This is a genomic window from Roseateles sp., assembly GCF_049240545.1.
GTDB lineage: Bacteria > Pseudomonadota > Gammaproteobacteria > Burkholderiales > Burkholderiaceae_C > Paucibacter_A.
This window is the reverse complement of sequence record NZ_JBMLSK010000282.1, coordinates 1-56,289: the sequence shown is the minus strand read 5'-3', so window position 1 is coordinate 56,289 and position 56,289 is coordinate 1. Positions and strand designations below refer to the sequence as shown.

The 56,289-nt window shown below is 61.1% G+C and carries 47 protein-coding genes and 1 tRNA gene (1 of these 48 only partly in view); 33 read left to right on the top strand and 15 right to left on the bottom strand.

Going from position 1 to position 56,289, the window contains the following annotated elements:
• The 7 genes in view from ccoN to ACOVRJ_RS18170 are tightly spaced (at most 40 nt apart) and all read left to right on the top strand, a layout consistent with a single transcriptional unit that may run on beyond the window.
• On the top strand, positions 1-364 hold the end of the coding sequence (ccoN, locus tag ACOVRJ_RS18200; protein ID WP_422045244.1) for a cytochrome-c oxidase, cbb3-type subunit I. The gene continues 1,082 nt to the left of window position 1, outside the view; only the last 364 of its 1,446 coding nucleotides appear in the window; its start codon lies beyond the left edge, outside the window; it ends in the stop codon at positions 362-364.
• Positions 365-396: 32 nt separating this feature from the next.
• Positions 397-1,020 carry a cytochrome-c oxidase, cbb3-type subunit II gene (gene ccoO / locus ACOVRJ_RS18195; RefSeq protein ID WP_422045243.1) on the top strand — a complete coding sequence of 208 codons (624 nt, stop codon included), beginning with the start codon at positions 397-399 and terminating at the stop codon, positions 1,018-1,020.
• An 18-nt stretch (positions 1,021-1,038) separates the two neighbouring features.
• Complete coding sequence (locus ACOVRJ_RS18190) at positions 1,039-1,194, top strand: cbb3-type cytochrome oxidase subunit 3 (protein WP_422045242.1); 156 nt, start codon at positions 1,039-1,041, stop codon at positions 1,192-1,194.
• Positions 1,191-2,114 (top strand): cytochrome-c oxidase, cbb3-type subunit III, encoded by a 924-nt coding sequence (gene ccoP, locus ACOVRJ_RS18185; RefSeq protein ID WP_422045241.1) that lies wholly within the window; start codon positions 1,191-1,193, stop codon positions 2,112-2,114. Before ACOVRJ_RS18190 ends, ccoP begins: the two co-directional genes overlap by 4 nt.
• 17 nt (positions 2,115-2,131) lie before the next feature.
• A complete protein-coding gene (gene ccoG / locus ACOVRJ_RS18180) occupies positions 2,132-3,622 on the top strand; it encodes a cytochrome c oxidase accessory protein CcoG (protein WP_422045240.1) in 1,491 nt (496 codons plus the stop codon).
• Between the two features lie 40 nt (positions 3,623-3,662).
• Positions 3,663-3,929 carry a hypothetical protein gene (locus ACOVRJ_RS18175; RefSeq protein WP_422045239.1) on the top strand — a complete coding sequence of 89 codons (267 nt, stop codon included), beginning with the start codon at positions 3,663-3,665 and terminating at the stop codon, positions 3,927-3,929.
• Entirely contained in the window at positions 3,926-4,252 is a 327-nt protein-coding gene (locus ACOVRJ_RS18170) for a hypothetical protein (RefSeq protein ID WP_422045238.1), read from the top strand. Before ACOVRJ_RS18175 ends, ACOVRJ_RS18170 begins: the two co-directional genes overlap by 4 nt.
• Before the next feature lie 42 nt (positions 4,253-4,294).
• Here ACOVRJ_RS18170 and fnr read toward each other — a convergent pair whose 3' ends face one another.
• Positions 4,295-5,029, bottom strand: a complete 735-nt coding sequence (gene fnr, locus ACOVRJ_RS18165) for a fumarate/nitrate reduction transcriptional regulator Fnr (protein WP_422045237.1) — start codon at positions 5,027-5,029, stop codon at positions 4,295-4,297.
• Between the two features lie 254 nt (positions 5,030-5,283).
• On the opposite strand from fnr, the gene hemN reads away from it, so the two are divergent.
• From hemN to icd, 4 genes are all read left to right on the top strand, one after another.
• On the top strand, positions 5,284-6,675 hold the full coding sequence (hemN, locus tag ACOVRJ_RS18160) for an oxygen-independent coproporphyrinogen III oxidase (protein ID WP_422045236.1): 1,392 nt from the start codon (positions 5,284-5,286) through the stop codon (positions 6,673-6,675).
• Positions 6,675-7,385, top strand: coding sequence for a sulfite exporter TauE/SafE family protein (locus ACOVRJ_RS18155; protein ID WP_422045235.1), 711 nt, complete (start codon positions 6,675-6,677; stop codon positions 7,383-7,385). Before hemN ends, ACOVRJ_RS18155 begins: the two co-directional genes overlap by 1 nt.
• Before the next feature lie 123 nt (positions 7,386-7,508).
• Positions 7,509-9,746 (top strand): NADP-dependent isocitrate dehydrogenase, encoded by a 2,238-nt coding sequence (locus ACOVRJ_RS18150; RefSeq protein ID WP_422045234.1) that lies wholly within the window; start codon positions 7,509-7,511, stop codon positions 9,744-9,746.
• Between the two features lie 167 nt (positions 9,747-9,913).
• A complete protein-coding gene (gene icd, locus ACOVRJ_RS18145) occupies positions 9,914-11,167 on the top strand; it encodes an NADP-dependent isocitrate dehydrogenase (protein WP_422045233.1) in 1,254 nt (417 codons plus the stop codon).
• Positions 11,168-11,285: 118 nt separating this feature from the next.
• On the opposite strand, the gene ACOVRJ_RS18140 is transcribed toward icd, so the two are convergent.
• Positions 11,286-11,738, bottom strand: a complete 453-nt coding sequence (locus ACOVRJ_RS18140) for a cold-shock protein (RefSeq protein ID WP_422045232.1) — start codon at positions 11,736-11,738, stop codon at positions 11,286-11,288.
• A gap of 55 nt (positions 11,739-11,793) precedes the next feature.
• Here ACOVRJ_RS18140 and clpS point away from each other — a divergent pair, with 55 nt between their 5' ends.
• Positions 11,794-12,150, top strand: a complete 357-nt coding sequence (clpS, locus tag ACOVRJ_RS18135) for an ATP-dependent Clp protease adapter ClpS (protein ID WP_339594900.1) — start codon at positions 11,794-11,796, stop codon at positions 12,148-12,150.
• Complete coding sequence (gene clpA / locus ACOVRJ_RS18130) at positions 12,147-14,462, top strand: ATP-dependent Clp protease ATP-binding subunit ClpA (protein WP_422045231.1); 2,316 nt, start codon at positions 12,147-12,149, stop codon at positions 14,460-14,462. Before clpS ends, clpA begins: the two co-directional genes overlap by 4 nt.
• 64 nt (positions 14,463-14,526) lie before the next feature.
• Here clpA and ACOVRJ_RS18125 read toward each other — a convergent pair whose 3' ends face one another.
• The 5 genes from ACOVRJ_RS18125 to ACOVRJ_RS18105 form a co-directional block, all read right to left on the bottom strand.
• The gene (locus tag ACOVRJ_RS18125) at positions 14,527-15,321 is read right to left on the bottom strand and encodes a zinc-dependent peptidase (protein WP_422045230.1); all 795 of its coding nucleotides are present in this window, start codon (positions 15,319-15,321) and stop codon (positions 14,527-14,529) included.
• Positions 15,321-16,115 carry a UDP-2,3-diacylglucosamine diphosphatase gene (locus ACOVRJ_RS18120; RefSeq protein WP_422045229.1) on the bottom strand — a complete coding sequence of 265 codons (795 nt, stop codon included), beginning with the start codon at positions 16,113-16,115 and terminating at the stop codon, positions 15,321-15,323. Before ACOVRJ_RS18120 ends, ACOVRJ_RS18125 begins: the two co-directional genes overlap by 1 nt.
• Positions 16,102-16,605 carry a peptidylprolyl isomerase gene (locus ACOVRJ_RS18115; RefSeq protein WP_422045228.1) on the bottom strand — a complete coding sequence of 168 codons (504 nt, stop codon included), beginning with the start codon at positions 16,603-16,605 and terminating at the stop codon, positions 16,102-16,104. The genes ACOVRJ_RS18120 and ACOVRJ_RS18115 overlap by 14 nt, the downstream gene beginning before the upstream one ends.
• A complete protein-coding gene (locus ACOVRJ_RS18110) occupies positions 16,602-17,132 on the bottom strand; it encodes a peptidylprolyl isomerase (RefSeq protein WP_422045227.1) in 531 nt (176 codons plus the stop codon). Before ACOVRJ_RS18110 ends, ACOVRJ_RS18115 begins: the two co-directional genes overlap by 4 nt.
• Positions 17,133-17,269: 137 nt before the next feature.
• Positions 17,270-17,830 (bottom strand): tetratricopeptide repeat protein, encoded by a 561-nt coding sequence (locus tag ACOVRJ_RS18105; RefSeq protein WP_422045226.1) that lies wholly within the window; start codon positions 17,828-17,830, stop codon positions 17,270-17,272.
• A 274-nt stretch (positions 17,831-18,104) separates the two neighbouring features.
• Here ACOVRJ_RS18105 and cysS point away from each other — a divergent pair, with 274 nt between their 5' ends.
• From cysS to ACOVRJ_RS18075, 6 genes are all read left to right on the top strand, one after another.
• A complete protein-coding gene (cysS, locus tag ACOVRJ_RS18100) occupies positions 18,105-19,484 on the top strand; it encodes a cysteine--tRNA ligase (RefSeq protein ID WP_422045225.1) in 1,380 nt (459 codons plus the stop codon).
• A 1-nt stretch (position 19,485) separates the two neighbouring features.
• Positions 19,486-20,136: a DNA-3-methyladenine glycosylase family protein gene (locus tag ACOVRJ_RS18095; protein ID WP_422045224.1), complete on the top strand. Its 651-nt coding sequence runs from the start codon at positions 19,486-19,488 to the stop codon at positions 20,134-20,136.
• Between the two features lie 76 nt (positions 20,137-20,212).
• Positions 20,213-21,184 carry an acetyl-CoA carboxylase carboxyltransferase subunit alpha gene (locus ACOVRJ_RS18090; protein ID WP_263536869.1) on the top strand — a complete coding sequence of 324 codons (972 nt, stop codon included), beginning with the start codon at positions 20,213-20,215 and terminating at the stop codon, positions 21,182-21,184.
• 30 nt (positions 21,185-21,214) lie between these two features.
• Entirely contained in the window at positions 21,215-22,543 is a 1,329-nt protein-coding gene (gene tilS / locus ACOVRJ_RS18085) for a tRNA lysidine(34) synthetase TilS (RefSeq protein ID WP_422045223.1), read from the top strand.
• 108 nt (positions 22,544-22,651) lie between these two features.
• The gene (locus ACOVRJ_RS18080; RefSeq protein ID WP_422045222.1) at positions 22,652-23,920 is read left to right on the top strand and encodes an aspartate kinase; all 1,269 of its coding nucleotides are present in this window, start codon (positions 22,652-22,654) and stop codon (positions 23,918-23,920) included.
• 46 nt (positions 23,921-23,966) lie between these two features.
• Positions 23,967-24,059: transfer RNA gene (locus ACOVRJ_RS18075), tRNA-Ser, on the top strand.
• A 423-nt stretch (positions 24,060-24,482) separates the two neighbouring features.
• Here ACOVRJ_RS18075 and ACOVRJ_RS18070 read toward each other — a convergent pair.
• Positions 24,483-26,168, bottom strand: a complete 1,686-nt coding sequence (locus tag ACOVRJ_RS18070) for an electron transfer flavoprotein-ubiquinone oxidoreductase (RefSeq protein ID WP_422045221.1) — start codon at positions 26,166-26,168, stop codon at positions 24,483-24,485.
• 265 nt (positions 26,169-26,433) lie between these two features.
• Here ACOVRJ_RS18070 and ACOVRJ_RS18065 point away from each other — a divergent pair, with 265 nt between their 5' ends.
• Both ACOVRJ_RS18065 and ACOVRJ_RS18060 read left to right on the top strand, forming a co-directional pair.
• Positions 26,434-27,216, top strand: a complete 783-nt coding sequence (locus ACOVRJ_RS18065) for an SDR family oxidoreductase (protein ID WP_422045220.1) — start codon at positions 26,434-26,436, stop codon at positions 27,214-27,216.
• A gap of 6 nt (positions 27,217-27,222) precedes the next feature.
• Positions 27,223-27,870: a YceH family protein gene (locus tag ACOVRJ_RS18060; protein ID WP_422045219.1), complete on the top strand. Its 648-nt coding sequence runs from the start codon at positions 27,223-27,225 to the stop codon at positions 27,868-27,870.
• A gap of 21 nt (positions 27,871-27,891) precedes the next feature.
• On the opposite strand, the gene ACOVRJ_RS18055 is transcribed toward ACOVRJ_RS18060, so the two are convergent.
• Complete coding sequence (locus tag ACOVRJ_RS18055; protein ID WP_422045218.1) at positions 27,892-28,875, bottom strand: serine hydrolase domain-containing protein; 984 nt, start codon at positions 28,873-28,875, stop codon at positions 27,892-27,894.
• Positions 28,876-29,044: 169 nt separating this feature from the next.
• Positions 29,045-31,870 carry a TonB-dependent receptor gene (locus tag ACOVRJ_RS18050; protein WP_422045217.1) on the bottom strand — a complete coding sequence of 942 codons (2,826 nt, stop codon included), beginning with the start codon at positions 31,868-31,870 and terminating at the stop codon, positions 29,045-29,047.
• A 310-nt stretch (positions 31,871-32,180) separates the two neighbouring features.
• Here ACOVRJ_RS18050 and ACOVRJ_RS18045 point away from each other — a divergent pair, with 310 nt between their 5' ends.
• Complete coding sequence (locus ACOVRJ_RS18045; protein ID WP_422045216.1) at positions 32,181-33,641, top strand: cyanophycinase; 1,461 nt, start codon at positions 32,181-32,183, stop codon at positions 33,639-33,641.
• Between the two features lie 99 nt (positions 33,642-33,740).
• Here the strand turns inward: ACOVRJ_RS18045 and ACOVRJ_RS18040 are convergent, their stop codons facing one another.
• Positions 33,741-36,545 (bottom strand): TonB-dependent receptor, encoded by a 2,805-nt coding sequence (locus ACOVRJ_RS18040; protein WP_422045215.1) that lies wholly within the window; start codon positions 36,543-36,545, stop codon positions 33,741-33,743.
• 438 nt (positions 36,546-36,983) lie between these two features.
• Here ACOVRJ_RS18040 and ACOVRJ_RS18035 point away from each other — a divergent pair, with 438 nt between their 5' ends.
• The 6 genes from ACOVRJ_RS18035 to ACOVRJ_RS18010 all read left to right on the top strand — a co-directional run bounded on the left by ACOVRJ_RS18035 (position 36,984) and on the right by ACOVRJ_RS18010 (position 44,027).
• Positions 36,984-38,294: a cyanophycinase gene (locus tag ACOVRJ_RS18035; protein ID WP_422045214.1), complete on the top strand. Its 1,311-nt coding sequence runs from the start codon at positions 36,984-36,986 to the stop codon at positions 38,292-38,294.
• A 154-nt stretch (positions 38,295-38,448) separates the two neighbouring features.
• Positions 38,449-39,597, top strand: a complete 1,149-nt coding sequence (locus ACOVRJ_RS18030) for a succinylglutamate desuccinylase/aspartoacylase family protein (protein WP_422045213.1) — start codon at positions 38,449-38,451, stop codon at positions 39,595-39,597.
• A 28-nt stretch (positions 39,598-39,625) separates the two neighbouring features.
• Positions 39,626-41,017, top strand: a complete 1,392-nt coding sequence (locus ACOVRJ_RS18025; protein WP_422045212.1) for a YfcC family protein — start codon at positions 39,626-39,628, stop codon at positions 41,015-41,017.
• Between the two features lie 66 nt (positions 41,018-41,083).
• Positions 41,084-42,130 carry a GlxA family transcriptional regulator gene (locus ACOVRJ_RS18020; RefSeq protein ID WP_422045268.1) on the top strand — a complete coding sequence of 349 codons (1,047 nt, stop codon included), beginning with the start codon at positions 41,084-41,086 and terminating at the stop codon, positions 42,128-42,130.
• On the top strand, positions 42,127-43,224 hold the full coding sequence (locus ACOVRJ_RS18015; protein ID WP_422045211.1) for an arginine N-succinyltransferase: 1,098 nt from the start codon (positions 42,127-42,129) through the stop codon (positions 43,222-43,224). Before ACOVRJ_RS18020 ends, ACOVRJ_RS18015 begins: the two co-directional genes overlap by 4 nt.
• Positions 43,221-44,027: an arginine N-succinyltransferase gene (locus ACOVRJ_RS18010; protein ID WP_422045210.1), complete on the top strand. Its 807-nt coding sequence runs from the start codon at positions 43,221-43,223 to the stop codon at positions 44,025-44,027. Before ACOVRJ_RS18015 ends, ACOVRJ_RS18010 begins: the two co-directional genes overlap by 4 nt.
• A 76-nt stretch (positions 44,028-44,103) precedes the next feature.
• Here ACOVRJ_RS18010 and ACOVRJ_RS18005 read toward each other — a convergent pair whose 3' ends face one another.
• On the bottom strand, positions 44,104-46,131 hold the full coding sequence (locus ACOVRJ_RS18005) for a M13 family metallopeptidase (RefSeq protein ID WP_422045209.1): 2,028 nt from the start codon (positions 46,129-46,131) through the stop codon (positions 44,104-44,106).
• A gap of 83 nt (positions 46,132-46,214) precedes the next feature.
• Entirely contained in the window at positions 46,215-48,215 is a 2,001-nt protein-coding gene (locus tag ACOVRJ_RS18000) for a M13 family metallopeptidase (RefSeq protein ID WP_422045208.1), read from the bottom strand.
• A gap of 345 nt (positions 48,216-48,560) precedes the next feature.
• Here ACOVRJ_RS18000 and ACOVRJ_RS17995 point away from each other — a divergent pair, with 345 nt between their 5' ends.
• From ACOVRJ_RS17995 to ACOVRJ_RS17980, 4 genes are read left to right on the top strand one after another with little or no spacing between them, the layout of a single operon-like run.
• Positions 48,561-49,715, top strand: coding sequence for an MlaE family ABC transporter permease (locus tag ACOVRJ_RS17995; RefSeq protein WP_422045207.1), 1,155 nt, complete (start codon positions 48,561-48,563; stop codon positions 49,713-49,715).
• Positions 49,716-50,546, top strand: coding sequence for an ABC transporter ATP-binding protein (locus ACOVRJ_RS17990; protein WP_422045206.1), 831 nt, complete (start codon positions 49,716-49,718; stop codon positions 50,544-50,546).
• A gap of 42 nt (positions 50,547-50,588) precedes the next feature.
• Complete coding sequence (locus ACOVRJ_RS17985; RefSeq protein ID WP_422045205.1) at positions 50,589-51,578, top strand: MlaD family protein; 990 nt, start codon at positions 50,589-50,591, stop codon at positions 51,576-51,578.
• A gap of 1 nt (position 51,579) precedes the next feature.
• On the top strand, positions 51,580-52,227 hold the full coding sequence (locus ACOVRJ_RS17980) for an ABC-type transport auxiliary lipoprotein family protein (protein WP_422045204.1): 648 nt from the start codon (positions 51,580-51,582) through the stop codon (positions 52,225-52,227).
• Here the strand turns inward: ACOVRJ_RS17980 and ACOVRJ_RS17975 are convergent.
• Both ACOVRJ_RS17975 and ACOVRJ_RS17970 read right to left on the bottom strand, forming a co-directional pair.
• Complete coding sequence (locus ACOVRJ_RS17975) at positions 52,224-53,081, bottom strand: J domain-containing protein (protein ID WP_422045203.1); 858 nt, start codon at positions 53,079-53,081, stop codon at positions 52,224-52,226. The two genes, ACOVRJ_RS17980 and ACOVRJ_RS17975, sit on opposite strands and share 4 nt — an antisense overlap.
• Positions 53,082-53,192: 111 nt before the next feature.
• Positions 53,193-55,346 (bottom strand): sodium-translocating pyrophosphatase, encoded by a 2,154-nt coding sequence (locus tag ACOVRJ_RS17970; protein ID WP_422045202.1) that lies wholly within the window; start codon positions 55,344-55,346, stop codon positions 53,193-53,195.
• A 289-nt stretch (positions 55,347-55,635) separates the two neighbouring features.
• Between ACOVRJ_RS17970 and ppa the strand changes: the two genes are divergently transcribed.
• Positions 55,636-56,175 carry an inorganic diphosphatase gene (gene ppa, locus ACOVRJ_RS17965; RefSeq protein WP_422045201.1) on the top strand — a complete coding sequence of 180 codons (540 nt, stop codon included), beginning with the start codon at positions 55,636-55,638 and terminating at the stop codon, positions 56,173-56,175.
• Positions 56,176-56,289 lie beyond the last annotated feature (114 nt).

Here is a 56,289-nt window from a genome sequence, read left to right as displayed (position 1 = left end):
CTTGATCTCCATGGGCTCGCTCTACTACTTGATCCCACGCATGTTCGGTCGCACCGAGATGTACTCGAAGAAGGCGATTGAGCTGCACTTCTGGGTGGCGACGCTGGGCATCGTGCTCTACATCGCCGCGATGTGGATTGCGGGTGTGATGCAGGGCCTGATGTGGCGCGCGGTCAACCCGGATGGCACCTTGGTTTACACCTTCGTGGAAAGCGTTAAGGCCACCTATCCCTTCTATGTGGTTCGTCTGCTGGGCGGTTTGCTCTATCTGGGCGGCATGCTGGTGATGGCCTGGAACGTGGTGAAGACGGTGCAGGTGGGTCGTGTCGTCAAGGCACCGATCCCAACCCTGGTCAACGCCTGATTCGCTGAACGCGAGAACGAGGAGAAATTTTTATGGCATCCACAGAACACAAGGCCAGCGGACATCAGCGCATCGAGACCAGCAATTTCTTGATGATCGTGCTGACGCTGGTGACCGTGCTCGCCGGTGGCGCGGTTGAAATCGTGCCGCTGTTCTTCCAGCGCTCCACCACTGAAGCGGCGCCGGGGCTCAAGCCCTACACCCCGTTGCAGTTGGCCGGCCGAGACGTTTACATCCGCGAGGGTTGCTACAACTGCCACTCGCAGATGATTCGCCCCTTCCGCTCGGAAACGCTGCGTTACGGCCACTACTCCACCGCAGGCGAGTTCGTCTATGACCACCCCTTCCAGTGGGGCTCGAAGCGCACAGGCCCTGACCTGCACCGGGTAGGCGGCAAGTACAGCGATGAGTGGCACCGCATCCATTTGATCAACCCCCGCGATCTGGTGCCTGAGTCGAACATGCCTGCCTACCCCTGGCTGGCTAACGCGCCGCTCAATCCAGCCGAAATGGCGCCAAAGCTGAAGGCTCTGCGCACCATTGGCGTGCCTTATACCGATGCTGACATCGCGGGCGCCGCAGAAGCTGTCAAGGGCCGTACCGAAATGGACGCCGTCGTGGCCTATCTGCAAGTGCTCGGCACTGCGCTGAAGTAAGCGCAAGGAGACTCAGCAATGGATATCAACGTTTTGAGAATTGCAGTGACCGTGGTGTCGCTGCTGGTGTTCCTTGCCATCGTGGCCTGGGCCTATTCCAGCCGCAACAAGGCACGCTTCGATGAACTGGCAGGCATGGCGCTGCAAGATGAAGCCGATGGGAGGCCTCAATGAGTGATTTTTTCTCTGATGGTTGGTCCCTGTTCGTGGCGGGTGTCACGATCGCGGGTCTGTTGTTCTGTATTGTTTTGTTGTTGATCGCGGCGCGTCACCGCGTCATGGCCAGTGACAACAGCACCGGACACGTGTGGGACGAAGACCTGCGTGAAATGAACAATCCGCTGCCGCGTTGGTGGGCGATTTTGTTCGTGTTGACCGTGGTGTTCGCCGGCATCTACCTGGCCATGTACCCCGGCCTGGGCTCCAACAAGGGTTCCTTGAATTGGAGCAGCAAGGGCCAATACGAGGCCGAGCAGAAGGCCGCTCACGAAGCCATTGCCAAGGTGTACGCCGACTTCCAGGGCAAGACGGCCGAGCAACTGTCACAAATGCCTCCGGCGATGGCTATTGGTGAGCGCTTGTTCGCCAACAACTGCGCGGGTTGCCACGGCTCGGACGGCAAGGGCAGCAAGGGCTTCCCGAACTTGACCGATGGCGACTGGATGTATGGCGGCGATCATCAAACCATCATCAAGACCATCGCCGAAGGCCGCAACGGCGTGATGCCTCCGATGGCTGCTGCTGTCGGTGGTCCGGAAGATGTCAAGAACGTGGCTAACTACGTTTTGAGCCTGTCTGGCAGCGCCCATAACGCCATCGCCGCACAGCTGGGTAAATCGAAGTTTGGTGCCTGCGCGGCCTGCCATGGCATGGACGGCAAGGGCAATCAAGCCTTGGGTGCACCCAATCTGACCGACAAGATCTGGCTGCATGGCTGGGGCGAAGAGGCGGTCATCAACATCATCAACCAAGGTAAGACCAATATGATGCCGGCCCATGCTTCGCGCTTGAGTGCTGAGCAGATCAATGTTTTGGGTGCCTATGTGTGGGGCCTGTCTCGTGGTGCTTCGGCGACCACGGCTCAAGCTCGCTGAGGTCAATGGCTGTTTGAATGACTGATATAGCGTCCAAGCAGCGCGGCACGGCCGCGCTGTCCAAACCAGGTCCCGATGGTGATGCGGTGATCGAGATCGTGTCGCTGTATGCGGCACAGAAGAAGATTTATCCGCGCTCGGTCAGTGGCCTGTTTTCCAACTGGCGTTGGGGCTTGGTTTGGTTCACGCAACTCTTGTTCTACGGCCTGCCTTGGCTGGATTGGAATACCCGGCAGGCGGTGCTTTTTGATCTCGCCAGCCGGCGCTTCTACATTTTCGGTTTGGTCCTGTATCCGCAGGACTTCATCTATTTGACGGGCCTGCTGCTGATCTCAGCCTACGGCCTGTTCCTGTTTACTGCCGTTGCAGGGCGGCTTTGGTGTGGGTTTGCCTGTCCGCAAACCGTCTACACCGAGATCTATATGTGGATCGAAAAGCAGTTTGAGGGTGATCGACAGGCACGCATCAAACTGGACAACGGTCCTTGGAATTTCAACAAAATCTGGCGCAAGAGTGGCAAGCAGTTCATCTGGATTGCCTTGGGCTTGTGGACCGGATTTTCCTTTGTGGGCTACTTCACGCCGATCAAAGAACTGTGGGCCGAGGCATTTACCCTGGGCTTTGGACCCTGGGAGTGGTTCTGGGTTCTGTTCTACGGTTTTGCGACCTATGGCAATGCAGGCTATATGCGCGAGCAGGTCTGCAAGTACATGTGTCCGTATGCGCGCTTCCAAAGCGCCATGTTTGACAAAGATACGCTGATCATCAGCTACGACGCTGAGCGCGGTGAGCCGCGCGGGTCGCGCAGTCGCAAGGCCAGTGCCGATGAAGTCAAGGCCGAGGGCAAGGGTTCCTGCATTGACTGCACCTTGTGCGTTCAAGTCTGTCCGACGGGCATTGATATCCGCAAAGGCTTGCAGTACGAATGCATCGGTTGTGCTGCGTGTATCGATGTTTGCGACGACGTGATGGATAAGATGAACTATCCGCGCGGTTTGATTCGCTATGACACGCAGAACGGACTGGCTCAGCACCTGAGCAAGGCGCAGAAGTTGCGGCGCATGTTCAGGCCTCGCGTGGTGATCTACACCGTGGTCTTGCTGCTCTTGACCTCGGCTTTGCTCGGCAGTTTGTTATTCCTGCGCAGCCCGGTGAAACTCGATGTGGTGCGCGACCGAGGCGTGATGGCTCGCTTGGTGGAAGATGGCTACATCGAAAATCTGTACCGGTTGCAGATCATGAATGCCTCGGAGCAGGTTCGGAGTTACTCGGTCACGGTGAGCGGCATGGATCAAGTGGCACTGGCCAAGCCGGTGGAGATGACGGTGCAGCCCGCCGAAGCGCGCTGGGTTGCGGTCGCCGTACGGGTGCCGCCCGAGGTGGCAGCCAAGGCTGGCAGCGGGGCTCACGCGATCCAGTTCCAGTTGAACGGCGCTGATGTGGCCGGCTCTGTCACCACGAAAGGTTTGGCCGTGCAAGAGAAATCAACATTCGTGGTGCCGCGCTGAGCGGAGCCTTTGAAAAACATCGCTGAGACGGAGACACAGTATGACAACGCACCAAGATCAAAGCACACAGACCTTGAGTACGTCCGAAGGGGGTAAGCCCAAGTCCTGGTGGCGAGAGCCGATGATGTGGCTGGTGGTCGGCGGGCCGGCCGTGGTGGTCGTGGCCAGTTTCGCCACCTTGGGCCTGGCTTTGAGTCACCCTGATCCGGTGTTGCAAGAAGAGGTGGCGTCCAACAAGGCCAGCGGCGCCAAGGCCCTTTTGCCAGCGCGTGAGGCGCGCAATCACGCTGCTACAGGTGGGCAATGAGCCCGCTCGTCGACTCCCCAATTGCCGGTTCGCCTGAGCAGGGGGGCGACGGCAGCAGCCGACTCAGCCGTATGGCGATGGCGGTGGTCTGGCCTTCTTTTTTGATGGCCGGTGTGATCGAGGCTTTGGTGTTCGCGGTTGTCGATCCGAGTGATCTGACTTGGTTTGGGGGCGCGTCCATGGATCTGCCCCGTCAAGCGATCTACACCTTGAGCTTTCTGATTTTCTGGATGGTCATCGGCCTGAGTTCTGCGCTGAGCGTGCTGTTGGCCGATTTGCCCAATCAGGCCGAGAACCCGCATCCGCGAGCCTGGCCACGATAACCCTTTTGATGTTCAAGGGCGCCAAACGCCCTTGGGCTCAGATCAGCAGGTGCTGTTGTTCACCAGCTTTTGCAGGCCGGCTTGGTCCAAGATGCGCAGATGGCGCTGCTTCACTTCAAGCAGCCCTTCATCTTGGAACTTTGAAAAAGTGCGGCTGACGGTCTCCAGCTTCAGGCCCAGATAGCTACCGATTTCTTCACGCGTCATCCGCAGCACCAGGGCTGCGGCCGAGAAGCCGCGGGCTTGTAGACGTTGCGTGAGATTCAGCAAGAAAGCGGCCAGGCGCTCTTCAGCCCGCATGCTGCCGAGCAGCAGCATCACGCCGTGGTCGCGCACAATTTCGCGACTCATGATTTTGTGGAACTGACGCTGCAAGTCTGAGAACTCGCGGGACAACTCTTCCAGCTGTTCATAAGGGATCACGCAGACCGAGGAATCCTCGAGTGCGACCGCATCGCAGCTGTGCCGATCGGTGCTGATCCCATCCAGGCCGAGCAACTCGCCCGCCATCTGAAAACCCGTCACCTGGTCGCGGCCATCCTCTGAGGCCACACAGGTCTTGAAAAAACCCGTGCGTACTGCGTACAAAGACTGAAAACTGTCGCCGCTGCGAAACAAGGTGTCGCCGCGATTGACCTGGCGCCGTGTTGAGACGAGTTGATCAAGCTGAGCCAAATCATCGGAGTGCAGGCCGACAGGCAGGCACAACTCGCGCAAATTGCAGCTGGAGCAAGCAACCTTCAGCGGTTCGATCTTGATCGGCAGGGAGGCGTTCATCATGGGCCTTGTATCAAGGCGGCTTGGGGGCCGGTGGGCGGCCTCGTCAAGCCGTGAGGCCGAAGACGAGTCCTTGGAGAAATGCGAAGGTCTAGCGGACATGAGCATGATGCACCTCAAACGATGCAGCATTGTTGGTGTGGACAAGCGCGGGAAGTTTGATCCTGATCAAGTCTACAGCCGCCTAGCTTGGCACAGTGTGCGGCATGGTACAGAACATTCATGCAGCGCCCGCCAAGGCTCCAAGCGCGGCCATGCCGCCTGTCAACATCAACGAAGATTTGTTGCGTCGTTTTGACGTTTCTGGCCCGCGCTACACCTCGTACCCGACCGCCGACCGCTTTGTTGAGGCCTTCACCGCTCAGCAGTATGAGCAGGCTTTGTCCCAGCGCGCCAGCGGTTCTTTGGTTGGCGGTGCGACGCCCTTGTCCCTGTATTTACACATTCCGTTCTGCGAATCGGTTTGCTATTACTGCGCGTGTAACAAGGTCATTACCAAGCATCACGACAAGGCGGCCGAATATCTGGCGGCACTGATCACCGAGATGGATCTGACTTTGGTTCATCTGGGGCGCGGCGCCTCGGTCTCACAACTGCACCTCGGCGGTGGCTCGCCAACCTTCTTGAGCGATGCGGAGTTGACGCAGTTGATGCAGGCCTTGCGTGAACGCTTCAAAGTCGCGGCCGGCGCTGAGGTGTCGATCGAGGTCGATCCCCGCACGGTGACGATTGAGCGATTGAAGCACTTGCGTGAGCTCGGCTTCAATCGCCTCAGTTTTGGTGTGCAGGATTTCGACCCGCATGTCCAAAAGGCCGTGCATCGGATTCAAAGCTTTGAGAGTGTCGCGGCATTGATGGCGGCTTCGCGCGAGCTGGGCTTTGAGTCCACCAATGTGGATTTGATCTATGGTTTGCCCTTGCAAACCCCGGAGTCCTTTGCCCGCACCATCGAACAAGTCGGCGCGCTGAAGCCCGATCGCATCGCCTTGTATGGCTACGCGCACTTGCCGCAGCGCTTCAAGCCACAGCGGCGCATCGATGCGACTCAGTTGCCGCCGGCAGGTGACAAGGTTGTCATGCTGGCTGCGGCCATTGCCGGTTTTCAGGCCCATGGTTACAGCTATATCGGCATGGACCACTTCGCCTTGTCCACTGATTCGCTGGCCGTGGCCAAACGCCAAGGTCGCTTGCATCGCAACTTCCAGGGTTACAGCACGCAGCCCGACTGTGACTTGGTGGCCCTGGGCGTTTCGGCAATTGGCCGCGTCGGCGCTTGCTACAGCCAGAACGCCAAGACCCTGGACGAGTACTACGACGCTTTGCGTCAGGGCCAGCTGCCTGTCAATCGCGGCCTGGCGCTGAGTCGCGATGACATCGTTCGGCGTGCCGTCATCATGTCCCTGATGTGTCAGGGGCGCTTTGAGTTTGAGTCGATTGCCTTGGCGCATCTGGTGGAGGTGAAGGCCTATTTCAAGCCCGAACTGGCGCGCATGGACGAGCTCGCACAACAAGGCTTGGTCGTCGTCGAGCCCGATGCGATTCAAGTGACGACCATGGGTTGGTATTTTGTGCGGGCGGTGGCGATGGTGTTTGATCGCTATTTGCAAGCGGACCGGAGTCGCGAGCGATTCTCTAGAATCATCTGATGCTTGATCTTGCACTTGCTGGCTCGGCCCTGATGATGGGTTTGGCCGGCACTCCCCATTGCTTGGCCATGTGCGGCGCTGCCTGCACCGCTGCAGGTGGGCGGTCGCCCTTTGCGTTTCAGTTGGGGCGTTTGGCGGGTTACAGCTTGGCTGGTGCGCTTGCGGCGGGCAGCATGCAGGTTTTGAGTCAGCTGGGGCAGTCCACGGCCTTGTTGCGGCCGGTTTGGGTCTTGGTTCAGGTGGCCGCTTTTCTTTTGGGAATGGCGCTCTTGTTGCGCGGCCGCCAACCTGCTTGGCTTGAGCGTTTAGGGCAAGATGTTGCCCGCCAGGTTGAAGTTCCCGTGAGTGGTTTGAGGCGTGGCGGGCTGAGCCTGGCCGGCACCAAGCGAGTGGCCACCGCAGGCTTGGCAGGAACGGCTTGGGTGGCTTGGCCCTGCGGCCTCTTACACTCGGCGCTGCTGCTCTCTGCTTTGGCATCTGGCCCTGTCCAAGGCGGTTTGGTGATGTCGGCTTTTGCTCTGACTTCAGGGGCTGGGCTGGCTTTGGGTCCCTGGTTACTGAGCCGGCTGCGCCGCAGCGGCACTGACGGCGCAAGCGCCGTGCGCCTGTCGGTGCGACTCGGGGGCCTGGGCTTGGCCGTGGGCTCGGCCTGGGCTTTGGGCCATGGTGTGTGGGATCAGGTGGTCGCGGTCTGCAGTCAGTGGACCTGATTCACTGCATGAGTTTTCAAAGACTTATATAAGACTTGAGTCCGCAGGCGGCGCCGCTGACTTAGAATCGGCGCCCTAATCGTTCCACTCCTTGGGCCAGAAGATGGCCGATCTGGAAAGCACATGACAACATCGCAGCCGACCATCATCTACACCCTGACCGACGAGGCCCCGCTGCTGGCGACGGCTTCGTTCCTGCCCATCGTGCAGGCCTTCACGGCGCCGGCAGGCGTTCGCGTCGAGACCAGCGATATCTCCGTGGCCGGCCGCATCCTGGGTCAGTTCCCGGAGTTTCTGAGCGAAGAGCAGCGTCAGCCCGACCGTCTGTCGGAGCTGGGCAAGCTGACCCTGAAGCCTGAAGCCAACATCATCAAGCTGCCCAATATCAGCGCTTCGGTGGCGCAGCTGAAGGCGGCCATCAAGGAACTGCAAGGCAAGGGCTATGCGATTCCGGACTACCCGGAAAGCCCCAAGACCGACGAAGAAAAAGACATCCGCGCCCGCTACGGCAAGTGCATCGGCAGCGCGGTGAACCCGGTGCTGCGTGAAGGCAACTCCGACCGTCGCGCGCCCAAGGCCGTCAAAGAATACGCCCGCAAGAACCCGCACAGCATGGCCGATTGGAGCCAGGCTTCGCGCTCGCATGTCTCGCATATGCACGGCGGCGATTTCTATCACGGCGAGAAGTCCATGACCATGGACCGTGCCCGCAATGTCAAGATGGAGCTGATCACCAAGAGCGGTCAGACCCTTGTGCTCAAGCCCAAGGTGGCGCTGCTGGACCGTGAGGTCATCGACAGCATGTTCATGAGCAAGAAGGCGCTGCTGGATTTCTATGAGAAAGAAATCGAAGACGCGCGTCAGACCGGCGTGATGTTCTCGCTGCACGTCAAGGCCACGATGATGAAGGTCTCGCACCCGATCGTGTTCGGTCACTGCGTGAAGATCTTCTACCGCGAGGCCTTCGATAAGCACGGCAAGCTGTTTGAAGAACTGGGCATCAACGTCAATAACGGCATGGTCGATCTGTACAACAAGATCGCCACGCTGCCGCAGAGCAAGCAAGACGAGATCAAGCGCGATCTGCACGCCTGCCACGAGCACCGCCCCGAACTGGCCATGGTCGATTCGGCCAAGGGCATCACCAACTTCCATTCGCCCAACGACATCATCGTTGACGCGTCCATGCCCGCCATGATTCGCAACGGCGGCAAGATGTGGGGCGCCGATGGCCGCCTGAAGGACGTCAAGGCCGTGATGCCGGAGTCGACCTTCGCCCGCATCTATCAGGAGATGATCAACTTCTGCAAGTGGCACGGCGCCTTCGATCCCAAGACCATGGGCACGGTGCCCAATGTCGGCCTGATGGCCCAGCAAGCCGAAGAGTACGGCTCGCACGACAAGACCTTCGAGATCTCCGAAGACGGCGTGGCCAACATCACTGATCTGGACACCGGCGAAGTGCTGATGAGCCAGGACGTGGAGCAGGGCGACATCTGGCGCATGTGCCAGTGCAAGGACGCAGCCATCCGTGACTGGGTCAAGCTGGCCGTCAATCGCGCACGCAACTCCGGCATGCCGGTGGTGTTCTGGCTGGATCAGTACCGCCCGCACGAGGCGCAGCTGATCACCAAGGTCAAGATGTACCTGCACGAGCACAACACGGCCGGTCTGGACATCCAGATCATGAGCCAGGTGCGTGCCATGCGCTACACCCTGGAGCGCGTGATCCGCGGCCTGGACACCATCAGCGCCACCGGCAACATCCTGCGCGACTACCTGACCGACCTGTTCCCCATCATGGAACTGGGCACCTCGGCCAAGATGCTGTCCATCGTGCCGCTGATGGCCGGTGGCGGCATGTACGAAACCGGCGCGGGCGGCTCGGCGCCTAAGCATGTGCAGCAGCTGGTGGAAGAAAACCATCTGCGTTGGGACTCGCTGGGTGAGTTCTTGGCCCTGGCCGTCAGCCTGGAAGACCTGGGTCTGAAGAACAACAACCCCAAGGCCAAGCTGCTCGCCAAGACGCTGGACGCGGCAACTGGCCAACTGCTGGACAACAACAAGAACCCCAGCCCCAAGACTGGCCAACTGGACAACCGCGGCAGCCAGTTCTACCTGTCGCTGTACTGGGCTCAGGCCTTGGCTGCGCAGACCGAAGATGCTGAACTGGCTGCCAAATTCGCGCCTTTGGCAAAGGCTCTGGCCGAGAAAGAAACCGTCATCGTCGCCGAATTGGCTGCGGTGCAAGGCAAGCCTGTTGATATCGGGGGCTACTACAAGCCCGATGCAAACAAGCTGGCTGAAGTGATGCGCCCCAGCGCCAGCTTCAATGCTGCTTTGGCAACCGTGCTGGCCTGATTTGGGCTCGGCCAAGAAGATCTTCGATTGAGTTTCTTCTCTCGCTCAAACTGAAAAAGCCGGCGCCAAGCGTCGGCTTTTTTCTTGGTCCGTTTTGCTGATTAAAGTCGCTAGAATTTTTTGAGTTTCGAGCGACGACATCTCGTCTTTTCCGGAGAACTTCTTCCATGTTCCAGCATATCCAGATCCCTGCGCAGGGCTCCAAAATCACCGTCAACGCAGATCACACATTGAATGTGCCCGATCAGCCCATCATTCCCTATATCGAGGGTGATGGCACCGGCTTCGATATCACGCCGGTGATGCTCAAGGTGGTCGATGCCGCTGTGGCCAAGGCTTATGGCGGCAGTCGGCAGATTCAATGGATGGAAATCTATGCCGGTGAGAAGGCGACCCAGGTGTACGGCCCGGACGTCTGGCTGCCGGCCGAGACCTTGGAGGCGCTGAAGGACTATGTCGTGTCCATCAAGGGCCCGCTGACCACGCCCGTGGGCGGCGGCATCCGTTCGCTGAACGTGGCCCTGCGCCAGGAGTTGGACCTCTATGTGTGCCTGCGACCTGTGCGTTACTTCCCTGGCGTGCCTTCGCCAGTGAAAGAGCCGCACAAGACCGATATGGTGATCTTCCGTGAGAACTCGGAAGACATCTACGCCGGCATTGAGTTTGAAGCCGAGAGCGAGAAGGCCAAGAAGCTGATCAAGTTCCTGCAAGAGGAAATGGGCGTCAAGAAGATCCGTTTCCCCGAAACCTCGGGTCTTGGCGTCAAGCCGGTTTCGATTGAGGGCACCGAGCGTCTGGTGCGCAAGGCCATTCAGTACGCCATCGACAATGACAAACCCAGTGTGACCATCGTGCACAAGGGCAACATCATGAAGTACACGGAAGGCGGCTTCCGTGACTGGGCCTATGCGCTGGCGCAGAAGGAGTTTGGCGCCGAACTGATCGATGGCGGCCCCTGGTGTCGTCTGATCAGCCCGAAGAGCGGCAAGCCCATCACCATCAAAGACTCCATCGCCGACGCCTTTTTGCAGCAGATTCTGTTGCGCCCGGCCGAGTACTCGGTCATCGCCACGCTCAATCTGAACGGCGACTATGTGTCGGACGCACTGGCAGCTCAAGTCGGTGGCATCGGCATCGCCCCGGGTGCCAATCTGAGCGACTCCATCGCCATGTTCGAAGCCACCCACGGCACCGCACCGAAGTACGCCGGCAAGGATTATGTGAACCCCGGTTCTGAAATCCTCTCGGCCGAAATGATGTTGCGCCACATGGGTTGGACCGAGGCGGCCGACCTCATCATCGAATCGATGGGCAAGGCCATCCTCAGCAAGAAGGTCACCTATGACTTCGCCCGCTTGATGGACGGCGCGACTCAGGTGTCTTGCTCAGGCTTCGGGCAGGTCATGATCGACCAGATGTAAGTCGGTTCGGCAGGTCATGCAAGTCAGTCGATTGCATGAGGGCTCAGCCGAAAACCAAAAGAAAAGGCCCGCAACACCGCGGGCCTTTTTCTTGAAGCGTGCGTGATTCAAGAGCCCTTTAGGCTGCCTCGGTCAATTCCGCGTGGGTGCTTTGCTTCATGCCATCGATTGGCATGATGTTTTGGGCCAGCTGGCCTTTCGGTCCATCAACCAAGTCGAAGTTCACGCGACCGCCTTGTTGGAGTGTGCGAAAGCCTTCCATCTGGATGGCCGAAAAATGTGCGAACACATCGGCGCCGCCTGCTTCCGGCTCGATAAAGCCAAACCCCTTGGCGTCGTTGAACCATTTCACTGTTCCTGAGGCCATGTCAGACTCCTTCCTCATTTCTGCTGTGCTTGCTTTGTTATGCAGTGCTTCTGCACGCGGCGGATTGTTGAAGCGGCTCCGGACTGTGTCAATTTGGGACCTGCCCGAATGGGGTCGACCCTGATGAAGATGGAGTGTTTGAAAAAAGAGATGACCTTGCCTCAATTCAATGCTTGCAATTGCCGGCTTCGGCGCAAGATGCATTTGGTGGCCTGAGCGAGTCTCTGCGTCTCAGGCCCTCAGTCGATAGAATCAATACATGCCAGATCTTCCCCGTCAACCCCCCGTGCCGCCGGCCGGCCCGCCTGGTCGAGATGACTTCGACGGCACCACCACCGTTGAGCGTCTGACTCAGAAAACCGAGCCACCTCGGCTGTACCAAGTTCTGCTTTTGAACGACGATTTCACGCCGATGGAGTTCGTCGTCATGGTCTTGCAGGAATATTTTCGCCATGACCTGGATACTGCGACCCAGATCATGCTCAAAATCCACCACGATGGGCGTGGGGTCTGCGGCGTCTTCAGCAAGGACGTTGCAGCGACGAAAGTCGAATTGGTGCTGGCAGCCGCAAGGCGAGCCGGCCATCCTTTGCAGTGCATTATGGAGGCCGCATGATTGCGCAAGAGCTTGAAGTCAGCCTGCACATGGCGTTCGTCGAAGCGCGCCAGCAGCGCCATGAGTTCATCACCGTCGAGCACTTGCTGATGGCTTTGTTGGACAACCCTTCTGCGGCCGAGGTGCTGCGTGCTTGCTCTGCAAATCCCGATGATTTGCGCAAGAGCCTGGCGCAGTTCATCAAGGAGAACACGCCCACCGTGGGTGGGGCCGATGAGGTGGACACCCAGCCCACGCTGGGTTTCCAGCGCGTGATTCAGCGCGCCATCATGCATGTGCAGTCCACCGGCAGCGGCAAGAAGGAAGTCACTGGCGCCAATGTGCTGGTAGCGATTTTTGGTGAGAAGGATTCTCACGCGGTCTACTACCTGCACCAGCAGGGCGTCACGCGTTTGGATGTGGTGAACTTCATCGCCCACGGCATCAAAAAGTCAGACCCGCCTGAAACGCCCAAAGGGCAAGAGGGTGGAGGTTCCGCCGAGGGAGAGCGCGATGAGGCCGAAGGCCAAGGCAAGGGCTCGCCGCTGGAACAGTTCACCCAAAACCTGAATCAGCAGGCCAAGGACGGCAAGATCGATCCATTGATCGGCCGTGAATTGGAAGTCGAACGGGTGGTGCAAATCTTGTGTCGCCGCCGCAAGAACAATCCGCTGTTGGTGGGCGAGGCTGGCGTTGGCAAGACCGCGATCGCCGAGGGCTTGGCCTGGCGCATCACCGAAGGGGATGTGCCTGAGGTCTTGGCGGAGGCGGTGGTCTACTCTCTCGACATGGGTTCCTTGTTGGCGGGCACTAAGTACCGCGGTGACTTTGAGCAACGCTTGAAGGCGGTGCTGAAACAACTCAAAGAGCAACCTAATGCGATTCTGTTCATCGACGAGATCCATACGCTGATCGGTGCGGGCGCAGCCTCGGGCGGTACGCTCGATGCCAGCAACTTGCTCAAGCCGGCCTTGTCCAGTGGCGCGATGAAGTGCATTGGTGCCACCACCTTTGGTGAGTACCGCGGCATCTTTGAGAAAGATGCAGCGCTGTCTCGTCGTTTCCAGAAGGTGGATGTGGCCGAGCCGTCGGTGGAGCAGACGGTCGAAATTTTGAAGGGTTTGAAGTCGCGCTTCGAAGAGCATCACAGCGTCAAGTACGCGCTGGGCGCATTGCAGGCGGCGGCCGAGTTGTCGGCCAAGTACATCAATGACCGCCATTTGCCGGACAAGGCCATTGATGTCATTGACGAGGCCGGTGCAGCTCAGCGCATCTTGCCGAAGAACAAGCAGAAGAAGACCATCACACGCAACGAGGTCGAGGATATCGTCGCCAAGATCGCGCGAATTCCGCCCGCCTCAGTGTCGAGTGATGATCGAAGCAAGCTCAAGACCTTGGATCGCGACTTGAACAGTGTGGTCTTCGGCCAAGAGCCCGCGATTGATGCGCTGGCCGCAGCGATCAAGATGGCACGCTCGGGTCTGGGCAAGCCGGACAAGCCGATCGGCAGCTTCTTGTTCAGCGGCCCGACGGGTGTGGGCAAGACCGAGGTGGCCAAGCAATTGGCCTACATCCTCGGTATCGAGCTGATTCGCTTCGATATGTCCGAGTACATGGAGCGTCATGCGGTCAGCCGCTTGATCGGCGCCCCCCCGGGATACGTAGGTTTTGACCAGGGCGGGCTGTTGACCGAGGCCGTCACCAAGAAGCCGCATGCGGTGCTCTTGCTTGACGAAATCGAGAAGGCGCATCCGGATGTCTTCAACGTGCTCCTGCAGGTCATGGACCACGGTTCCTTGACCGACAACAACGGACGCAAGGCCGACTTCCGCAACGTCATCATCATCATGACGACCAATGCGGGCGCCGAGACGATGAACAAGTCGACCATTGGTTTCACCAACTCGCGCCAGCAAGGCGATGAGATGGGTGACATCAAACGCTTGTTCACGCCCGAGTTCCGCAATCGCCTGGATGCGATCGTGTCCTTCCGCGCGCTGGATGAGGAAATCATCATGCGCGTGGTCGACAAGTTCCTCTTGCAATTGGAAAGCCAGTTGCAAGAGAAGAAGGTCGAGGTCACGTTCAGCGATGCGCTGCGCAAGCATCTGGCCAAGAAGGGCTTCGACCCGCTGATGGGCGCACGTCCGATGCAGCGCTTGATCCAGGACACGATTCGTCGTGCCTTGGCGGACGAGTTGCTGTTCGGCCGTTTGGTGGATGGTGGCCGTCTCGGTGTTGATATCAACGAGGCCGGTGAAGTGCAACTCGAGATTCAGCCCTTGAAGGTGCGCGACAACAAGCCCAAGGCCGAGCCGGCAACGGCCACTTGATTGAATTGCGGCCGGTGCTGCTGCCTGAAGGAATCACAGGCCCCGCGTGGGCCTGTTTTTTCGTCTAAGCCTGAGCCCCAATGTCTTGGCGGAAATAGCCGGCCAGCAGTTGGTACAACTGGGGCTGCTCTGCGCGCAATTCGTAGGGTGCGACGAAGAAGGCTTCGACCGCCACCGCGAAGAACTCCTCCGGGCTTTCCGCGCCATAAGGATCGATCAAGGTGTGTTCACCCGAGTCGACGCGAGTGCAAAAGTCCTGCCATTCTGCGTTCAAGACCCGCGACCACTGTTCGCGAGCAGCACGATTGGCGAGAGGAGGAACTCCATCGGCAAGACCATCTTGCATGTCGATCACATGGGCGAACTCATGAATCACGACATTGAAAATGCTGCCTTGGGCATCGACGGCCAGATCCAGGCTCGGGTCTATGGCTGACCATGTGAGCATCAAGGGGCCGCCTTCAAGCGTCTCTCCGGCCAGCGCCTCTTCGAACTCATGGACGATGCCATCCTCATCCATGAACTCGCGCTGTGCGACCACCTCGTCGGCATGCATGACGATGCCGACAAAACCTTGGTAGCAGGTCAAGCCCAGTCGCAGTACTGGCAGGCAAGCCTGTGCAGCTACCGCCAGTGCGACCTCATCGCTGACTTCAAAGCCGCCAGCGCCATGAAACTCCTTGCTGGCCAGGAACAGCGAGCATAAGCGACGCAGCTTTAACAAATCCTCGGCGCTGCGCTGAGCGAGGAAGGGGTAGCGTAGCAAGGTCAGTTGCCACAGAGGCTCTGGAATGGCGTGGCGCTTCAAGGCGCGCGCCTCTTGTCGATGCGCCCAGGCGGCGCTGAGTCGGCGCCACATCAGCCCAGAGCGATGCGCCGAAGGCCGGTTTGACGAAGGCGCAGCACGTCAGCGCGGGGTTCCTTGGCTTCAAAGTCCCAATCCGACAAGACATGACGCTGCATACCGGGCACCAGCTCATGGCAGGCCGGCCTATGGGTGTGGCCGTGAATCATGCTCTGGCATTGGGTCGCGTGGAGCCAGTCGATGCAGGCTGGGTTGTCTAGGTCGACCCAGGCGTCTTGCATGGCCTGTTGGGCCTGGCTGCCATCGCGCATCTGTTGGGCAATGGCGCGCCGTTGCGCTAAGGGCTGAGCCAAGAATTGGCGCTGCCAGTTGGGGTCTCGCACCTGCTTGCGAAAAGCTTGATAGGCTTGGTCCGACAGACAGAGCGCATCACCATGGGTCAACAGCCAGCGCTGACCGAAGGCGATCAGCACCGTTGGGTCGGCCAAGGCTTGGATGCCACAATCGGCCAGCATTTCAGGGCCGACCAAAAAATCGCGGTTGCCGGCCATGAAGCCCATATGCAGGCGCTGGCTGGCGGCGCGCAAGAGCTGGACGCATCGCGCTTCAAACGGATCAAAGCGTGCGTCGTCACCCACCCACACCTCAAAGATGTCACCGAGCAAGAACAGCGCATCGGCGCTGGTTTCTTGCAAGTGCGCCTCAAGCGCCTCCAGCGTGGCGGGGGTTTGAGGCGAGAGGTGCAGATCGGAGATGAATTCGATCCGGCGCCATTCGGGGGGCGCCATCAATTCATCAAAATGCAGTGGAGGGTTGGCCTCCACTGGCCCGGCATCAGGCAACTTCAACAGCGCGCTCGATCACCACGTTTTCCAGCGGCACATCGTCGTGTCCGCTGGCGCGACCGGTGCGAACCTTCTCGATCGCATCGACCACTTCCTTGCCGCTGACGACCTTGCCGAAGACGGCGTAGCCCCAGCCCGAAGGGGTTTCGGACTTGAAGTTCAAGAAGCCATTGTTGGTGGTGTTGATGAAGAACTGGGCAGAGGCCGAGTGCGGCGCGCTGGTGCGCGCCATGGCCAAGGTGTAGTGTTCGTTGGTCAGGCCGTTATTGGCTTCGTTCTTGATCTCGCCGGTTGTTGGCTTTTGCTTCATGCCGGCTTCAAAGCCGCCACCTTGGATCATGAAACCCTTGATGACGCGGTGGAACACGGTGCCGTTGTAGTGGCCGCTGCGCACATAGGACAGGAAATTCTCTGTGGTCACGGGCGCCTTGGCGTCATCGAGTTCGATAACGATCAGGCCATGGTTGGTGTGCAGTTCGACGGTTTTGCTCATTTCTTGGGCTCCACGGTGGCTTTGTTGATGATGATGGGGGTCAGCGGCACGTTTTGTTGGCCGTTGCGGTCACCGACCGCTTGTGTACGAATCTTGTCGACAACATCCATGCCCTCGGTCACCCGACCAAACACAGCGTAGCCCTGGCCGTCGCGCGCGTTGTCCGCGTCAAGGAAGGCGTTGTCGACGGTATTGATGAAGAACTGCGAGGTGGCCGAATTGGGGTCATTCGTGCGAGCCATCGCGATGCTGCCACGCAGGTTCTGCAAGCCATTGCGCGATTCCAGGGGAATCGGCGGCCGTGTCGGCAATTGCTTCATGTCCTTGGTGAAGCCGCCGCCTTGGATCATGAAGTTCTCGATCACGCGGTGAAAAATCAGACCGTTGTAGTGGCCGGCTTTCACGTAGGTGACAAAGTTTGCGACCGACTTGGGCGCCTTTTCTGCATCGAGTTCGATGCGGATATCTCCCATGCTGGTGCTCAGCTTGACGGTCTGCGCATGAGTTGCAGAGCTCAATATCGCCATGCCGAGGGTGAGTCCAAGGCTGAGGCCGAGTTGCTGCCAACGAGAGGGAGATGACTGGGTTGGAGTAGCGTTCATGTTTCTCTTCTCGAGAATTGAAAAATCGGGTGGGTTTCAAGCCGTGCGGGATTGTCGCCCAATCATTTCATGGCCGAAGCTTCGCTTGTTGCGGGGCTCAGGCTGAGGCTCAGCAGTTCTTGGGTTCGCTTGAGTTTTTGAGTCAAGGCTGGGGAGGGCGCAGTCTGCGACTGCTGCGCGCGTTGAAAGGCCCGAGCGGCCTGACGCAGCAGGACGTCCCCCAGGTTCTCGAGCGCTTGGGTATGGCTCGGTTGAAGGCGCAGCGCCTGTTCCAGGTCTTTTTGGGCTTGGTCCAATTCGCCCTTCGCGGCGTGAATCACGGCCAAATTGTTGTAGGGGTCGGCGATATCAGGGAAATCTTGGGTGAGTGCAGTAAAGAGCTCTTGCGCGGCGGCTTGTTGTCCCAAATCCATTTGCATGACGCCCAAGGCGAAGCGAAGCTTCAAGTCATTGGGAGTTACCTTCAGCGCCTTCTCAATCGTGCCCATCGCTTGGCTGCGGTATCCGGCTAACCATTGACGTTGTGCAATGTCTAACTCGGAGGCCTGCGCAGTGTTTGCGGCAATCAGCAGCGCCAGTGACAGCAGGCAGCGCTTGGGCTTGAGATTTTTGCGGCTTGGCATCAGGTTTTTGCTGGCTTGATTTCGCCCGGAGTGCCTGCTTGGAGCACTTCCGATTCGGCTTGGGGGTGGGTCATCGCGGAGGCGGGTGGACTGGGTCAGCCGCTATACTGAGCGTCATTCTACGGTGCCCCGCCCGAAGTCGGACCGCTCGCGGGGCTGGCATGGTGGACTGGCGCTGATGTCCTTCCCGTGAACCGCAGTTGATGGTTTCGGTCGCAAAAAGCTGATGCCTCAGGCTCTGCATGATGCGCCGAAGCAAGCCCCCCATTGCTCCATGTCTCTTCGCATCTACAACTCCTTGAGCCGTACGGTTCAGCCCTTCACGCCGCTTGAGCCGGGCCATGCCCGCATGTATGTGTGCGGCATCACCATTTACGACCTCTGCCATGTCGGCCATGCCCGCATGATGGTGGCCTTCGATCTGGTCTACCGTTGGCTGCGCGCGAGTGGATACAGGGTGAGCTATGTGCGCAACATCACCGACATCGACGACAAGATCATCCGTCGCGCCCTGGAGCGTGGCATCCCGATCCGGCAATTGACCGAGGAAATGGTCCAGGCCATGCATGCGGACCTGGACGCGCTGGGTGTGGAGCGCCCGACCCATGAGCCGCGCGCGACTGAGTACGTGCCGCAAATGCTGTCGATGATTGGCAAGCTCGAAGGCAAGGGCCTGGCCTACCGCGCCAGCAATGGCGATGTGAATTACTCGGTGCGTGCCTTCCCTGGCTACGGCAAGTTGTCGGGCCGGTCGCTGGATGATTTGCGCGCTGGTGAGCGCGTGGCGGTGGACGATGGCAAGCAAGACCCGCTGGACTTCGTGCTTTGGAAGGCAGCCAAAGTTGAAGAGCCTGAGGACGCCAAGTTTGCTTCCGACTATGGCCCGGGTCGCCCGGGTTGGCATATCGAATGCTCGGCCATGGCTTGCGCTTTGTTGGGCGAGCAGTTTGACCTGCATGGTGGCGGCGCGGATTTGCAGTTCCCTCACCATGAAAACGAGATCGCGCAAAGCGAAGGCGCTAACGGTGTGGGCCCGGCGAGGATCTGGGCGCACAACGGTTTGCTGAATGTGGATCATGTGAAGATGTCCAAGTCCTTGGGCAACTTCTTCACGATCCGCGAAGTGCTGCAGCGCTATGACGCGGAGACGCTGCGTTACTTCATGCTGCGTACCCATTACCGTAGCCCGTTTAACTTCAGCGATGTGAACCTGGATGATGCGCGCAACTCGCTGCGGCGTCTGTACACTGCCTTGGATGGTTTCGATCTGCCGGTCGATACGGCGGAGATCAATTGGGCTCACCCGCAAGCTGCGGTTTTCCGCGCCGCCATGGATGACGACTTCAATACCCCTGGTGCGGTGGCGGTTTTGTTCGAGTTGGCGGCCGAGGTCAACCGCAGTCGCTCGCTGGCCGATGCCCAGTTGTTGAAGCAACTGGCGGGTGTGCTTGGCTTCCTTCAGCAACTGCCAAAGGACTATTTGCAAGCCGGCAGTGGTGTTGACGAGGCCGCCATCTTGGCGCAGATTGCTGCTCGCGCGGCTGCCAAGGCTGCGCGTGACTTCGCTGCAGCCGACCGCATCCGCGACGAATTGTTGGCGCAAGGCATTGCCTTGAAGGATTCGCCCTCCGGCACGACCTGGACGCGGGCTTGACGTGGCGCGTTCGTCGGCGACCGGGGTGACCCCGGACTATTGGGACGAGGCTTGCCGCCATTTGGTGAAGCGTGACCGAGTGATGAAAAAACTCATCCCTCAGTTTGGCGAAGCTCGGCTGCAGGGGCGCAGCGATGCGTTCACGACCCTGGCACGCTCCATCATCGGCCAGCAAATCTCGGTCAAGACGGCGCAGGCGGCCTGGGAGAAGTTTGCGGGGCTGATGGCCGGTTCGTCGATGCGTGTACAGCCCGCTGCTGTATTGGCTTTGCCTGAAGGCGCATTGAAGGGCATTGGCCTGCCGGTGCGAAAGATCGAGTATCTGAGCGATTTGGCCCAGCATTTCGAGGCGGGGCGAGTGCATGTGCGTCAGTGGACGCAGATGGATGACGAAGCCATCATCGATGAGTTGGTGGCGATTCGCGGCATCGGTCGTTGGACGGCTGAGATGTTTTTGATCTTCCATCTGACCCGACCCAATGTGCTGCCGCTGGATGACCCGCGCTTGCTCAAAGGCATCAGCGAAAACTATTTCTCGGGTGAGCCGGTTTCTCGGGCTGAGGCCCGTGAATTGGGGGAGGCCTGGGCGCCTTACCGCTCGGTAGCCACATGGTACATTTGGCGTAGCCTCGATCCGCTCCCGGTGGAGTAGACATTCCCCCTAGCCGGGCGGCCTTTACAATAGGTAGTCCGGTCCAGGACCTTCCTCACTGACCAAGAATCGCAGGATGAGCAAGAAACATTTTCTCGAATTCGAGCAGCCCATCGCCGAGCTCGAAACCAAGATCGAAGAGCTGCGCTATGTGCAGAGCGAGTCCGCTGTCGATATCTCGGAAGAGATTGACCGGCTCAGCAAGAAAAGCCAACAGCTGACCAAAGACGTCTACGCCAATGTGGCGCCCTGGCAGGTCTACCAAGTGGCCCGCCATCCGCAGCGCCCACAGACGCTCGACTACTGCGCCGAGGTCTTCACCGATTTCCAAGAGTTGCATGGTGACCGTCACTTTGCAGATGATGCTGCGATCGTCGGCGGCTTGGCTCGTTTCAATGGCCAAGCCTGTATGGTTGTCGGCCATCAGCGTGGCTCGGACGCCAAAGAGCGCACCCTGCGCAACTTCGGCATGCCGCGCCCAGAGGGCTATCGCAAAGCCCTGCGCCTGATGAAGTTGGCCGAGAAGTTCGGTTTGCCCGTCTTCACCATGATCGACACCATGGGTGCCTACCCAGGTATTGGTGCCGAGGAGCGGGGTCAGTCGGAAGCCATCGGCCGCAATATCTTTGAGATGGCGCAGCTGGAAGTGCCCATCATTGCCACAGTCATCGGCGAAGGCGGCTCCGGCGGCGCTTTGGCCATCGGTGTGGCGGATCAGGTCTTGATGCTGCAGTTCTCGGCCTATTCGGTGATTTCGCCTGAAGGTTGCGCCTCGATTCTTTGGAAGTCTTCCGAGCGTGCGCCCGAAGCGGCCAGCGCGCTGGGCATCACCGCCCATCGTTTGAAGGCCATGGGCTTGATCGACAAGATCGTCAGCGAGCCGGTCGGCGGCGCCCATCGCGACAACAAGCAGATGGCCTCTAACCTCAAGCGCGCGCTGGGCGAAGCCCTGCGTCAGGTCAGCGACCTGAAGCCCAAGGAATTGCTGGAGCGCCGCTATGAGCGCCTGCAGGCCTATGGCCGCTTTGGCGATACCAAGAGCCGTTGAACCCTGGCTTGAGCCGTCCCTGAGTTGTCCTTGAACCGCTGTATTGCTGTTGCTTACAGCGGTGGACGCGACTCCACAGCGCTGCTTCACACGGTGGCTCGTCAAGCGCTGGTTCTGAATCAAGAGCAGGGCGCCGGCATCGCAGTGTTCGCCCTGCATGTGCATCACGGGCTCAGCCCAAATGCTGATGATTGGCTTGCGCATTGCCAAGCGCAATGTGAGGCTTGGGCCGAGAGCGGCCTGCCTTTGCGCTTTCGCGCGACGCGCCTGAAGGGCGCTCCCTCTCCCGCACAAAGCGTCGAAGCATGGGCCCGCGAGCAGCGCTATGCTGCACTCAGCGCCATGGCCCATGAGGCCGGCGCGACCATGCTTTTGCTGGCGCATCACCGGCGCGACCAGGCTGAGACTTTGCTTTTGCAAGCTTTGCGTGGCGCGGGCGTGGCAGGCTTGGCCGCCATGCCTGCTCAGCAGTGGCGAGACGAGGCACTGTGCTGGGCGCGACCCTGGCTCGATCAGCCGCGCGAGGCGGTGCAAGCCTATGTGCAGCAGCATGCGCTCAGCCACATCGAAGACGACAGCAATCAAGACACACGCTTCGCGCGTAACCGTTTGCGCTTGGAGGTTTGGCCCGCGCTGTTGCAGGCCTTTCCGCAAGCCGAGGCCAGCTTGGCGCGAGCCGCCACATGGGCTCAGCAAGCCGCAGCCCTGCAAGATGAGGTGGCCCAGGGCGATCTCGACGCGCTGGCGGATGGACTACCAGGCCTCAGCTTATCCGCGCTGTTCAAGCTCAGCGAGCTTCGCGCGCGCAACGCCTTACGCGCTTGGTTGGCCGTGCAAACCCGTCAGATCGCCCCAGCCAGCCTTTTGCTCCGCTTGGCGCTCGAGTTAGCAGGAGAGGGGCCCGGGACATGGCCTTGTGCTGGCGGACTCTTGCGGCGGTATCGCGGGCGATTGAGTTGGCAGGCGAGTTCTGACTGTGTTGCATCTGAAGCCTTGGGCTCAATTTCGCTGGACTTGTCCCAGCCGGGAACTTACCCGCAGCCGAACTGGGCGGGGGCCTGGCGGGTGGAGTCAAGCCCGAGTGCAGGTGTCTGCCCCGAATTGTTGCGCGCCTTGACCATGCGCTCACGCAGTGGCGGCGAGCAGTTTCAACGTGCCCCGAACAGTTGTTTGCGCAGTCTCAAAAAAGCCTATCAAGAGGCCGCCGTGCCGGCCTGGCAGCGCAAGGGGCCGCTCTTGTTTGTCGGAGCTGAGCTGGTCTATGCCCCTGGCTTGGGCCTGGATGCGCGTTGGCTGGCCAAGCCGGGCGAAACGGCCTTGAGCTTGGCCTGGAGGCCCGATTCCATGCTTGTTTGGTAACTCAATTGATCGTCATATTGCTGCAATGCAGCAGCTAGAATCGAGAGTTGCGACCGCGGCGCAGCTTCACCCGACCGGGACTTTGACCCCCCGCGCAAAAACTATCCTATGGCTTTGATTGTTCACAAGTACGGCGGCACCTCAATGGGGTCGACCGAGCGCATCCGCAATGTTGCCAAGCGTGTCGCCAAATGGGCGCGTGCGGGCCACCAAATGGTGGTCGTGCCCTCGGCCATGAGCGGCGAAACCAACCGTTTGCTGGGTTTGGCGAAAGAGCTGTCGCCGTCTGTCGGCAGCCCTGAACTGAATCGCGAACTCGACATGATTGCTGCCACAGGCGAGCAAGTGTCGGTGGGACTGCTGGCGATTGCTTTGCAAGCCGAAGGCCTGGAGGCGGTCAGTTACACCGGCTGGCAAGTGCCCGTGGCGACCGATTCCAGCTACACCAAGGCGCGTATCGAGAGCATTGATGACACCCGCGTGCGTGCCGATCTGGACGCCGGCAAGGTCGTGGTCATTGCGGGCTTCCAAGGCATTGACGAAGACCACAACATCACGACCTTGGGGCGTGGTGGCTCGGATACCTCCGCCGTTGCGATCGCAGCTGCGATGAAGGCTGCTGAATGCCTGATTTACACCGATGTGGACGGCGTCTACACCACCGACCCTCGCATCGTGCCCGAGGCGCGTCGCCTGCACACCATCAGCTTTGAAGAAATGCTGGAGATGGCCTCGCTGGGCTCAAAGATTCTGCAAATTCGCTCGGTTGAATTTGCCGGCAAATACCGGGTGCCCCTGCGCGTGCTGTCGAGCTTCACGCCCTGGGATATCGCCATCGAAGAAGAGGCCAAGTCTGGCACGCTGATCAGTTTTGAAGAGGACGAGAAAATGGAACAAGCCGTCGTTTCGGGTATTGCCTTCAACCGCGATGAGGCCAAGGTGACGCTCTTGGGCGTGCCCGACAAGCCGGGCATTGCTTTCCAAATTCTGGGTCCGGTGGCCGATGCCAATATCGACATCGACGTCATCATTCAAAACGTCTCGCATGACGGCAAGACCGATTTCAGCTTCACTGTGCACCGCAACGACTATGCGCGCACCATGGAGTTGCTGGAGAAGACCGTGGGCCCGGCAACGCAGGCCTCCAAGGTCATGGGTGATGCGCGCATCTGCAAGGTGTCTATCGTCGGCATCGGCATGCGTTCGCATGTGGGCGTGGCGTCCAAGATGTTCCGCGCGTTGAGCGAAGAGGGCATCAACATCCAGATGATTTCCACCAGCGAGATCAAGACCAGTGTCGTGATCGACGAGAAGTACATGGAGTTGGCCGTGCGTGCTTTGCACCGCGCTTTCGAATTGGAACAAATTTCTGCCTAAGTCTTGAAAGGCCTTGAAAACTTAGTATAGAATTCAAGGCTGCGCTGGAGTCGTGACCGAGTGGCCGAAGGTGCTCCCCTGCTAAGGGAGTATGTGGGCAAAACCTGCATCGAGAGTTCGAATCTCTCCGACTCCGCCAAGTAATGCGAAACCCTTGATCTGCAAGAGAAATCTTGTGAATCAAGGGTTTTTGCTTTGGGGCTGGACAATACGAACTGCCCGGCCTGTGCCGGCACAATGGTCGCTCGCCGAAAAAAAGCCGATGGCCTGACGCCTTAGCTGCGTGGAGGCAATTGAAGAGCTTCGTTTTCGCGCTGCTGCGCGAGTGCCATTAGCCGTATCAGGCGCCCTCGCGCTTAGTCCGCCATCACAAAGAAACATGCTGCTCAGCTGGGCCGAACAAGCGAGGGTGACCGCCCGGTCCTGTTGATTGAGTTTCCAGCATGGAGGGAATGGAGGGCATGGGGTGCGAGGTTGGGAAACCAAGCCACGTTCAGCACTGATACCGCCGGCACTCCTGTCACCCAGGGCATGCTTGCCCTGGGCTTGTCAAGGGCACAACTCACATGCCTGCGTAGTTGGGCCCGCCCCCGCCTTCAGGGGTCACCCAAACGATGTTTTGGGTGGGGTCCTTGATGTCGCAGGTCTTGCAGTGCACACAGTTCTGCGCGTTGATTTGCAGCTTGTCCTGGCCGCTCTCTGTCTTGATGAACTCATAGACGCCGGCAGGGCAGTAGCGGCTTTCAGGCCCGGCAAATTGGGTCAGGTTGATGGCGACAGGCACATCGGCGTTTTTCAAAGTCAGGTGGGCCGGCTGATTCTCTTCGTGGTTGGTGTTGGAGACGAAAACCGATGAGAGTCGGTCAAAGGTCAGTTGACCATCGGGTTTAGGGTAGTCAATCTTTGGGCATTCCGCGGCAGGCTTCAGGTAGAGATGGTCGGCTTGCGTGCGGTGGAGAGTCCAAGGCGGGCTCGAGATGCCGAGTTTGGGCAGCAGCCATTGCTCGATGCCGGTCATCAAGGTGCCCACGGTGTTGCCCCTTTTGAACCATTGCTTGAAGTTGCGCGAGCGATCCAGTTCGGCGTGCAGCCAGCTCTGCTCAAACGCGGCCGGGTAGGCCGTGAGTTCATCATGTTGGCGCCCTGCGGCGATTGCGTCAAAGGCCGCTTCGGCGGCCAGCATGCCGGTCTTGATGGCGGCGTGGCTGCCCTTGATCCGGGCAGCGTTCAGATAGCCTGCATCGCAGCCCACCAAGGCACCACCCGGGAACACCGTTTTGGGCAGAGACAGCAGACCCCCGGCAGTGATGGCGCGTGCACCATAGCTCAGGCGCTTGCCGCCTTCCAAATGAGTGCGGATGCTGGGGTGAGTCTTCCAGCGCTGCATCTCTTCGAACGGGCTCAGCCAGGGGTTCTTGTAGTCCAAACCGACAACGTAGCCCAGGGTGACTTTATTGCCTTCCAGGTGATACAAGAAACCGCCACCATAGGTTTCGCCGTCCATCGGCCAGCCCGCCGTGTGCACCACCAGGCCGGGCTTGGCCTTGTCCGCCGGGATTTCCCACAGCTCTTTGATGCCGATGGCATAACTCTGTGGGTCCCGACCTGCATCCAGTTCAAACTTGCTGATCAACTGCTTGCCCAGATGGCCCCGTGCACCCTCGGCGAACACGGTGTACTTGCCGAGCAACTCCATGCCCAGTTGGAAGCCTTCGTGGGGCTCGCCCTCTTTGCTAACGCCCAGACTCCCGGTGGCAACGCCGCGCACCGAGCCATCCTCGCCGTAGACGATTTCGGCTGCGCTGAAGCCCGGGAAGATTTCAACGCCCAGGGCTTCGGCCTGCTCGCCCAACCATTTGGTGACTGCGCCGAGAGACACCACATAGTTGCCATGGTTGTGGAAGCACTCCGGAATCAACCACTGAGGCGTACTCTTGGCACCGGTCTCGCTGAGGAACAACACCTCATCGGCACTGACGGGCTGATTCAAGGGGGCGTTCAACTCCTTCCAGTTCGGAAACAGCTCGGAGATCGCCCGAGGATCCATCACGGCACCCGACAGGATGTGGGCGCCGGGCTCAGAGCCTTTCTCAAGCACCACCACCGAGATCTCTTGCCCTTTTTCCGCGGCCAACTGCTTCAGCCGTATCGCTGTGGACAGGCCGCCAGGGCCGGCGCCCACCACCACCACGTCGTATTCCATGCTTTCGCGTGGGCCGTATTGAGCGATCAGTTCTGCGCTGGTCATGGGCATCCTTAAGGCTTGTTAGGTCGGGCTTGTGCATTGCCCGCTGATTGAGAGTTGGGGCGCATTCTACTGGTGCTCATTAAAAAACGAACGGTCGTGCTTTTCTGCTTGGGGAGCTCAGTCTAGGGGCCTGCAATGACGCCTCTGCAATGGGCAATCCAGCCAAGGGGCTTGGCCAAAGAATTAGGGGCTGGGTGCTGGGAGATTCCCGGCAGTTTCGGAGTCGCGTGCTAATCTCCCCGGCAGCCTTGTGAGGATTTGATCTATGAGCTACAGCATTGATTTGTCGGGCCGGGTGGCCTTGGTGACCGGGGCCTCCAGTGGTCTTGGCGCCCAATTTGCCAGAACCTTGGCACAAGCGGGGGCCTGCGTGGTTTTGGCCGGACGCCGAATTGAACGACTCAAGACCTTGCGCAGCGAGATTGAAGGCAAGGGCGGTGATGCCCATGTCGTGATGCTCGATGTGACCGATCTGGACAGCATCAAGTCGGCGGTGGCGCATGCGGAGACGGAGGTCGGAACGATTGACATCTTGATCAATAACTCCGGAGTCAGTCGGACCCAGAAGCTGACCGAGGTGAAGGCGGATGACTTTGACTTCGTGATGGATACCAATGTGCGCGGCGCATTCTTTGTTGCCCAAGAAGTGGGCAAGCGCATGCTGGCTCGCGCCAGTGGCAATGCGCCGGGTACCTTTATCGGCGGGCGAATCGTCAATATCGCATCGATGGCAGGCTTGCGGGTGTTGAGCCAGATCGGCGTGTATTCAATGAGCAAGGCTGCCGTCATCCATATGACACGTGCGATGGCGCTGGAGTGGGGCAAACACGGCATCAATGTGAATGCGATTTGCCCGGGCTATATCGATACCGAGATCAATCACCATCATTGGTCGACCGAGCAAGGTCGCAAATTGGTGGAACTGCTGCCGCGCAAGCGTGTCGGTCAGCCGCAAGATCTGGATACCTCGTTGCTGATGTTGTGTGCCAATGAGAGCCACTTCATCAATGGGGCTGTGATTCAAGCTGACGATGGTTTTGGGGTGTAACGCTCAATGACGCTGCGAACTTTGACTGCGCTGGAAGCGCGAGTGCTGGCCGTGCTGGTGGAGAAGGAATCCACGGTTCCAGACAGTTATCCCTTGTCCTTGAACGCCTTGACCCTGGGTTGCAACCAGAAGACGGCGCGTGATCCGGTGATGAGTGCCAGTGAATCCGATGTCTTGCTGGCGCTGGAGGAACTCAAGCACATGCACCTGGTCAATACCGTCAGTGGGAGTCGCGTGGTGCGGTTTGAGCACAACGCGGCACGCGGTTTGGGCGTTCCGGGTGCTGGCTTGGCCATCCTGACCTTGTTGATGCTGCGGGGCCCCCAGACCACGGCCGAGTTACGCATGAATACCGAGAGGCTGCATCGCTTTGCCGACGCCTCATCGGTCGAGGGCTTTCTCGAGGAGCTGGCTGAGACCAAGGAATCGAGACCCGCATTCGTCACCAAACTGGCGCGCGCACCGGGGGCGCGCGAGTCGCGCTGGGCGCATTTGTTGTGCGGGGAGGTGGTGCAAGAACATCCGGCTGCAGCGTTGCCGCGCGATGAGGAGTTGGCCTTTTTACGCGCTGAGCAGCAAAGAATGAACGCTGAGTTAGAGGCCTTGAAGGCGCTGGTTCAGCGCATGGCCGCTGAGTTGGGGATCGACAGCTGAACGCGCCCGTCAGCGTGCACCTTAGCGCGCACCCAAGAGCGGCATCAGCTGCCTCCACAGCTCATTTCCCCTCAGCCCGTTGCTCATGAGGATGAAGCCACTCCCACGGCTGGGGGAAAACTGGCAATAGTTGCGAAAGCCGGTGCTGTTGGTGCCGGTGTGATAGGCGATATCGCCCTGAACATTGGTGTTGATGGCCCAGCCTAAACCCCAGAACACGGTCGGCCCTTGTTGGAGGCCGGGCCGCTCGATCGGTTCGCGATCGGTGGCGATGGTGACGTGAGCAAGCATGGCTTGTATCGAAGCGGACTTCAAGGCATGGGGTGTGTCATGGCTCGGCCTCAAGAGCTCGGCCACAAACATGGCGTAGTCGGCCGGCGTTGTGTACAGCGTGTAGGCGGCGTTGGCGTCTTGGTAGTCTTGTTCGGGCAAGACCTGGCCCAGTTCATCGTGACCTCGGGCTCGCAAACCCATCAGTTTCGGCGTGAGTGAGAACGCGCTGTTGCTCATGCCCAGAGGCTTGAACAGCGCTTTTTCGGCCAGGGCTTGCAGCCCAGTACCCGTGATGTGCTCGATGACCCGCTGAAGATAAAAGTAAGCTTCGCCGGAGTAGAGAAAGCGGTCTCCGGGCTCGTGGGCGAGTTGCAGGGTTTGGAGCGATTCATCGGCGGCGCTGCGCCAATTGGGCAGGCCGGAGCGGTGCGACAGCAGCATTCGGGCCGTGATCATTCGCTGCCCGGTTTGCGGTGGCCGCCAAAGCTCTTGCGGCAGATAGTCGAGAACCGGGCGATCGAGTTCGATCTGCCCGGCTTGAACCGCCTGCAAGACCAGGTAGGCGAAGAGCGGCTTGCTCAAGGACGCCGCTTCGAACACGGTGTTGGCCTGAACCGGGCGCTCATGGCCTGCCTCGCATTGGCCGAACTGCCCTGACCAAGCGAGCTTGCCTTCATGGAGCAGGGCCAAACTGGCGCCCGGCACTTGCAGATCCTGCAGCAATGAAGGCATGCTTGCTTGAAGCCGATGGATCAAGCCGCTCAAGCTGTCTGCCATCGGGGTGTTGGGGGCGACGCTCTCGCGGCCAGGGCGATCCGCCGCCATTGCCGTTCTCAAGCCTGTTGCGGGCTCAATCAGCAGGCTGCTCAGCCAAGCCAGCGCTTGGCGACGCCTCGTTCCGTCAACGGAATTGATACTGCGCACTGAGGTAGACAAATCGGCCCCGAGGGTCGGTATAGCTGGGGTCATAGCCCGAGATGAAGTGATAGGCCTGGTTGGAGTAGGGCGGGGCGGTGTTCAGCAGATTTTTCACGCCCGCCCGAAGCGTCAGCGACTTGCTGGCCTCCCAGGCGCCAGCCATGTCCCACAGGGAATAGGCCTTGACCTTGTTCGCTCCCACCATCGTGCCTGAATTCGTGTCGATGGCGGAGTTTTGATCCGTGTAGCCGCTGGAGTAGGTGTTGCCCACGGCCAGGCTCCATGGGCCATAAGTCCAGTCCAGGCTCAGGCGATGCCGCCAGCGTTGCACCGCGCCGGTGGTGACGAATTTGCCCAGGTCACTGACGAAATCATCACCGAAGCCGGTCTGCTTCTCAGACTTCAGCACCCAGGTTCCCGCCATCTTGGCGCCCCACTGGCCGAGGGGGCTCGTCAGGCGCCGCACTTCAAAGCTCAGGTCCAGCCCCGAGGAGCGTTGCTTGCCGCGGTTTTCTTTGCGCAACTCGATGAAGCAAATCTCGTAGTCATCGGGGTCGTAGTCGCAGCCCTGAATGCCTTCGTCCATGTTGTAGCGATGAACCAGCGCGCCGTATTTGCCCAGATTGCCCAGGATGATGTCTTCACCAATCGTGCTGATCAGGTTGGTCTTGGCGATGTTCCAGTAGTCCAGGCCGAGGCTGACATCTTTGATCGGCTCGAAGACCATGCCCATCGAGAACTGCTTGGATTTCTCGGGCTTCAGATTCGGTCCCGAATAGATCACCGTGCTCCAGTTGTTGGCGCAATCGCGCAGATCGTTGCCATTGGCCGCGCAGTAGACCGGGTCGGGCAGCACCGAGGTGCTGCTTGATTTTGGCGGCCGGTACAGATCATTCAAGGAGGGCGCGCGGAATCCGGTGCCGGCCGACGCTCGCAGCACCAGCTCTTTCGCCGCTTGATACCTCAAACCCAGCTTGGGGTTGCTTGTGCCGCCGATGTTTTGGTAGTTGTCATGCCGCAAGGCGAATTGCAGCTCTAGCTCTTTGCTGAGCGGCGCGACCAGTTCGCCGAACACGGCCCAAACGCGCCGCGAGCGTTTGACGAACTGCGAGTCACCTGGCGTCCAGTCCTCGTTGATATTGTCGGAAAGCAGCAGCTCAGACGCTTTGGAGTCGGTGGACTCATGGCGCAGTTCCGCGCCCAGAGCCAGTGCCAAGTTCCCGCCGCCGAGCTTCATCAAGCTGCCGCTGGTTTTGAAGTCCAGCGAGCTCATGGCGCCGCGTGCGCTGCGCACTTCGTCGTTCACTTGGATGCTGTTCAGATAGGCTTTCCCCGCAGCGCTGGAGGGACCAAAGGGGTTGACGAGTCCGCGACGAAACCCGTCGATCAGTTCCTCGTACAGCAGGTAGCCGCTGGCATCACGCTCGGCCACCTTGTTGACGCTGTGATTGAGGCCCCAGTCGTAGTCCCAACTGCCGAGCGAGCCAGACATGCCGAGGACCACGCGTTCGGCCCTGCTGTTCAGTGCGGTCTTGCGATTGCCCGCTTCCAGCAAGCGCGCGCGGATCTCGACGGCTTCACCGGGGAGTGCGGTGTCCAAACCTGGAATCAGCGCGGTATCCAGCTCATTGGCTCGGCGCAAGCGGATGCGTGAGGACGTGCCGACATAGTGGGTCTTGGCTTCACTGAGGGCCAGTTCGACAAAGGCTTGATGCTTGTCACCCAAGGCCAAAACACCGCGACCCAGAAAGCTGAGTTTTTTGGACTGAGGATAAAGCTCAAGATCGCGCATGTAATCGAAAGTGCAGCCATCCGGGCCGCCGATGCCGTCGACCAGATTCAGCGAGTGCGGGGGATTGCACTGGGGAGCACTGAGATTGATGGTCTTGGTGCTGGGTACTCGCCCGTTGATCTTGAAGCCTTGGTTTTGCAAGGCCTCCAACTGATCCGATGACAAGAAGATGTTGGCCGGCATCGGGTAGCTGGACAGCAGATGGGGCAGGCGCTGCGGGATCTGCAGCTCACCGATGAACTTGCGTTGTGAGGTGTTCAAGGCATCGGTGTGCTGGATGTCGAAGACACCGAAGAGGTTGAAACGATCGCGCGCGAGATCGCCGAATCCTGCGGCCAGCGAAGCGGTGCGCTTGCCGGCCCCGCCTTCCTGGCTGGCACCGACATAGGCGTCCAAGTCTAGTCCTTGGTAGTCCTTGCGAGTGATGAAATTGACGACACCGCCGATCGCATCGGTGCCGTAAATGGCGGAGGCGCCGTCCAGCAGCACTTCCACACGTTCGATGGCCGCGCTGGGAATATTGTTCAGATCCACGCCTGCATCGTCGCCGGGCGAGGCGAAATTGGCCATGCGCCGGCCGTTCAAGAGCACCAGGGTGGAGGAGGTGCCGAGTCCGCGCAAGTTGGCGGAGTTGAAGCCCATTTGATCTCTGGAGCCGCCGTTGGCGATGCTGACCCCATCGGTCAGGTTGTTGCTGGCGGCGCTGAGGTTGGCGATCAACTCCGCGGCGGTGGTGATGCCCGCCTTGACCATATCGGCGCGGGTGATGATCTGTACGGGCAAGGCTCCTTCGGCCTCGATGCGCTTGATGGCGGAGCCGGTGACTTCGACACGCTCGAACTTTTTGACCCCCGCGCCGGCATCTTGCGCCAAAGCGGGCAGGCAGGCCAGGCCGACCAGGCCCAGCATCAAGAGGTGCACGGCGGCTTGAGTTGGCTGGCGCAAGAACCGACCCCGCAGCCGCCTTGGCCGAGGGCCGGTGTTGAGGGCTGGCCATCGCTGCGGATTGATATTCATGCGGATCTCCCGGTGGGTACGCGAGCCTTGACCTCGCCGGATGACAGCTCCTGCCTTGCCGAAGCAAGCGGCTGCATCCAATCGGACCAGTCTAGGAAGTCCATGGCACTCTTCCAGCGAGGGTTTACTCGCACAGTCGTATCCGCGCAACTTGAAGTTAGGTCTTTGCTCAGGCCTGCCATAGGGGGGCGAGTGAACCAAGACGTCTCTCACACCTGCGGGGGGGGATGGGGAGGCTGAGGGCTGGGCTACCATCATTTGGGCCGGGCTGCTGTTGCGCTCGCATCGATAAGAAGTGAGGCCAGAGATCATGCTCAAACTGCTGCATTCCCGCTCCCAAGGCCGCGCCCCTTGGCCCGCTTGCCTGGGGCTCGGTGTGCTTCTCCTGGCCAGCGCCCAAGCTTGGGCGAATCCTGCGGCAGCGGCCGGCGGGGCGTCAGCCTCGCATGCCGCGCAGGGCGCACGAGTGCTGCAGCCGCCGGCTAAACCCGCCCCTGCTGCCCCGTCGTCATCGAACCCTGCGACCCCATCGGCTTCGGCCAAACATGACGTGGCGGTGCGCGGTTATGCGGTGCCGATAGGCGGGGCCTTGAAATCTGATAACGAGGAGGTCTGGGGCCGCATCGTGGCCTTGGCCGGCGGCAAGGGCGCGCGCTTCGTGGTGTTCGGAACAGCCTCGGAAGACCCTGAAGCCAGCGCCAAGCAGGCCATCGAGATGCTGCACCGGCGCGGCGCGGTCGCCGAGGCCTTGCCGGTCGCGCCCAAGTTCGGTTGGGTCGACTTGAACAAGGTGGTGCGTGATCCCGCTTTGATCAACAAGGTAAAGAATGCGCGCGGCGTGTTCTTCACCGGCGGCTCTCAAGAGCGCATCGTCGATGTCTTGATGCCCGGCGGGCATGCCACGCCGATGCTGGAGGCGATCTGGGAGGTTTACCGCAAGGGCGGTGTGGTGGCGGGTACCTCGGCAGGTGCGGCCATCATGAGCACGGTGATGTTTCGTGACGCGCCCAGTGTCATCAACATCATGAAAGGCAAATGGGTTGAGGGCAAGCAAATCGACCGCGGACTTGGCTTCGTTGGACCTGATTTGTTCGTCGATCAGCACTTCTTGAAGCGGGGCCGCTTCGGCCGCATGATTCCCTTGATGATGGCCAAGGGCTACAAGCTGGGGCTGGGGGTGGACGAGAACACCGCCGCCATCATTCATGGGGACGAAGTGGAGATCATCGGCGGCAAGGGCGCGTTGTTGGTGGATCTGAACGATGTCAAGACCGACCCCACTTTGGGTGCTTTTAATTTGACCCAGGCGCGCTTGAACTACCTGGATCACGGCGATCGCTATAACTTGAAAACTCGGCTGACCCTGCCTTCCGCCGTCAAGCTGCGTGGTGACAAACTGGATCCCAGTTCGCCCGACTACAAGCCTTACTACACCGAGCCGGTTTTTCACCTGGACATGCTGGGCGACTCGACCATCTCCAACTCAATGAACTACCTGATCGACAGCCGTTTCGCGGAGATCCGGGGCCTGACTTTTGATGCCGCATCCAAGGCGGGCGACCCGGTGGCCGAGTTGGGTTTTTTGTTCCGTATCTACAAAGGGCGCGGCAGTTTTGCTTGGAGTACCGATGAAAACGGCCCCGAGGAATACACCGTGATCAATGTCTACCTGGACATCACACCGGTGCGCATGCCGATCCCGATCTACAGCACTTGGCCAGGCCCAGGGCGCAGCAGCCCGCCCGCCGGCGAACGCGACGGCGCACAGTAGACCTTACAAGCCAAAAGAAAAGCCAAGCCGGTCAGGGCTTGGCTTTTTTGTGCCTTGCTCAAGATTCAGAGCAAGGCCGCCGAGGGCAGACGCTGGGGATCAGCGGAAGGAGTAGCTCAGGCTGGCATAGAAGGAGCGGCCGCGCGGGTCACCATAGGTCGGATCCCAGGTGACCTGGAAGTAACGCGACTGGTTGGTGAACGGCGGGGCGGTGTCGGCCAGATTCAAGATGCCGGCACGCAGACGCAACTCGGGCGAGAAGCGATAGCTGCCGCTCAGGTCCCACAGCGAGTAGGCCTTCACGTCGCGGTTGTTCCACTCCGGCGCCGCCAGGCCCTCGACGTTTTGGTCGCGGTAGCCCGACAAATAAGTGTTGCTCAGCGACAGACCCAGGGCACCGAAGTCCCAGTCGGCTGTCAGCTTGTGGCGCCAGCGTTGCAACGCCTTGTCGTCACGGAACTTGCTCAGGCCATCCACCATCGGGGAGCGTGGGTCGGTCTGGTACTTGTATTCGGTGATCAGGGTGCCCGAGGCGCTCAGGCCGAAGCGGCCCAGGCTGCTGGCTTCGCCGCGCCAGTTGATCGCCAAATCGACGCCCGAGGTGTTGAGCTTGCCGCGGTTCTCTTTCTTGACCTGGATGTAGTTGACGAAACCGCCTGAGTCGCGGACCACGATCTTCGGATCGTTGTAATAGACCGGGTTGGTGAAGATGGTTTCCTCGCCGATCTCCGAGATGATGTCGGTCTTGCGAATCGCCCAGTAGTCGATGCTGCCGCTCCAGGTCCGCGAAGGTTCAAATACCGCGCCGATCGAGAACTGCTTCGATTTCTCGGGCTTCAGCTCAGGATTGGCCGAACGATCGATGGGCAGTTGCGTGGTTTCGCCCGACACGGGGTCCCGGACGAAGCTGGCCGTCACGCCCGCGCGCAAGGGCAGGAACATTTCAGAGATCGAGGGCGCACGGAAACCGGTGCCGTAGGACGTGCGCGCCAGCAAGCTCTTGGTCGGCCGATAGCTCAGGCCAATCTTTGGGTTGGTGGTGCTCAGCTCGGGCGAACTGGTCTTGGTGCGCTCGTCATTCACGGCCTTGTAGCGATCGTGTCGGATCGCGAACTGGGCCTCCAATTCCTTGGTGAACGGGGCGCTCAGTTCGGCGAAGGCACCCATCACATCGCGATGGTTCGAGGTGTCGGCCAACAAGGCACCGGAGCTTGAGCGGTCACCCACCGTGTCATTGGCCTTCAGCACATCGCTGGCCGAGAACTCCGTCTTCTCGCGGCGGATTTCGGCGCCCAAAGCCAGTTGCAGGTCACCGCCGCCCAAGGCGGTCAAGGCGCGGGTCAGCTTGCCGTCGAGGCTCTGGGACGTGCCTTTGGCGATGCGTGCGCCGCCGTCCACGCGAATCGATTGCATGAATGCCCGGCCAGCCTCAGCATTGCCCGGTTGGAAGGGGTTGTACTTGCCGGTCTTGATGCCATCGAGCATCTGAGTGAAGGACACCCAGCCGTCGAGATTGGTGTCGGTGGCCTTGTTGACGCTTTGGTTCAAGGCCGTGTCGTAGTCCCAGTCGCCGAGGCGGCCGTTGGCGCCAATCACGATGCGGCTGGCTTCGCTTTCGACGCGGCTGGTGCGTTTGCCCGCATCTTGTAGGCGGAAGCGGAAGGCCACCGGTGTGGTGATGCCGGTCACGGCTTGCAAGGAGGCTGGCAAGGTGATGCCGCGTGCCGTGGTGATGCTGGATGAGGTGGCGGGTGATGCGGCGTAGTCGGTCTCGGTCTTGCTGAACAAGGCTTCAGCAAAGAGTTGGTGATCATCGCTGAGCTGGAAGGTCGCCCGGCCGATGATGTTGGCCTTGCTGGATTCGGGATAAATCTCGGTATCGCCCATGTAGTTGTAGGCGCAACCTTCAACGCCACCCAATGAAGCCGGGGAGACCGAGTTCGGATTGCTGCCGCCGGTGCAAGAGGCCTTGGCGAAGTTGACCCGCCGGGCCGAGGAGCCCGGCACCTTGGGTGCCCAAGTGCCGTTGGCGCCGCTGCCTTTCAGCGCGGTGTTCGGATTGGCCAGCACGAAAGCGTTCAGGTCGCGCAGCTGTGTCGAGGTCAGGTCGACGTTGGCCGGGAAGGGGTTGCTGGACAACTGCGGTGCCAAGCGGCCGGGCAGGTCATATTCCTGAATGAAGTCGCGCTGTTGGGAGTTCAGGGATTCGAGCTTTTGAACGTCGATGGCGGCGAAGACATTGAAGCGATCGCGGCTCAGGTCACCATAGCCCGCTGAAGCCGACACCGTCTTCTTGCCGGCGCCCCCCTGCTGGGTGCCCAGGACATAGGCGCTCAAGTCCACGCCTTGGTAGTCCTTGCGGGTGATGAAGTTGATCACGCCGCCCATGGCGTCGGTGCCGTAGATGGCCGAGGCGCCGTCTTTGAGCACCTCGACGCGCTGGATCGCGCCGGCCGGAATATTGTTCAAGTCCACTCCGGCGTTGTCGCCCGGCGTGGCGAAGTTGGCCAGCCGACGACCGTTGAGCAGCACCAAGGTGCTGGAGACCCCCAGGCCGCGCAGGTTCGCGCCATTGAAGCCGCGCTGGGCGCCGGCTTGATCGCTGATGCTGGCGCCGTCGGTCAAGCCGCCGACATTGGAAGTTATCTTTTGCAGCAATTCGGCTGCAGTGGTGACGCCGGATTTGTCGATGTCGGCGCGCTTGATGGTCTCAACCGGCAGGGCGGTCTCGCCGTCAATCCGTTTGATGCTGGAGCCTGTCACTTCAACGCGCTCGAGCTTGGCTTCTTGGGCTTGCACTTGCAGGGCCTGCGCGGCAAGTAGCAGCATGGCGGCTCGACTCAGGCTTTGCAGCTTGAAAGAACGATCGGCCGACTGGCGGCGCTTGGCGGGGTGTGTAGTCATGGTTTGGCCTGGTTCGCTAGGAGTTGGGGGAGGAGTGAATGAACGCTGAAGTGACGGGCTCGGGGCGCTGGTTTGGCAATCGCTGCCGGGGGCTGTGCAAGCCCCGATACCAGCAGCCCTCGTGTCCGGCTTGTGATCACTCTAGGAGCGGCGCCGATGACTTGCCTATGGGGTTTTGGTGGCTTGGTCCGATTTGCGCAAGTCCGTGTCGCTTGGTCGCAAACCCCCGATCAACAGCCGCAACAGCGCTTGCAGCGTTGCGACATGCACTTGCGTTGCGGGTTCATTCGCTGCACTTTTGGGGCCTTACCCGCTGTTCAAGCCCAGGCGGCTTTGCCAGACTCTTCGCATCCCATTTCGCCAGGGCTGACTGCTGCAGCATGCTTGCGCTGGCTCAAGCCCGGTCCTCTTCCTCCCCCTCTTCGTGAACTGAAACCTATGTTTGTTCAAAGAAAAACTTCTCGACCCTCGCTGGATGGCGCTCCTGCGGCAGGCCTGTCGAAAGTGGCGGCCTCGCTCTGTATCGGATTGGCATTGGCCTTGTCGAGCGGGCCGGCCATGACGGCGACGCCCGAGCGAGGCGCCCTCGTCATCATGGGTGGCGCCCTCAAGTTTGATAACACCGAAGTCTGGAAGCGCATCGTCGATGAGGCCGGCGGCCCTGGGGCCCGCTTCGCCGTGTTCGCCACCGCTGCGGCCAACCCCGAGCGCAGTGCCGAGCAGATCATTGCCGCCTTGAATGCGCAAGGCGCGCGCGCCGAAGCGATTCCCGTCGCACCGCGATTGAAGGGCGTGGACCTGCAGGCCAACTTGAAAGATCCGGCGCTGTTGAGCAAGGTCTCCGCCGCACAGGGCGTGTTTTTCTCGGGGGGGGCTCAAGAGTTGATCGTCGATACCTTGCAGCCCGGTGGCCAGCCGACCGAGATGCTGAAGGCCGTTTGGTCGGTGCTGAATCGCGGCGGTGTTGTGGCCGGCACCAGTGCTGGGGCGGCCATCATGAGCAGCACCATGTTCCGCGATGCACAGGATGTGCTGCATGTGATGAAGGGGCATCTGCGCGTCGGCAAAGAGGTGGACCGGGGTCTGGGTTTTGCCGGCCCCAAGCTGTTTGTGGATCAGCACTTTCTCAAGCGGGGTCGCATCGGTCGCTTGCTTCCGCTGATGCAGGCCGAGGGCTATCAGCTGGGGATTGGCGTCGAGGAGAACAGTGCTGCCGTATTGCGTGCCGATGAGATCCAGGTCTTGGGCGGCAAGGGCGTGCTCTTGGTCGACCTGAGTCAAGCCAGCAGCGATGCCAAGCTGGGCGCCTTCAACATCCGCAATGCGCAACTCAGCTACCTGGATCGCGGCGATCGTCATCATCTGAAGACCGGGGTGACGACGCCATCACCCGCCAAGCTGGCCGGCCATGCGATTGATCCGACGGGCAAGGACTTCAAGCCCTACCACCACAAGCAAGCGTTCTATATGGACATGCTGGGTGACACCACCATTGTCAACGCCATGGGGCAGTTGCTCGACAGCCCTTATCCAGAAGTGTTGGGCGTGGCCTTCAATGGCCGCAGGCTCAAGGATGATCCCCAGCCCGACCTGGGCTTTGAGTTCCGGCTTTACAAGGGCGAGGGCACGCGGGGCTGGTACAGCGGCGCCATGGGCGGCGAGGATTACACCGTCTTGCGCATGCGCCTGGATGTCCAGCCGATTGTGATCAAGCGGCCTTTTTACACCGCGCTGGAACCGGTGCGCTGATCGGCCTTCGGGCTGACAGCGTTCGCGCCGGCGTCGGGTGGGCTTGAAGTTCACGCAAGACCTCCCGGCTGGCCGCCCCAATTTTCTCGAAACTTTTTGGCCCGTCTCATGCCTTCAGGGCGTGAGGTGAGCCTTGTCATGACTGGAACACGCCATGCGTACCAAGCTACATGCCCTTCAGCCGGCCAGCGCGCCCATTCAACGGCAGCTGCGCAGCCTTCACTTCGGTCGCGCCAGCAGCGGGCGCAAAGCCTATATCCAAGCGTCTTTGCATGCCGATGAGGTGCCGCCGATGTTGGTGGCCCAGCACCTGATCACGATGCTGCGTCAGATCGATGCTGCCGGCTTGATCGAAGGCGAAATTGTGCTGGTGCCCATGGCCAATCCGATCGGCCTGTCACAGGAAATGCAAGGCAGCTTGTGCGGACGCTTTGATCTGGCCACCGGCATCAACTTCAATCGCCACTACCAGCACCTCAGCGCTGCGCTGATCCCGCTGCTGGAGCCCGTCTTGAGCGCAGATCCCGTTCACAACACCGTGCGGGTTCGAGAGGCCAGCCTGTCACTCTTGAACGAACGTGCCGCCTCGCCGACCCTCACAGAAACCGAGCGACTCAAGCTAACCCTGCAGATCCTCGCCACCGATGCCGATCTGGTGCTGGACCTGCATTGCGACACCCAGGCCGTCATGCATGTCTACACCGGCACACCGCTGGCCGAGGCGGCGCGTCCCTTGGCTCAGCTTTTGGGGGCTCAAGCCTTGCTGGTGGCTCTTGATTCCGGTGATCAGCCTTTCGATGAAACGGTCTCTCGCAGCTGGTGGGAACTGGCCGCGCATTTCGGGCCGGAGCGACCGATTCCGCTGGCTTGTTTTGCCGCCACGGTGGAGTTGCGCGGCGAGCAGCAGGTCGACGATGGCCTGGCGCGAGACGATGCATTGGCGCTCTTGCAGTTTTTGCGCCTCAAGGGCCATTTGGCGGAAGGGCCCGCCTTGCCCTTGCCGGCCCTGGATTTGGCCTCCCGTCCCTTGTGTGAGCCCACGCCCTTGGAAGGTGTTGAACCCATGGTCGCGCCGCACCACGGCATCTTGCTGTTCTTCAAATCGCCGGGCGACGAGGTCAGCGCCGGCGAGAAAGTCGCGGAAGTGGTGGACCCCTTGACCGATCAGCGCACTCCCTTGTGCGCCCGTTTTGCTGGACGTTTGTTTGCCAGGGTGAGTCGACGTTATGTCAGCGCCGGCATGCGGGTCTGCAAGGTGGCGGGGCAGCAAGCCTTCCGCAGCGGCAAGTTGTTGTCTTTGTAAAGCCTGAACGCAATAAGATTGCAGACCCATGTCCAAACTGAAATTCCCCAACACCTTTGTACTTTTGTTCGGCCTGCTGGCGCTGATCGCTTTGGCGACCTGGCTGGTGCCCGGAGGTCAATACGAAACGCAGATGATTGACGGCAAGAAAGTCATCGTCGCCGACTCTTTCCACGCTGTGCCCAGCAAGCCGCAGGGTTTCGCGGCCCTGATGACGGCGCCGATCAAGGGCTTTGTCGAAGCCTCCTTGATCATCGGTTTTGTGCTGATCGTGGGCGGTGTCTTCTCGGTGCTGCAGCGCACCGAGGCGATTGACGCCATGATCAAGTCGGTGGCCAAGGCGCATAAGCATTCCGCCTGGGTGCGTGCGGGCTTGATCCCGGTCTTCGTGACCTTGTTTTCGCTCGGCGGCGCCACCTTCGGTATGGCTGAAGAAGCGATTCCCTTTGTGTTGATCTTCATTCCGCTCGCTTTGGCCTTGAAGTACGACACCATCGTCGGGGTTTCGATTCCCTTTGTCGGTTCGCAAATTGGTTTTGCGACCGCCTTCTTGAATCCCTTCAATGTGGGGGTGGCGCAAAGCATCGCCGGTGTTCCCATGTTCTCGGGCATTGGCTTTCGTTTTGTGTGCTGGGCGATCTTTACCAGCCTGACCATTGCGTTCTTGATGTGGTACGCCGCGCGCATCAAGCGCAATCCCAGCTTGAGCCCTTGCTTTGAGATGGATGAGGAAAAGCGCAAGCACCTCAACACCGCTGACTTCGAGAACTTCGCCGGCATGACCGGCACGCACAAACTGGTGCTGGCCGTCTTCGTCGGCGCCTTGGGCGTGATGATCACCGGTGTGGTCAAGTTCGGCTGGTACATCGAAGAGATCGCCGCCCTGTTCTTGGTGATGGCCATTGCCGTGGGTGTGATCGGTCGCCTGAATGCCGAGGAGTTTATGGCCAGCTTTTTGTCCGGCGCCAAGGATCTGGTGGGCACCGCCTTGGTGATCGCTCTGGCCAAGGCCACCGTGGTCTTGATGCGCGACGGCCAAATCATCGACACCTTGCTCAACGCGCTGGTGCCCTTCGTCGAGTCCAGCAGCCCGATCTTCTCGGCGCAGAAGATGTTCCTGATCCAGTCGGTGATCAACTTCTTCATTCACTCCGGCACCGGTCAAGCCGCATTGACCATGCCCATCATGGCGCCGCTGGCGGATTTGGTCGACGTGAGCCGGCAAACCGCCATCTTGGCCTTCCAGTTCGGTGAGCTGACCACGCCCGTCATTCCGACCTCGGGCATCACCGTGGGCGTCTTGGCCTTGGCTGGCATTCCCTGGACCAAATGGGCGCGCTGGATGCTGCCTTTGCAGCTGATGTACCTGGTGGTGGCACTGGCCTTGCTGGCTGTTCCCTCCATGATCAACTGGCAGTGAGGCCTGAGTCCATCATGGGCCCGCCTGAAGCCCTGCTGCATCCATTAAAGTGCAGCGGTGAATCGAATGGCTCATCCTCCTAGCGCTGGCGCCGCGGCACTTTTGACGCCGCCGCCGGCCTTGCCCGCCCAGGCGCCAGAGCTGCGCGCCTGCGGGCTTTTGCTTTTGGACGGGGTGCGCTTATTGCCCTTGGCCGGGGTGCTGGAGGCGCTGGAATGGGCCTCCCGTTTGCAAGTCGAGGCGATTTATCCCACCACGTTGCTAAGCCCCTCGGGCTTGCCGGTGCAGTGTGGCGCGCTTGAACTGCGCACCGAGGCGCTGACGCTGGGCTTGCCCTGGCATGTCGTGTTTGTTTGCGCGGCCGAGGGCAGTGAAGCGTCGCAAGAGGTCTTGCAATGGCTGCGCGAGCAGGCGCTCGCCGGTGTCGCGCTGGCCGGTGTGGATGGCGGCAGCGCCATCTTGGCGGAAGCCGGCCTGCTCAACAATGAGCGTGCGACGGTGGACGGGCATTTGCTGGAGGCCTTGCAAGAAGACTTTCCCGATGTGGTCTGGAGTGGCAACGTTTGGGAGATGAATGCGCAGGCCAACCGACTCAGTTGCGCCGGCGGCAGCGCCAGCCTGGATTTGTTGATCGCCTGGCTGGCGCGCAGCCATGGCGAGCGACTGGCGCAAGACCTGACCCTCAGCCTCGGCGTCGAGCGCCCGCGCGGTCGGGATGAACGCCAGCGCCGACCGTCCAGCGATCAACGCGGCGGCAGCCCCAAATTGGCCGAGGCCTTGAGTCTGATGGAGGCCAATCTGGCCGAGCCGCTGCCGACCGAAGAAGTGGCCCGCCTGGTCGGCGTCTCGCGTCGTCAGTTGGAGCGCCTGTTCAAGCAACACCTGGACGCCTTGCCCTCGCGCTACTACCTCGAGTTGCGCCTGAATCGGGCTCGCCGGCTCTTGCAGCAAAGCAGCCAGTCGATTCTGCAGATTGGACTGAGCTGCGGCTTCTCGTCCGGCCCCCATTTTTCAAATGCCTACAAGGCGCATTTCGACAAGACACCGCGTGATGAGCGCAGCCAGCGCGCCGCGGCCTGGCGTCGCCCCGCAGGAGAGCCCCCCTCACCATGACCCATCCTCACCAGCTTGTTTTGCGCCCGGTTGCGCCCAGTGATTTGCCCGCACTCGAGGCCATCGCGGCGGCCACCGCGCATGGCATCAGCTCCCTGCCCAGCGACAGCAACAAACTGCGGGAGCGCATTGAACGCTCGGTCGAGTCTTTCAGCAGCCCTGATGACGCCAGTGGCGAAGAGACTTATCTGTTCGTGCTGGAGGATTTGTCGCGCGGCCAGGTGGTGGGCACCAGTGGCATCGCCGCCAGCGCCGGCTTTCATGACCGTTTTTACAGCTATCGCAATGAATTCGTGGTGCATGCCAGCGCGGCTTTGGGCGTCAGCCAGCGCATGCATACCTTGCACTTGTGCCATGACTTGACGGGCTACACCCTGCTGACCTCGTTCTTCATTGCGCCCGAGTACGCACAAGGCTTGGCACCTCAACTGCTGTCACGAGCCCGACTCTTGTTCATCTTGCAGTACGCCGAGCGATTCAATGAGCGCATCGCGGCAGAGAATCCGGGTCTGGCCGATGAGGAAGGCCAAAGCCCGTTTTGGGATGCGGTGGGGCGGCGCTTTTTTGACATGGACTATCCACAAGCAGAAACCGTGACCGGTGGACGCAGCAAGGCCTTCATCGCCGATCTGATGCCCCATTCACCGATCTATGTGCCCTTGTTGCCCGAGGCCGCTCAGTTCGCCATCGGCCAGTTGCATCCGGTGGGCGAGTTGCCGTTTTCGATCCTGCAAGATGAGGGTTTTGATGCCGACACCTATATCGACATTTTCGATGGCGGTCCGACGGTCGAGTCGAGCCTGGGCCTCTTGCGCAGTGTGCGCCAGGCGCGACGCCTGACGCTGCAAGGCGATCTCTCGGAGCCGGCGCAGCCTCGGGCCGAGCTTCAAGGGCAGGGGCCTTTGTCCCTGCATATCGTGGTCAATGCGGAGCGAGCCGGTTTCCGCGCCGTGCTGGCGGAGCTGCCGATCAAGGCTGCGAGTCTGCCGCGCGGGCATGAGGTGCTGCAGCGGCTGGGTGAGCGCCATTCATCGGCCGAAGCCCTGTGGGTCACGCCCTTGGGCGCAGTGATGAGTGAGCGAGGTGGCGCATGACAGACCCTGTGGCTTTTGAGGTGGCGAGCTTGACGCTGCGCGGCTGGTGCGCCGCTGACGCGCAGGCTTTGCACGCCTGGCGCAACCAGGCCGGCCGTGCGCTGCGCTTGCCGGCCGAGGTCCCCGCGGATGGCCCGGAGATGAACGAGACCTGGCTCTTGCTGGCCGAGGTCGGCAGCAACAGGCCGCTGGCTTGTCTACGCCTGGTGCGGCGCTTGGGGATGAGCCTGCCGCGCTACAGCTTTCATCTGGGCCGTGTGGTGCACGCGGCTGCTGAGTTGGGCTTGTTCCGTGCGCAAGCGACGTTGCTGCTGGGCAATGACCACAGCGGAGAGAGCGAACTGGCCGATCTGGCTTGTGCGCCCGACTTGGATGAGCCGACTCAGCAGTCCTTGTTGGCGCGTTTGATTGCCGCCGCCTTGCAGCGCATCGCACAGCAGGCCGGTCAGGGGTTTGGCACTCAGCTGGTCGTGGAGTTGGCCGGGCCGCGGGAGGCCGGGACGGGCGCTTCACCGTTCTGGCAAGGCCTGGGCGCGCATTTCTATGCTGGCGAGCCCGAACTGGCGCAGCAGCGTTGGGGAGAGGCGTGGTGCAGCCATCTCGCCGCTTTGCTGCCGCGGCAGACGGTGTATCTGTCCTTTCTCAGCCCAGCAGCGCAGGCCGCGGTGGGGCAGTTGGGCGCACCCGCCCGGCCGGCCGCGCAGGCTTTGGCGGCTGCGGGCTTCGGCTTTGCGGATCACATCAGCATCGACGACGGTGGGCCGGTCTGGGCATTGCGGCTGCCGGGCGTCGCAATCGCCTGAGGCGAGTTTGGGCACCCTGTTCGGCCGGGTGAAGGGCCGAACCCTTGAACAGTTGAGCAACTGAACAGCGGCGATCTCACCAAATGCGGATGCGTTCCGCCGCCGGCTTGTGCATCTTGTCGCCGGGCTTGGTCTCAAAGGCCTGGTGGAAGCCGTCGTGGTTGATGGCCGTGCCATTGGCGCGGAACTCGCCGGGTGAGTGGGGGCCCGTGGTCAGCATTTGCAAGGCGCGCTCTTCACGGGCCTTCTCGCGCCAGATTTGCGAGAAGCCGAGGAAGAAGCGTTGCTCACCGGTGTGGCCGCCAATCACAGCCGAAGGCTTGCCGCCCAGCGAGCGCTGATAGGCCTTGTAGGCGATTTGCAGGCCCGACAAGTCGGCGATGTTTTCGCCCAAGGTCAGCTTGCCATTGAGCGTTTTGCCGGGGATGGGCTCGTAGGCGCCGAACTGCGTCACCAAGCGGTCGGCAATGCCTTCGAAGGCTTTGCGGTCGGCCGGCGTCCACCAGTTGCGCAACACGCCATGGCCGTCGTACTGGCTGCCCTTGTCGTCAAAGCCGTGGCTGATTTCATGGCCGATCACCGCGCCGATGGCGCCGTAATTGACCGCGTCATCGGCATTCATATCAAAGAAGGGCGGCTGCAGAATCGCCGCCGGGAACACGATCTCGTTGTTCAAGGGGCTGTAGTAGGCGTTGACGGTTTGTGGGGTGAGCCACCATTCGGCGCGATCCACCGGCTTGCCGGCCTTGGCGATCATGCGGGCCCACTGGAAGCTGCCCGAGCGCTCGCTATTGCCGAAGGCATCGCCGGCGCGCACTTCCAGCTTGCTGTAGTCGCGCCATTTTTCGGGGTAGCCAATCTTGGTCACGTATTTGGACAGTTTGTCCTGCGCCTCGGCCTTGGTTTGGTCGCTCATCCAGTCCAGGCTGTCGATCGAGTCTTTGTAGGCCGCCATCAGGTTGTTCACCAGCGTCTGCATGCGGGCCTTGTAGGCGGGTGGAAAGTGGCGGGCCACATAGAGCTCGCCCAGCGCTTCGCCCAGCGCCGCATTGGTTTCGGTGGTGGCCTTTTGCCAGCGCGGCAATTCGGCCTTGGCTCCCGTCAAGGCTTGGCCTTGGAAGGCGAACTTGGCGTCGCGCAGCGGCTTGGGCAATACCTCGGCATGGGTGCTCAGCGCATGCAGGCTCAGATAGAGCTGCCAGTCCGCCAGCGACTGCTCGGCCACGAGTTGCGAGATGGCCGCAATGGCGCTGGGTTGCGAGACCGAGAGGCTGGCCGTGTCGCCCAGGCCGGCGTTCTTCATGAAGCCGGCCCAGTCAAAGCCCGACGCCAGCGCAGCCAGTTCAGCCGGCGTCATCGGGTTGTAGGTTTTGACTGGATCGCGGTTGTCGACCTTGTCCCATTGCACCGTGGCAATGCGTTCCTCCAGGGCCATGACGCGCAGGGCTGCGGCCTCAGGCTGTTTGTCGCCGAGTTGGCTGGCCAAGGTGCTCAGATAGAGGCGATAGGCCTCGCGCGCCTTCATCATGCGCGCATCGTCCTTCTTCAGGTAATAGTCGCGGTCCGGCATGCCCAGGCCGCTTTGGCTCAGGCGAACGCCATTGATCAAGGGCGTCTTGGCATCCGCCATGACGAAGACGCGCACGGGCGAATTGCTGCGCATCTGGTTGGCACCCAGCCAGGCGGCCAACTCGGCCTTGGACTTGATGGCCTGGATGCTGGCCAGCAGCGGCTGAATCGGGGCCAGGCCGCGCTTGTCGATGCTCGCGGTGTCCAGATAGCTGCTGTAGAAGGCCGCAATTTTTTGCGCATTGCTGCCGGCGGCCTGGGGCTTGGCGGTGAGTTCGTCGATCAACTGGCGCACTTGCGCGTCGGATTGGTCTCGCAGCAGCTCGAAACTGCCATAACGCGATTTGTCGGCGGGGATCTCGGTGTTCTTGATCCAACCGCCATTGACGGCCCTGAACAAGTCGTCTTGAACGCGCACGCTGGGGTCAAAGCCCGATCGGTCCAAGCCGGCTTGGGGCGTCGGTGTGGCGGCGTGGCTGGCGCAAGCGATCTGGATCAGCAGGGCGAGCGCGGAGAGCTTTTGGATGGATTTCATAGCGGCACGACAAGGGGGTTGAAAGAGGACAGGGTCCGCGCCCGATGGGGCTTGGGCTCCATCGGACTCGAGGGCTGGGGCATCTACCAGATGCGGATGCGCTCCCCGCTGGGCTTGAACAGCTTGTCACCAGGCTGGGTGCCAAAGGCCTGATGGAAACCGTCGTGGTTGACCACGCCGCCATTGGCTCTGAACTCGCCGGGTGAGTGGGGATCGGCGGTCAGCTGCTGAAGCATGCGCTGCTCTCGCACCTTCTCGCGCCAAATCTGGCTGAAGCCGAGGAAGAAACGTTGCTCGCCGCTGTAGCCGGCGAGCACCGGCGCGGGCTTGCCGCCGAGTGAGCGCAGGTAGGCTTTGTAGGCGACCTGCAAACCAGACAAGTCCGCGATGTTCTCGCCCAAGGTGAGCTTGCCGTTGACCTTCTTGCCGGGCAAGGCCTGGTAGCCGTCGAACTGGGTCGCCAAGCGCTCGCCCAGGGCATGGAAGGCCCGGGCGTCGGCCTCGGTCCACCAGTTGCGCAGCATGCCGTCACCGTCGTACTGGGCGCCTTGGTCGTCAAAGCCGTGGCTGATTTCATGGCCGATCACCGCGCCAATGCCGCCGTAATTGACCGCATCATCGGCATTCAAATCGAAAAAGGGCGGCTGCAGAATCGCGGCCGGGAACACGATTTCATTGACGCTTGGGTCGTAATAGGCGTTGACGGTTTGCGGCGTCATGCCCCATTCGCTGCGGTCCACCGGCTGGCCGGCCTTGGCCACTTCGCGGGCCCAGGCGAACTGAGCCGCGTGCAGGCGGTTGCCCAGGGCGTCGCCGGGCTTGACCTGCAGGGCGCTGTAGTCCCGCCACTTGTCTGGATAGCCGATCTTGACCGTGTATTTGGAGAGCTTTTCTTGCGCGGCCTTCTGGGTGGCGGGGCTCATCCAAGTCAGGCCTTGGATCGATTCAGCAAAGGCCGCCATCAAATTGGCCACCAGCTCCTGCATGTGAGCTTTGTGAGCGGGGCTGAAATGTGCGGCCACATAGAGTTTGCCGACCGCCTCGCCCAGCGCGTCGTTGACCGCGGCCGTGCCTTCTTGCCAGCGCGGCAAGGGCGTCTTGCTGCCGCTCATGGCCTTGCCGTGGAAAGCAAAGCTGGCCTCGCGGAAGGGCTTGGGCAGGACCTTGGCATTCGCGTCAAGCGTGTGCAGCTTGGCATAGAGCTTCCAGTCGGCCAGGGAGGCCTCACCGAGGAGCTTGGCGATGCCGATGGTGGCGCTGGGTTGGGTCACCGAGAGTTTGTCGATATGGCTCAGCTGCGCGGCGGCAAAAAAGCTGCTCCAGTCAAAGCCCGGCGCAAGGGCGGCCAACTCGGCCGGCGTCATCGGGTTGTAGGTCTTTTGCACATCGCGGTTGGCCACGGCATCCCAGTGCTGTGCGGCGATCTGGTGCTCCAGGGCCAGCACGCGCCGCGCGGCATCGCCGGGCTGCGGCTCGCCGCTCAAACGGGCCAGGGTGCTCAGGTAGCGCAGATAGTCGGCACGCGCCTTGACCATGCGTGGGTCGCTGCGATTGATGAAGTAGTCTCGTTCTGGCAGCCCCAGGCCGCCCTGGTAGGTTTGCACCCGGTTCAGCAAAGGCTGTTTGGCATCGGGGGCGATGAACAGATTCACCGGGGTGTTCAGGAGGCCTTGCTGTCGACCCAGCCATGCAGCCAGTTGCTGGCGGTCTTGAATCGCGGCGATCTCCGTCAGCTGCGGCTGCAAGGCCTTCAGACCCGCGCGGTCGATGGCGGCGACGTCCATAAAGGCGGCATAGAAGGCACCAATCTTTTGCTCATTGCTGCCTGTCGCTTGGGGCCGAGCGGCCAGCTGTTCGACGATGGCGCGCACATGGGCATCGGCTTGGTCACTCAGAATCTCGAAGCTGCCGTGAGAGCCTTTGGATGCGGGGATCTGGGCGCTTTTCAACCAGCCGCCGTTGACCGCCCGGAACAAGTCGTCTTGCACGCGAACCTTGGGGTCGAACTGGGTCAAATCCAGTCCCGGCGCTTCCGAGGCCGCCACGCTGGCGGCGCTATTTCGATCCAGGTCCTGGGCGGCCACTGGAAGGCTTAGGCCCGCGCATTGCAGTGCGAGAACCAGAGTGCAGAGTTTGAAAGTTCGCATGTGAAAAAGGCAAGTGGGTGATGCGCGCTTGATTTCGGAGCAGGCAGCTGGCGCTGTTGTCCGGCCAAGGCGCAAGGCCGACGAGCGGGCCGACCGTCCGAACGAGAGCAAGGCTTGTAAGCCTAATGGCCAGAGGTCATGGTGTCGAAAGTTAGACCTCCGTGCTTTCCCGAATTGTCTGGCGCTTAGGCGCCTGTTGTCGCTCGGAGGCGACGACGCGCAGACACTGATTCAAAGCCCCGCTTCGACGCTATGCTCCATTCATCAGAGATGGAGCAGTGAATGGCGCAAGTCGAGTCTGCGTCCGAGGACGGCGCTGCAACTATTCGCATCAATTCCCCCTCGCTCAGCGCCGGCCGCGAGGCCGATGGGCGAGGCGTGGTCCGAGTGCAGGGGGACTGGAGCCTGCTGCCACTGCGTGAGTTCTTTGAACCCCTGGCGGCGCAGGCCGCTGCGCTGGCCTCCAACTGTGAACGCTGGGATCTGAGTCTGCTGGACCGGCTCGACAATGCCGGGGCCTTGCTGCTGTGGGGGGCCTGGGGCAAAAAACTGCCTGCCGATATGGTCTGGCGCCCGGAACATCAGGCGATGTTTTCGAAGCTGGTCGTGTCCGCGCCGCCTCGGCCGCAAAAGCGGCGCATGCCGCCCAGTGTGGATGCCTTTGGCCGCGATCTTCTGCTGCTGGTCGAGCATCTGTTGGCGGCCACCCGTTTGCTGGGGCAATTGGCGCTGGACTGTCGGCATTTGTTGCGGCATCCGAGTCAGATCGCCTGGCGCGATACTTCAGCGCATATCTACCGTACCGGTGCACAGGCCTTGGGCATTACCGCGCTGGTGGGTTTTCTGGTCGGCATCACCTTGTCTTATCTGACATCGCGCCAGTTGCGCGAGTTCGGCGCCGACATTTATGTGATCAATATTCTGGGGCTGAGCGTGTGGCGCGAGCTCGGCCCTTTGTTGGCCGCCATTTTGGTGGCGGGACGCAGCGGCTCCTCGATGACGGCGCAACTGGGCGTGATGCGGGTGACGCAGGAGTTGGATGCCTTGTCGGTGATGGGGATCTCGCACACCATCCGGCTGGTCTTGCCCAAGATGGCGGCCTTGTCGATTGCCATGCCCTTGGTGGCGCTGTGGACCAGCGGCATGATTTTGGCGGGCGGCATGGTGGCCGCACATGCCACCTTGGGCCTGGAGTACCAGCAGTTCATCGACGGCATTCCCGCCGTCGTGCCGGAGGCCAATCTGTGGCTGGGTTTGGGCAAGGCCCATGTGTTTGGGCTGTTGATCGCTTTTGTGGCTTGTCACTTCGGTCTCAGGATCAAGCCCAATAGTGAAAGCCTGGCGATTGGCACCACCAGTTCGGTGGTCAGCTCGATCACGGTGGTGATCATTGCGGATGCGGTGTTTGCCATCATCTTTCAGGAGTTGGGCATCTAGATGGACGCACAACAGCCCTCAGGTGCGGAGGCGCCGGTGATTGAGGTGCAAGCCTTGACCTCGGTCTTGGGGCGGGTGGTGATTCATCGCAATCTGAGCTTGACCGTGAAGTCCGGCGAGGTCTTGGCCATCATTGGCGGCTCGGGCAGCGGCAAGACGACCCTGTTGCGGGTGATGTTGGGTTTGTTGCGGCCTGCAGCAGGTAGCGTGAAGATTTTCGGCCACACCCTGCATGACTGCGATGCGCAGACGTTGGCCGAGGTTCGCAATCGCTGGGGCGTTTTGTTTCAGCAAGGCGCGCTTTTTTCGGCGCTGAGTGTTTTTGACAATATCGCGCTGCCCTTGCGTGAGTTGAAGGCGGTCCCCCCGCGCTTGCTGAGCGAGTTGGTGATGTTGAAGATTCATCAAGTGGGCCTGAACCCTGCGGATGCGCTGAAGATGCCGGCCGAGTTGTCGGGCGGCATGATCAAGCGGGTGGCGCTGGCGCGGGCGCTGATTTTGGATCCGACCCTGCTGTTCTTGGACGAGCCGACCGCCGGGCTTGATCCGGCCAGCAGCAAGCGTTTTGTCAATCTGATCGAGGACTTGCGCAGCGAGATGAAGCTGACCGTGGTGATGGTGACCCATGATGTGGACACCTTGTTTGCCCTGGCGGATCGCATCGCGGTCTTGGCCGAGCGTCATCTGGTGGCCATCGGCAGCCTGCAAGAAGTCGTCCAACTGCCGCACCCCTTCATCCAAGAGTTCTTTCTTGGCCATTTGAACGAGTGCGCCGAAGACCAGATCCGCACGTACCGCGCCAGCTTGCGGCAAACGCCACGGGCGGCGTGAGCACAGGCTGCTGAACACCGATCACGACAAGGAGTTGCCATCATGGAAAACCGAGCACATGCCCTGGCCACCGGGATCTTCATTTTGCTGCTCGGTGCGGCGTTGGCGCTGGTGGTGGCCTGGTTTCAAGGTGACCGGAGTGAGCAGGTCAACTACACCATCGTCTCGCGCAGCGGCGTTCCGGGTCTGAATCTCAAGGCGGCGGTGAAGTTGCGGGGGGTGATGGTCGGCAAGGTCGAGAAGATCGACTTTGATCCTGCCGATCCGCGACAGATCTTGATCACGATCCGCGTGGCGAAAGACGCCCCCTTGACCCAGGCGACCCAGGCGCGTCTGGGCTATCAGGGCATCACGGGCTTGTCCTATGTGGACCTGTCGGAGCCGCAAGGGCAAGACCTGGCCCCAAGGCTCAGCGCCACATCACCGCCGCTGCAACTGACGCCGTCTTTGTTGGATCAGCTCAGCAGCTCGGGCCCGCAGTTGATGGAGCGGCTCAGCGAGGTGAGCATGCGGCTCAACACCCTGTTGGGGGATGACAATCAAGAGCGTGTGGCGAGGGCTTTGGCGGGTGTCGGGGCCGCAGGGGAGGGCGCGGCCCGCCTGAGCCAGGCCTTGCAACCCACGGCCCTGGCCCTGCCGGCGCTGACACAGCAGTCTCAGTCCCTGTTGAAAGACGCCAGCGCTGCGATGCGCAGTTTTGAGCTCATGAGTGCCCAGTCCACCCTCTTGGTTCAAGACTTTCGCGAGCGCAGCCTGGACTTGCAGCGCCTGGGGCAGGCGGCCCTGCAGGTGCAGACGACGATGAAAAACCTGGAGCTGGCGATGGTGGGCCCGAATCGTGTGCGTACGCAGGCCTTGTTTGATGACTTCAGCCAAGGGGCGAGAGCGGTCGAGCGCGCGGCGAATGATCTGGGTGAACAGCCGCAGAGCTTGATTTTTGGTCGGGCTTCGCCGCCGCCTGGGCCCGGTGAATCGGGCTTTGAGGGTCGTGCTGATCTTCAGTCCGATGCACGTCAGACGCGGAGGCCTTGAGATGGTGCTCTCCCTCATTCCAGTTTTGACGCACGCTCGCCCGCTTGCCCTGGCCGTTGTGCTGGTCTTGTATGGTTGCGCCTTGAATAAGGCCGAGCCTGTGGCCGTGTTCGATCTGGGGCTGCCGCAGGCTTTGGCGACGTCGTCAACTGCAGCGACGCCACCGAGTCTTGCCTTGCCGGCGCTGCAGGTGGTCGATATCGCGGCGCCCACTTGGTTGGCCACAACCGGTATTGCGTATCGACTTGCGTATGCCGATCCTTTGCGCCGCGAGGTCTACCGCGACAGCCGTTGGACGGCGCCGCCGGCTGCCCTCTTGACCGAGCGTTTGCGCCAGCGCCTGGCGATTGAGTCGCAGCAGCAGGGGCAAGCGGGGGCTGGCCAGAGCATTCCATTGCGCTTGGCTTTGGAGGAGTTCGGGCAGAGCTTCGCGGGGCCCAGCCAGTCGCAGGTGCGATTGCGCGTGCGCGCCCGCTTAGGCGATGCAGCGAATGCACCGCAGCGGGTCTTCGAGGTACAGCGCCCGGCGGCTTCGGCCGACGCCCAGGGTGCGGTGCAAGGCTTGAGTCAAGCCAGTGAACAATTCTTGGAGGAACTGCTGGAGTGGCTGCGGCAGCAGCCGCGCCCATCGGGCGAATCGCGGCCTTAACTGGTCGTGGTCGTCGCGGCGCCCATGCGCTCGATGCGACGCAACACAAAGGCGACGGCCAGATCGGACTCTGGCCGCAGACGCTGGCCAATATAGAGCTCCTGGCGGCGCTCGGCGATCTGGGTGCTGAGGCGATTGAACATCACCGCAAGAGGATCCAAGCCCTTGGCTTCGGCTTTGTGGATGGCCTGCCAGAGTTGATGCATGGGATGCGCGCTCAAGGCCACGGAATGGGCCTGCACCACCCGCAGGCGGCCTTGCACGATTTGCTCGCAGCGGCCAAGCCAGGTGCGCAGCGCGTCGACATTGCCGCCATTGACGCGTACCGGGTCTTCTCCTGCAGCCAGCAACAGCACTTCAAGCTGCGCCCGGTTCTGGGCTGCGTAGGCTTCGTTGACTTGCATCATGCCTTGTTCGCGGACGCGCCGGTCTTGATCGTCGGTGGCGAAATCCGGGTGCAGGCGCATGGCCGCGCGGCGGTACAAGGTCTTCAGGCTGGGCGCTGCGATTTCAGTCCAGGTGCCAGCCGGCTCGGGCGGAAGTGGGGTGGAGCCCGGCAGTTGGGGCAGCACCGGCATGGCGGTGGCTTGCGGTGCCAGCGGTGAGCGGGCGGCGATGCCGTTGCGCCTGAGTGCCTCGGCCAGGCCGCTGGTGGCACAGTGCAGCTGCGACTCCAGGGCGTCCAACTCCAGATAGGCGGCGCCCAGGGCTTGGACATAGCGGTCGCAAAACGCCTGGACTTGGCCGCGCAGATCCACAAAGCCCTGTTCCTGCACCCGCAGGTAGCGCTGCAACTCGCCCAGTTGCGAGCGGCGGCGTTCCAGCCCAAGCCTCGCAATCACCGTGTTTGTCATGAGCTTCAGAGTCCCCCGTGTCTGGGCGCTATTGTGGCGTGAGCCAAGGCGGCGCGAAAGTAGAAACAGCCCGCAGGCGGGCTGTTTTTTCCTCAAGCTGGCGCTTCAAGCTCAGGGTTGAGAGGCCGGTGCGGCCGGCAGAGCCGCGCTGGCGGCGCTGGCCGCTGTCGCGTTGGGTACGGAAGCCGCGGCAGCCGCCGCTGGGGCCGGCTTATGGGCGACGGTTTGCATCGGCAGCAGTGGCACGATCAGCAGGGCGACGATATTGATGATCTTGATCAGCGGGTTGACGGCTGGGCCGGCGGTGTCCTTGTAGGGGTCACCCACGGTGTCGCCGGTGACGGCGGCCTTGTGCGCTTCAGAGCCCTTGCCGCCATGGTGGCCGTCTTCGATGTACTTCTTGGCGTTGTCCCAGGCGCCGCCGCCGGTGCACATGGAGATGGCCACGAACAAGCCGGTGACGATGGTGCCCATCAAGAGGCCACCCAAGGCGGCGGGGCCAAGCACGAGGCCCACGATCACCGGCACCACCACAGGCAGCAGCGAGGGGATGATCATTTCCTTGATGGCGGCGGTGGTCAGCATGTCGACCGCGGTGCCGTACTCGGGCTTGCCGCTGCCGTCCATGATGCCCTTGATGTCGCGGAATTGGCGGCGCACTTCCACCACCACCGCCCCAGCGGCGCGGCCCACGGCTTCCATGGCCATGGCGCCGAACAGATAAGGGATCAGGCCGCCGATGAAGAGACCGACGATCACCTTGGGGTCGCTGAGATCAAAGGCAATGTGCATGCCGCGCGCTTCCAGCGAATGGGTGTAGTCAGCGAACAGCACGAGGGCGGCCAAGCCGGCCGAGCCAATGGCATAGCCCTTGGTGACGGCCTTGGTGGTGTTGCCCACGGCATCCAGCGGGTCGGTCACGTCGCGCACGCTGGCCGGCAGCTCCGACATCTCGGCAATGCCGCCGGCGTTGTCGGTGATGGGGCCATAGGCATCCAGCGCCACCACGATGCCGGCCATGCTCAACATCGAGGTCGCGGCGATGGCGATGCCATAAAGTCCGCCCAGCTGATAAGCAGCCAGAATGGCGGCGCAGACGAACAGCACCGGCCAGGCAGTGGAGCGCATCGACACACCCAGGCCCGCAATGATGTTGGTGCCGTGGCCCGTGGTGGAGGCTTGCGCGATGTGCTTGACCGGCGAGTACTGCGTGCCGGTGTAGAACTCGGTGACCCAAACCAGGGCGGCGGTCAATACCAGGCCCACCGCGCAGGCGCCGAACAGGCGGATGCGGGTACCGGCGCCGAGGGCGTCATCCGGCATCACCGCGTTGGTGACGAAGTAGAAGGCAATCAAGGACAGCACACCCGCCACGGCCAAGCCCTTGTAGAGCGCCGGCATCACGTTCTTCATGCCCGGCGAGGCCTTGACGAAATAGCAGCCGATGATGGACGCAATGATGGAAACACCGCCCAGCATCAGCGGATAGAGGATGGCGGCCATCGGTGCGGCAGTGACCATCAACGCGCCCAGCGCCATGGTGGCGATCAGGGTCACGGCGTAGGTCTCGAAGAGGTCGGCAGCCATGCCGGCGCAGTCGCCGACGTTGTCCCCCACGTTGTCGGCGATCACGGCCGGGTTGCGCGGGTCATCCTCGGGGATGCCAGCTTCCACCTTGCCCACCAGGTCAGCGCCCACGTCGGCGCCCTTGGTGAAGATGCCGCCACCCAAGCGAGCAAAGATCGAAATCAAGGAGGAGCCGAAGGCGAAGCCCAGCAAGGGCTTCAGCGTGGTGGGATCGAACTTCTCACCGCCGCTGAGGAACCAGAAGAACAGGCTAACGCCCAAGAGCCCCAGACCCACCACCAGCATGCCGGTGATGGCGCCGCCCTTGAAGGCGACATCCAGCGCCGGGCCAATGCCCTTGGTGGCCGCCTGCGCGGTGCGCACATTGGCGCGTACCGACACATTCATACCAATGAATCCGCAAGCGCCCGAGAGCACCGCACCCAGCACGAAGCCAAAGGCCGACATGGCATCCAGAAACACCGCAATCAGAATCGTCAGCACCACACCGACCACGGCAATGGTTTTGTACTGCCGGGCTAGATAAGCGGCCGCACCCTGCTGGATGGCCGCGGCGATTTCCTGCATGCGGGCATTGCCCGCATCCTGACTCAAGATCCAACTTCGTTGAATGAAGCCGTACAAGACAGCTGCCAGGCCACAGGCCAGGGCGAAATACAGCGCCAAACTCGTCGACATGTACATGTCTCCTTTTGTTTTATCTGCCGTTGGTGAAGTGCGGATGCGGCCGGCTAACGGGATCAGCCCACGGTGAGTGGGTCTGCACGCAAGACGCGGGACGCTGGAATCGATGCTACGAGAAGGCAAGCCGGCAGCGCAATTGCGATTCGTGGGTGTTTACCCAGTGAATGCGGGTAAACGATGCGCTAGGTCAAGGCAGTTTTCCGGCCTGCGCGCCAGGCGCCCGTCAGTTTTGGGCAAGGCCTGCCCTTAGAATCCGGGTTTCCCCTCGTCGAGCAAATTCACTATGAGCCTGCACAACGTCACTCCCGGCGCCAAAGCGCCCGAACAGTTCAATGTCATCATCGAGATTCCGATGAATGCGGACCCGATCAAGTACGAGGTTGACAAGGAAACCGGCGCGCTGTTTGTCGATCGTTTCATGACGACCGCGATGCACTACCCTTGCAACTACGGCTACATCCCCCAGACTCTGTCGGACGACGGAGATCCGGTGGACGTCTTGGTGATCACGCCCTTCGCGTTGACCCCCGGTGTGGTGGTGACCTGCCGCGCCATCGGTGTCTTGAAGATGGACGACGAAGCGGGCGGCGACGCCAAGCTGCTGGCCGTGCCCATCGACAAGATCTTGCCGATGTACCAGCACTGGCAAAAGCCTGAAGATGTGAACCCGATGCGCCTGAACGCCATCAAGCACTTCTTCGAGCACTACAAGGATCTGGAACCCGGCAAGTGGGTCAAGGTTCAAGGTTGGGAAGGCCCTGAAGCCGCCAAGGCCGAGATCGCTTCCGGCATCGCTGCCTACGCCAAGGCCCAGCAAGCCTGATCCGTTGCACCTCATGTGCAGACAAGAGCGCCCCGCGTGAGCCGGGCGCTCTTTTCCATTTCAGGTGATGTCCCGGCGCGTGGTGTAAGTCCACAGCCCGGAGAGGCTGAGATG

What these genes read in the sequence shown, in the direction of transcription:
- ccoO (WP_422045243.1), top strand. Translation starts at nt 397, where the DNA reads ATGGCATCCACAGAACACAAGGCCAGCGGACATCAGCGCATCGAGACC.
- ACOVRJ_RS18190 (WP_422045242.1), top strand. Translation starts at nt 1,039, where the DNA reads ATGGATATCAACGTTTTGAGAATTGCAGTGACCGTGGTGTCGCTGCTG.
- ccoP (WP_422045241.1), top strand. Translation starts at nt 1,191, where the DNA reads ATGAGTGATTTTTTCTCTGATGGTTGGTCCCTGTTCGTGGCGGGTGTC.
- ccoG (WP_422045240.1), top strand. Translation starts at nt 2,132, where the DNA reads ATGACTGATATAGCGTCCAAGCAGCGCGGCACGGCCGCGCTGTCCAAA.
- ACOVRJ_RS18175 (WP_422045239.1), top strand. Translation starts at nt 3,663, where the DNA reads ATGACAACGCACCAAGATCAAAGCACACAGACCTTGAGTACGTCCGAA.
- ACOVRJ_RS18170 (WP_422045238.1), top strand. Translation starts at nt 3,926, where the DNA reads ATGAGCCCGCTCGTCGACTCCCCAATTGCCGGTTCGCCTGAGCAGGGG.
- fnr (WP_422045237.1), bottom strand. Translation starts at nt 5,029, where the DNA reads ATGAACGCCTCCCTGCCGATCAAGATCGAACCGCTGAAGGTTGCTTGC.
- hemN (WP_422045236.1), top strand. Translation starts at nt 5,284, where the DNA reads ATGCCGCCTGTCAACATCAACGAAGATTTGTTGCGTCGTTTTGACGTT.
- ACOVRJ_RS18155 (WP_422045235.1), top strand. Translation starts at nt 6,675, where the DNA reads ATGCTTGATCTTGCACTTGCTGGCTCGGCCCTGATGATGGGTTTGGCC.
- ACOVRJ_RS18150 (WP_422045234.1), top strand. Translation starts at nt 7,509, where the DNA reads ATGACAACATCGCAGCCGACCATCATCTACACCCTGACCGACGAGGCC.
- icd (WP_422045233.1), top strand. Translation starts at nt 9,914, where the DNA reads ATGTTCCAGCATATCCAGATCCCTGCGCAGGGCTCCAAAATCACCGTC.
- ACOVRJ_RS18140 (WP_422045232.1), bottom strand. Translation starts at nt 11,738, where the DNA reads ATGCATCTTGCGCCGAAGCCGGCAATTGCAAGCATTGAATTGAGGCAA.
- clpS (WP_339594900.1), top strand. Translation starts at nt 11,794, where the DNA reads ATGCCAGATCTTCCCCGTCAACCCCCCGTGCCGCCGGCCGGCCCGCCT.
- clpA (WP_422045231.1), top strand. Translation starts at nt 12,147, where the DNA reads ATGATTGCGCAAGAGCTTGAAGTCAGCCTGCACATGGCGTTCGTCGAA.
- ACOVRJ_RS18125 (WP_422045230.1), bottom strand. Translation starts at nt 15,321, where the DNA reads ATGTGGCGCCGACTCAGCGCCGCCTGGGCGCATCGACAAGAGGCGCGC.
- ACOVRJ_RS18115 (WP_422045228.1), bottom strand. Translation starts at nt 16,605, where the DNA reads ATGAGCAAAACCGTCGAACTGCACACCAACCATGGCCTGATCGTTATC.
- ACOVRJ_RS18110 (WP_422045227.1), bottom strand. Translation starts at nt 17,132, where the DNA reads ATGGCGATATTGAGCTCTGCAACTCATGCGCAGACCGTCAAGCTGAGC.
- ACOVRJ_RS18105 (WP_422045226.1), bottom strand. Translation starts at nt 17,830, where the DNA reads ATGCCAAGCCGCAAAAATCTCAAGCCCAAGCGCTGCCTGCTGTCACTG.
- cysS (WP_422045225.1), top strand. Translation starts at nt 18,105, where the DNA reads ATGTCTCTTCGCATCTACAACTCCTTGAGCCGTACGGTTCAGCCCTTC.
- ACOVRJ_RS18090 (WP_263536869.1), top strand. Translation starts at nt 20,213, where the DNA reads ATGAGCAAGAAACATTTTCTCGAATTCGAGCAGCCCATCGCCGAGCTC.
- ACOVRJ_RS18080 (WP_422045222.1), top strand. Translation starts at nt 22,652, where the DNA reads ATGGCTTTGATTGTTCACAAGTACGGCGGCACCTCAATGGGGTCGACC.
- ACOVRJ_RS18070 (WP_422045221.1), bottom strand. Translation starts at nt 26,168, where the DNA reads ATGACCAGCGCAGAACTGATCGCTCAATACGGCCCACGCGAAAGCATG.
- ACOVRJ_RS18065 (WP_422045220.1), top strand. Translation starts at nt 26,434, where the DNA reads ATGAGCTACAGCATTGATTTGTCGGGCCGGGTGGCCTTGGTGACCGGG.
- ACOVRJ_RS18060 (WP_422045219.1), top strand. Translation starts at nt 27,223, where the DNA reads ATGACGCTGCGAACTTTGACTGCGCTGGAAGCGCGAGTGCTGGCCGTG.
- ACOVRJ_RS18055 (WP_422045218.1), bottom strand. Translation starts at nt 28,875, where the DNA reads ATGCCTTCATTGCTGCAGGATCTGCAAGTGCCGGGCGCCAGTTTGGCC.
- ACOVRJ_RS18050 (WP_422045217.1), bottom strand. Translation starts at nt 31,870, where the DNA reads ATGAATATCAATCCGCAGCGATGGCCAGCCCTCAACACCGGCCCTCGG.
- ACOVRJ_RS18045 (WP_422045216.1), top strand. Translation starts at nt 32,181, where the DNA reads ATGCTCAAACTGCTGCATTCCCGCTCCCAAGGCCGCGCCCCTTGGCCC.
- ACOVRJ_RS18040 (WP_422045215.1), bottom strand. Translation starts at nt 36,545, where the DNA reads ATGACTACACACCCCGCCAAGCGCCGCCAGTCGGCCGATCGTTCTTTC.
- ACOVRJ_RS18035 (WP_422045214.1), top strand. Translation starts at nt 36,984, where the DNA reads ATGTTTGTTCAAAGAAAAACTTCTCGACCCTCGCTGGATGGCGCTCCT.
- ACOVRJ_RS18030 (WP_422045213.1), top strand. Translation starts at nt 38,449, where the DNA reads ATGCGTACCAAGCTACATGCCCTTCAGCCGGCCAGCGCGCCCATTCAA.
- ACOVRJ_RS18025 (WP_422045212.1), top strand. Translation starts at nt 39,626, where the DNA reads ATGTCCAAACTGAAATTCCCCAACACCTTTGTACTTTTGTTCGGCCTG.
- ACOVRJ_RS18020 (WP_422045268.1), top strand. Translation starts at nt 41,084, where the DNA reads ATGGCTCATCCTCCTAGCGCTGGCGCCGCGGCACTTTTGACGCCGCCG.
- ACOVRJ_RS18015 (WP_422045211.1), top strand. Translation starts at nt 42,127, where the DNA reads ATGACCCATCCTCACCAGCTTGTTTTGCGCCCGGTTGCGCCCAGTGAT.
- ACOVRJ_RS18010 (WP_422045210.1), top strand. Translation starts at nt 43,221, where the DNA reads ATGACAGACCCTGTGGCTTTTGAGGTGGCGAGCTTGACGCTGCGCGGC.
- ACOVRJ_RS18005 (WP_422045209.1), bottom strand. Translation starts at nt 46,131, where the DNA reads ATGAAATCCATCCAAAAGCTCTCCGCGCTCGCCCTGCTGATCCAGATC.
- ACOVRJ_RS17995 (WP_422045207.1), top strand. Translation starts at nt 48,561, where the DNA reads ATGGCGCAAGTCGAGTCTGCGTCCGAGGACGGCGCTGCAACTATTCGC.
- ACOVRJ_RS17990 (WP_422045206.1), top strand. Translation starts at nt 49,716, where the DNA reads ATGGACGCACAACAGCCCTCAGGTGCGGAGGCGCCGGTGATTGAGGTG.
- ACOVRJ_RS17985 (WP_422045205.1), top strand. Translation starts at nt 50,589, where the DNA reads ATGGAAAACCGAGCACATGCCCTGGCCACCGGGATCTTCATTTTGCTG.
- ACOVRJ_RS17980 (WP_422045204.1), top strand. Translation starts at nt 51,580, where the DNA reads ATGGTGCTCTCCCTCATTCCAGTTTTGACGCACGCTCGCCCGCTTGCC.
- ACOVRJ_RS17975 (WP_422045203.1), bottom strand. Translation starts at nt 53,081, where the DNA reads ATGACAAACACGGTGATTGCGAGGCTTGGGCTGGAACGCCGCCGCTCG.
- ACOVRJ_RS17970 (WP_422045202.1), bottom strand. Translation starts at nt 55,346, where the DNA reads ATGTCGACGAGTTTGGCGCTGTATTTCGCCCTGGCCTGTGGCCTGGCA.
- ppa (WP_422045201.1), top strand. Translation starts at nt 55,636, where the DNA reads ATGAGCCTGCACAACGTCACTCCCGGCGCCAAAGCGCCCGAACAGTTC.